Source organism: Algoriphagus sp. SE2, assembly GCF_039563885.1.
In the GTDB taxonomy this organism is placed as follows: domain Bacteria; phylum Bacteroidota; class Bacteroidia; order Cytophagales; family Cyclobacteriaceae; genus Algoriphagus.
This window is the reverse complement of record NZ_JBCLWJ010000006.1, coordinates 115,344-173,014: the sequence shown is the minus strand read 5'-3', so window position 1 is coordinate 173,014 and position 57,671 is coordinate 115,344. Positions and strand designations below refer to the sequence as shown.

The 57,671-nt window shown below is 37.1% G+C and carries 47 protein-coding genes and 1 tRNA gene (2 of these 48 cut by a window edge); 35 read left to right on the top strand and 13 right to left on the bottom strand.

Annotated elements, in window-relative coordinates; translation table 11 throughout:
• Window positions 1-2,342: the 3' portion of an ATP-dependent Clp protease ATP-binding subunit gene (locus tag AAGF08_RS09615; protein ID WP_343510941.1), read on the top strand. 190 nt of this gene lie to the left of the window's left edge; 2,342 of the gene's 2,532 nt are visible here — the last part of the coding sequence; the start codon falls outside the window, past its left edge; it ends in the stop codon at window positions 2,340-2,342.
• Window positions 2,343-2,420: 78 nt separating this feature from the next.
• On the opposite strand, the gene AAGF08_RS09610 is transcribed toward AAGF08_RS09615, so the two are convergent.
• Complete coding sequence (locus tag AAGF08_RS09610) at window positions 2,421-2,783, bottom strand: hypothetical protein (RefSeq protein WP_343510940.1); 363 nt, start codon at window positions 2,781-2,783, stop codon at window positions 2,421-2,423.
• On the bottom strand, window positions 2,780-4,495 hold the full coding sequence (locus tag AAGF08_RS09605) for a helix-hairpin-helix domain-containing protein (protein ID WP_343510939.1): 1,716 nt from the start codon (window positions 4,493-4,495) through the stop codon (window positions 2,780-2,782). Before AAGF08_RS09605 ends, AAGF08_RS09610 begins: the two co-directional genes overlap by 4 nt.
• A 103-nt stretch (window positions 4,496-4,598) precedes the next feature.
• Here AAGF08_RS09605 and AAGF08_RS09600 point away from each other — a divergent pair, with 103 nt between their 5' ends.
• The 4 genes from AAGF08_RS09600 to AAGF08_RS09585 are packed head-to-tail and all read left to right on the top strand — an operon-like array spanning window position 4,599 to window position 8,125.
• Entirely contained in the window at window positions 4,599-4,997 is a 399-nt protein-coding gene (locus AAGF08_RS09600; RefSeq protein WP_343510938.1) for an EVE domain-containing protein, read from the top strand.
• A complete protein-coding gene (locus AAGF08_RS09595; RefSeq protein ID WP_343510937.1) occupies window positions 4,994-6,616 on the top strand; it encodes a transcriptional regulator in 1,623 nt (540 codons plus the stop codon). The genes AAGF08_RS09600 and AAGF08_RS09595 overlap by 4 nt, the downstream gene beginning before the upstream one ends.
• A 34-nt stretch (window positions 6,617-6,650) precedes the next feature.
• Window positions 6,651-7,199 (top strand): bifunctional pyr operon transcriptional regulator/uracil phosphoribosyltransferase PyrR, encoded by a 549-nt coding sequence (gene pyrR / locus AAGF08_RS09590; RefSeq protein ID WP_343510936.1) that lies wholly within the window; start codon window positions 6,651-6,653, stop codon window positions 7,197-7,199.
• A 2-nt stretch (window positions 7,200-7,201) separates the two neighbouring features.
• The gene (locus AAGF08_RS09585; RefSeq protein ID WP_343510935.1) at window positions 7,202-8,125 is read left to right on the top strand and encodes an aspartate carbamoyltransferase catalytic subunit; all 924 of its coding nucleotides are present in this window, start codon (window positions 7,202-7,204) and stop codon (window positions 8,123-8,125) included.
• Between the two features lie 48 nt (window positions 8,126-8,173).
• Here AAGF08_RS09585 and AAGF08_RS09580 read toward each other — a convergent pair whose 3' ends face one another.
• Complete coding sequence (locus tag AAGF08_RS09580) at window positions 8,174-8,791, bottom strand: hypothetical protein (protein ID WP_343510934.1); 618 nt, start codon at window positions 8,789-8,791, stop codon at window positions 8,174-8,176.
• A 105-nt stretch (window positions 8,792-8,896) separates the two neighbouring features.
• Between AAGF08_RS09580 and AAGF08_RS09575 the strand changes: the two genes are divergently transcribed.
• The 4 genes from AAGF08_RS09575 to AAGF08_RS09560 all read left to right on the top strand — a co-directional run bounded on the left by AAGF08_RS09575 (window position 8,897) and on the right by AAGF08_RS09560 (window position 13,367).
• The gene (locus AAGF08_RS09575; protein WP_343510933.1) at window positions 8,897-9,613 is read left to right on the top strand and encodes an ABC transporter ATP-binding protein; all 717 of its coding nucleotides are present in this window, start codon (window positions 8,897-8,899) and stop codon (window positions 9,611-9,613) included.
• The gene (locus tag AAGF08_RS09570) at window positions 9,606-11,237 is read left to right on the top strand and encodes a putative ABC exporter domain-containing protein (RefSeq protein WP_343510932.1); all 1,632 of its coding nucleotides are present in this window, start codon (window positions 9,606-9,608) and stop codon (window positions 11,235-11,237) included. The genes AAGF08_RS09575 and AAGF08_RS09570 overlap by 8 nt, the downstream gene beginning before the upstream one ends.
• Before the next feature lie 93 nt (window positions 11,238-11,330).
• Window positions 11,331-12,698, top strand: coding sequence for a pyridoxal-phosphate dependent enzyme (locus AAGF08_RS09565; RefSeq protein WP_343510931.1), 1,368 nt, complete (start codon window positions 11,331-11,333; stop codon window positions 12,696-12,698).
• Between the two features lie 9 nt (window positions 12,699-12,707).
• Window positions 12,708-13,367, top strand: coding sequence for a hypothetical protein (locus tag AAGF08_RS09560; protein ID WP_343510930.1), 660 nt, complete (start codon window positions 12,708-12,710; stop codon window positions 13,365-13,367).
• Window positions 13,368-13,492: 125 nt separating this feature from the next.
• On the opposite strand, the gene AAGF08_RS09555 is transcribed toward AAGF08_RS09560, so the two are convergent.
• Complete coding sequence (locus AAGF08_RS09555; RefSeq protein ID WP_343510929.1) at window positions 13,493-14,215, bottom strand: lysophospholipid acyltransferase family protein; 723 nt, start codon at window positions 14,213-14,215, stop codon at window positions 13,493-13,495.
• A 304-nt stretch (window positions 14,216-14,519) separates the two neighbouring features.
• On the opposite strand from AAGF08_RS09555, the gene rpsA reads away from it, so the two are divergent.
• Complete coding sequence (rpsA, locus tag AAGF08_RS09550; RefSeq protein ID WP_343510928.1) at window positions 14,520-16,292, top strand: 30S ribosomal protein S1; 1,773 nt, start codon at window positions 14,520-14,522, stop codon at window positions 16,290-16,292.
• A 245-nt stretch (window positions 16,293-16,537) separates the two neighbouring features.
• On the opposite strand, the gene AAGF08_RS09545 is transcribed toward rpsA, so the two are convergent.
• Window positions 16,538-16,608, bottom strand: a tRNA-Cys gene (locus AAGF08_RS09545).
• A 365-nt stretch (window positions 16,609-16,973) separates the two neighbouring features.
• Between AAGF08_RS09545 and AAGF08_RS09540 the strand changes: the two genes are divergently transcribed.
• The 21 genes from AAGF08_RS09540 to AAGF08_RS09440 all read left to right on the top strand — a co-directional run bounded on the left by AAGF08_RS09540 (window position 16,974) and on the right by AAGF08_RS09440 (window position 43,774).
• Window positions 16,974-18,236, top strand: coding sequence for a c-type cytochrome (locus AAGF08_RS09540; RefSeq protein ID WP_343510927.1), 1,263 nt, complete (start codon window positions 16,974-16,976; stop codon window positions 18,234-18,236).
• A 39-nt stretch (window positions 18,237-18,275) separates the two neighbouring features.
• A complete protein-coding gene (locus tag AAGF08_RS09535; RefSeq protein ID WP_343510926.1) occupies window positions 18,276-21,362 on the top strand; it encodes a TAT-variant-translocated molybdopterin oxidoreductase in 3,087 nt (1,028 codons plus the stop codon).
• Between the two features lie 17 nt (window positions 21,363-21,379).
• Window positions 21,380-22,744 (top strand): NrfD/PsrC family molybdoenzyme membrane anchor subunit, encoded by a 1,365-nt coding sequence (gene nrfD, locus AAGF08_RS09530; RefSeq protein WP_343510925.1) that lies wholly within the window; start codon window positions 21,380-21,382, stop codon window positions 22,742-22,744.
• 2 nt (window positions 22,745-22,746) lie between these two features.
• On the top strand, window positions 22,747-23,277 hold the full coding sequence (locus AAGF08_RS09525; RefSeq protein ID WP_343510924.1) for a DUF3341 domain-containing protein: 531 nt from the start codon (window positions 22,747-22,749) through the stop codon (window positions 23,275-23,277).
• 13 nt (window positions 23,278-23,290) lie between these two features.
• The gene (locus AAGF08_RS09520) at window positions 23,291-23,986 is read left to right on the top strand and encodes a cytochrome c (protein WP_343510923.1); all 696 of its coding nucleotides are present in this window, start codon (window positions 23,291-23,293) and stop codon (window positions 23,984-23,986) included.
• A gap of 2 nt (window positions 23,987-23,988) precedes the next feature.
• On the top strand, window positions 23,989-25,281 hold the full coding sequence (locus AAGF08_RS09515; RefSeq protein WP_343510922.1) for a quinol:cytochrome C oxidoreductase: 1,293 nt from the start codon (window positions 23,989-23,991) through the stop codon (window positions 25,279-25,281).
• A gap of 23 nt (window positions 25,282-25,304) precedes the next feature.
• A complete protein-coding gene (locus tag AAGF08_RS09510; RefSeq protein ID WP_343510921.1) occupies window positions 25,305-26,321 on the top strand; it encodes a cytochrome c oxidase subunit II in 1,017 nt (338 codons plus the stop codon).
• A gap of 32 nt (window positions 26,322-26,353) precedes the next feature.
• Entirely contained in the window at window positions 26,354-28,240 is a 1,887-nt protein-coding gene (locus AAGF08_RS09505; protein WP_343510920.1) for a cbb3-type cytochrome c oxidase subunit I, read from the top strand.
• Entirely contained in the window at window positions 28,224-29,300 is a 1,077-nt protein-coding gene (locus tag AAGF08_RS09500; RefSeq protein WP_343510919.1) for a COX15/CtaA family protein, read from the top strand. The genes AAGF08_RS09505 and AAGF08_RS09500 overlap by 17 nt, the downstream gene beginning before the upstream one ends.
• Window positions 29,301-29,302: 2 nt before the next feature.
• The gene (cyoE, locus tag AAGF08_RS09495; RefSeq protein WP_343510918.1) at window positions 29,303-30,208 is read left to right on the top strand and encodes a heme o synthase; all 906 of its coding nucleotides are present in this window, start codon (window positions 29,303-29,305) and stop codon (window positions 30,206-30,208) included.
• Window position 30,209: 1 nt separating this feature from the next.
• On the top strand, window positions 30,210-30,791 hold the full coding sequence (locus AAGF08_RS09490) for a cytochrome c oxidase subunit 3 (RefSeq protein ID WP_343510917.1): 582 nt from the start codon (window positions 30,210-30,212) through the stop codon (window positions 30,789-30,791).
• A gap of 26 nt (window positions 30,792-30,817) precedes the next feature.
• The gene (locus AAGF08_RS09485) at window positions 30,818-31,594 is read left to right on the top strand and encodes a cytochrome c oxidase subunit 3 (protein ID WP_343510916.1); all 777 of its coding nucleotides are present in this window, start codon (window positions 30,818-30,820) and stop codon (window positions 31,592-31,594) included.
• Window positions 31,595-31,613: 19 nt separating this feature from the next.
• The gene (locus tag AAGF08_RS09480; protein ID WP_343510915.1) at window positions 31,614-31,943 is read left to right on the top strand and encodes a cytochrome C oxidase subunit IV family protein; all 330 of its coding nucleotides are present in this window, start codon (window positions 31,614-31,616) and stop codon (window positions 31,941-31,943) included.
• 68 nt (window positions 31,944-32,011) lie between these two features.
• Window positions 32,012-32,680, top strand: coding sequence for an SCO family protein (locus AAGF08_RS09475; protein WP_343510914.1), 669 nt, complete (start codon window positions 32,012-32,014; stop codon window positions 32,678-32,680).
• Window positions 32,667-33,221, top strand: coding sequence for a DUF420 domain-containing protein (locus AAGF08_RS09470; RefSeq protein ID WP_343510913.1), 555 nt, complete (start codon window positions 32,667-32,669; stop codon window positions 33,219-33,221). The genes AAGF08_RS09475 and AAGF08_RS09470 overlap by 14 nt, the downstream gene beginning before the upstream one ends.
• A gap of 31 nt (window positions 33,222-33,252) precedes the next feature.
• Window positions 33,253-33,504 carry a hypothetical protein gene (locus AAGF08_RS09465; RefSeq protein WP_343510912.1) on the top strand — a complete coding sequence of 84 codons (252 nt, stop codon included), beginning with the start codon at window positions 33,253-33,255 and terminating at the stop codon, window positions 33,502-33,504.
• 56 nt (window positions 33,505-33,560) lie between these two features.
• Window positions 33,561-37,265 carry an ATP-binding protein gene (locus AAGF08_RS09460; RefSeq protein ID WP_343510911.1) on the top strand — a complete coding sequence of 1,235 codons (3,705 nt, stop codon included), beginning with the start codon at window positions 33,561-33,563 and terminating at the stop codon, window positions 37,263-37,265.
• Window positions 37,266-37,312: 47 nt separating this feature from the next.
• Window positions 37,313-40,777, top strand: a complete 3,465-nt coding sequence (locus tag AAGF08_RS09455; protein WP_343510910.1) for a hypothetical protein — start codon at window positions 37,313-37,315, stop codon at window positions 40,775-40,777.
• A 63-nt stretch (window positions 40,778-40,840) separates the two neighbouring features.
• Window positions 40,841-41,545 carry an SDR family oxidoreductase gene (locus tag AAGF08_RS09450; RefSeq protein ID WP_343510909.1) on the top strand — a complete coding sequence of 235 codons (705 nt, stop codon included), beginning with the start codon at window positions 40,841-40,843 and terminating at the stop codon, window positions 41,543-41,545.
• A 3-nt stretch (window positions 41,546-41,548) separates the two neighbouring features.
• Window positions 41,549-43,531 (top strand): (E)-4-hydroxy-3-methylbut-2-enyl-diphosphate synthase, encoded by a 1,983-nt coding sequence (gene ispG, locus AAGF08_RS09445; RefSeq protein ID WP_343510908.1) that lies wholly within the window; start codon window positions 41,549-41,551, stop codon window positions 43,529-43,531.
• 48 nt (window positions 43,532-43,579) lie between these two features.
• Complete coding sequence (locus AAGF08_RS09440) at window positions 43,580-43,774, top strand: DUF6728 family protein (RefSeq protein ID WP_343510907.1); 195 nt, start codon at window positions 43,580-43,582, stop codon at window positions 43,772-43,774.
• A gap of 52 nt (window positions 43,775-43,826) precedes the next feature.
• On the opposite strand, the gene AAGF08_RS09435 is transcribed toward AAGF08_RS09440, so the two are convergent.
• Together AAGF08_RS09435 and AAGF08_RS09430 are read right to left on the bottom strand one after the other, a co-directional pair.
• Window positions 43,827-44,930, bottom strand: a complete 1,104-nt coding sequence (locus AAGF08_RS09435; RefSeq protein WP_343510906.1) for a DUF5009 domain-containing protein — start codon at window positions 44,928-44,930, stop codon at window positions 43,827-43,829.
• A gap of 276 nt (window positions 44,931-45,206) precedes the next feature.
• Entirely contained in the window at window positions 45,207-46,100 is an 894-nt protein-coding gene (locus tag AAGF08_RS09430) for a sterol desaturase family protein (RefSeq protein WP_343510905.1), read from the bottom strand.
• 167 nt (window positions 46,101-46,267) lie between these two features.
• On the opposite strand from AAGF08_RS09430, the gene AAGF08_RS09425 reads away from it, so the two are divergent.
• Window positions 46,268-46,618: an MmcQ/YjbR family DNA-binding protein gene (locus AAGF08_RS09425; protein WP_343510904.1), complete on the top strand. Its 351-nt coding sequence runs from the start codon at window positions 46,268-46,270 to the stop codon at window positions 46,616-46,618.
• Window positions 46,615-47,574, top strand: a complete 960-nt coding sequence (locus AAGF08_RS09420) for an ABC transporter ATP-binding protein (protein ID WP_343510903.1) — start codon at window positions 46,615-46,617, stop codon at window positions 47,572-47,574. The genes AAGF08_RS09425 and AAGF08_RS09420 overlap by 4 nt, the downstream gene beginning before the upstream one ends.
• Window positions 47,575-47,640: 66 nt before the next feature.
• Here AAGF08_RS09420 and AAGF08_RS09415 read toward each other — a convergent pair whose 3' ends face one another.
• The 4 genes from AAGF08_RS09415 to AAGF08_RS09400 all read right to left on the bottom strand — a co-directional run bounded on the left by AAGF08_RS09415 (window position 47,641) and on the right by AAGF08_RS09400 (window position 51,794).
• Complete coding sequence (locus tag AAGF08_RS09415) at window positions 47,641-48,060, bottom strand: c-type cytochrome (RefSeq protein WP_343510902.1); 420 nt, start codon at window positions 48,058-48,060, stop codon at window positions 47,641-47,643.
• An 88-nt stretch (window positions 48,061-48,148) separates the two neighbouring features.
• Complete coding sequence (locus AAGF08_RS09410; RefSeq protein WP_343510901.1) at window positions 48,149-48,673, bottom strand: peptidylprolyl isomerase; 525 nt, start codon at window positions 48,671-48,673, stop codon at window positions 48,149-48,151.
• Between the two features lie 6 nt (window positions 48,674-48,679).
• The gene (locus tag AAGF08_RS09405) at window positions 48,680-49,396 is read right to left on the bottom strand and encodes a class I SAM-dependent methyltransferase (protein ID WP_343510900.1); all 717 of its coding nucleotides are present in this window, start codon (window positions 49,394-49,396) and stop codon (window positions 48,680-48,682) included.
• Complete coding sequence (locus tag AAGF08_RS09400; protein WP_343510899.1) at window positions 49,383-51,794, bottom strand: YfhO family protein; 2,412 nt, start codon at window positions 51,792-51,794, stop codon at window positions 49,383-49,385. The genes AAGF08_RS09405 and AAGF08_RS09400 overlap by 14 nt, the downstream gene beginning before the upstream one ends.
• A 161-nt stretch (window positions 51,795-51,955) precedes the next feature.
• On the opposite strand from AAGF08_RS09400, the gene ffh reads away from it, so the two are divergent.
• Window positions 51,956-53,290 (top strand): signal recognition particle protein, encoded by a 1,335-nt coding sequence (gene ffh, locus AAGF08_RS09395; RefSeq protein WP_343511031.1) that lies wholly within the window; start codon window positions 51,956-51,958, stop codon window positions 53,288-53,290.
• 338 nt (window positions 53,291-53,628) lie between these two features.
• Here the strand turns inward: ffh and AAGF08_RS09390 are convergent, their stop codons facing one another.
• Window positions 53,629-54,378, bottom strand: a complete 750-nt coding sequence (locus AAGF08_RS09390) for a LytTR family DNA-binding domain-containing protein (RefSeq protein WP_343510898.1) — start codon at window positions 54,376-54,378, stop codon at window positions 53,629-53,631.
• The gene (locus tag AAGF08_RS09385) at window positions 54,375-55,457 is read right to left on the bottom strand and encodes a histidine kinase (protein WP_343510897.1); all 1,083 of its coding nucleotides are present in this window, start codon (window positions 55,455-55,457) and stop codon (window positions 54,375-54,377) included. The genes AAGF08_RS09390 and AAGF08_RS09385 overlap by 4 nt, the downstream gene beginning before the upstream one ends.
• A gap of 257 nt (window positions 55,458-55,714) precedes the next feature.
• Between AAGF08_RS09385 and AAGF08_RS09380 the strand changes: the two genes are divergently transcribed.
• Window positions 55,715-57,671, top strand: the 5' portion of a protein-coding gene (locus AAGF08_RS09380; protein WP_343510896.1) for an outer membrane beta-barrel family protein. It continues 569 nt past the right edge of the window; only the first 1,957 of its 2,526 coding nucleotides appear in the window; its start codon is at window positions 55,715-55,717; its stop codon lies off the right edge, out of view.

Here is a 57,671-nt window from a genome sequence, read left to right as displayed (position 1 = left end):
AAAGAGCCGTAAAAGGAACTGCCAATCATAACGTCAAAAATATGGCGAACATACCTCTAACTCGACAGTCAGAGAAGGTGTTGAAAATCACATATTTGGAAGCTAAAATATTTAAAAGTCAACTCATAGGGACTGAACACTTATTGCTTTCTATTTTGAGAGATGAGGATAATATAGCGACTCAAATTTTAAACAAGTTTGATGTCAATTATGACTCAGTAAAAGAAATGTTAGAAATGAACTCGGATGGTGGAGCTTCTCCTAAAGCACGTGCTGAAGCAGAAGACGGTGATGAGGACGGATCTAAACTCTTTGGTTCTCCAGGAAGCGGGTCAGGAAGTTCAAAAGGAGGGGTGGAAAAATCAAGAACTCCAGTTTTGGATAACTTCGGTCGTGACCTTACCAAAATGGCGGAAGACGATAAATTGGATCCGATTATTGGTAGAGAAAAAGAGATTGAAAGAGTGGCTCAGATTCTTTCTAGAAGAAAGAAAAACAATCCAATTCTAATTGGAGAACCTGGTGTAGGTAAAACTGCCATCGCTGAAGGATTGGCCTTAAGGATTGTTCAGAAAAAAGTTTCTCGAGTACTTTTCAATAAGCGTGTAGTTACACTTGACCTTGCTTCTTTAGTTGCTGGTACAAAATATCGTGGTCAGTTTGAGGAAAGGATGAAAGCTGTAATGAACGAGCTCGAAAAGTCACCCAATGTGATTTTATTTATTGATGAGTTACATACCATTGTTGGAGCTGGCGGGGCATCAGGATCTCTTGATGCTTCAAATATGTTCAAGCCTGCCTTGGCACGAGGGGAAATCCAATGTATTGGAGCCACTACACTTGATGAATACAGACAATATATTGAAAAGGATGGCGCTTTAGCCCGTCGTTTCCAAATGGTAATGGTAGATGCCACTTCGCCTGAGGAGACTATTCAGATTTTGAATAATATCAAAGATAAATATGAGGATCATCACAATGTGAATTATACTGACGCTGCTATTGAAGCTTGTGTGAAATTATCCGACAGATATATTTCGGATAGGTTCTTACCTGATAAGGCGATAGATATCCTTGATGAAGCTGGAGCAAGAGTGCATATTAATAATATCCATGTTCCTGAGGACATATTGAAGCTAGAAGCTGAAGTAGAGGATATTAAGACCGAGAAAAACCGTGTTGTAAAATCTCAGAAATACGAAGAGGCAGCTCAGTTACGGGATAAGGAAAAGAAATTACTGGAGCAATTAGAGATTGCAAAAGTAAAGTGGGAAGAAGAAAGTAAATCTAAGAGATATACTGTTGAGGAGGAAAATGTTGCCGAAGTGATTGCAATGATGACAGGAATTCCTGCGAAAAGAATTGCACAAAATGAAGGGGCAAAACTTCTCAATATGAATCAGGAGTTAGCAGGTAAAGTAATTGGGCAGGATGATGCAATAAAGAAACTTACCAAGGCAATTCAGAGAACCAGAGTAGGATTGAAGGATCCTAAAAAACCAATTGGATCATTTATTTTCTTGGGACCAACTGGTGTAGGTAAAACTGAGCTTGCAAAAATGCTGGCGTCCTATCTTTTCGATAAGGATGATTCTTTGATAAGAATTGACATGTCGGAATACATGGAGAAATTCTCCGTATCCAGATTGGTGGGAGCACCTCCGGGATATGTTGGATATGAAGAAGGTGGTCAGCTTACTGAAAAAGTCAGAAGAAAACCGTATTCGGTAGTTTTACTTGATGAGATCGAGAAAGCTCACCCAGACGTATTCAATATCCTTTTACAAGTATTGGATGATGGAATTCTAACAGATGGTCTTGGAAGAAGAGTTGATTTTAGAAATACAATCATCATTATGACCTCCAATATAGGAGTTCGCGATCTAAAGGATTTCGGCGCAGGAATTGGTTTTGCAAACAAAGCCAAAAGTGAAAACATGGATGATATCGTGAAATCTACCATTCAGTCTGCACTGAAGAAGGCTTTTAGTCCTGAATTCCTAAATAGATTAGATGATGTTGTTGTATTCAACTCTCTTAATAAGGAGCACTTATTCAAGATTATTGATATCAGTTTGAACAAGCTGTTTTCAAGAATTACCGATCTTGGATATCAGATAGAATTGACCGATAAAGCAAAAGAGTTCTTGGCTGATAAAGGATATGATCAACAATATGGCGCACGACCTTTGAACAGAGCTATTCAGAAATATTTGGAGGATGCAATTGCTGAAGAGATTCTGAAGGGGGATTTATCAGAAGGGGATGTGATTACTGCAGACTATCCTGGTGAGGGGTCAGAGTTGACCATCACGGTCAAAAAGAAAGAAAAAGCTGATTAAGCTGAAAAGTATAAACAATAAAAACCCCGAATCATCTTTGATTCGGGGTTTTTTATTTTGGGCTAGTACCAAGAAGTTCTATATCGAAAGAACAAAAAAGAGAAAAGCAGCAGCAAGCACCACAATCATCTTTTGAGCTTTTATTTTTAGATCCGGTTCCACTTTTCTTTTCCTTAAAACCAAAACAGCTAGACTTATTGCGACTAGCTGAAGACCTAAACTTACTCCGTTTAAAGGCCCCATCGGAGCTTCCACGAAATGAAATTTTGTATTAAAAATTGCAAGGGTTCCTAATACTATTCCTACAATACCAAAAAGAAAAGATCTTTCCAGTAACACACTATTTGGTTGGTTGGTCCACTTCATTCTATAAATTGAAAATAAGGCTCGAAGATAAGGCTCGAAGATAAGGAAAGTATGATAAGAAAGTATTCCTTTCATTTTGAAAGAGATTTGATGCTGGATTTTCGCTTATCAAAGTAATTGGAAATCTGATCTACTGAAAGCGTATTTAGAGTCATATCTTTTGTTAGTCCCCCTTTTCTACCAACAAGCACTCCATAATGCATATCTGCATATCCATCCATTTCGTGAGCATCAGGATTTATTGAAAGTTTTACTCCTTGATCCATCGCATACCGAACCCACCGCCAATCCAGATCCAATCTCCAGGGGTTTGCATTGATTTCAATTACTACATTATTTTTTGCACAGGCATCGATAATAATTTTATGATCAATGGGATAGCCAGACCTCCTTAAAAGGAGCCTCCCGGTAGGGTGACCCAAGATTGTAGTATAGGGGTTTTCAATTGCTATTAGTAATCTATGGGTTGCTTTTTTAATATCCATATTCAAAATCGAATGGATGGAGGAAACTATAAAATCAAAGCTACCTAAGACATCATCAGGATAATCCAAACTTCCATCAGGTAAAATATCACTTTCTATACCTTTGAAAATTTTGAAAGGAGCCATTGCCTTGTTTAGCTCGTCTATTTCTTGATGTTGTTTCACGATTCTTTCTACTTCCAATCCTCCTGCATAGAATGCGGTTCTACTGTGATCAGAAATCCCAAGGTATTCGTAGCCTAACTCTTTGCAGTATTCTGCCATCTGTTTTAAGCTGTGTTTTCCGTCACTATAGGTCGAGTGGTTATGAAGAATTCCTTTTAAATCAGAATCTGTGAGCAAGTTTCCTATTTTTTGTTCTTTTGCCAAAGCAACTTCCCCATATCCCTCCCTCATCTCAATCGGAATGAATTGAAGTTCATTTTTACTAAAAAATTCTTCCTCAGATTTGAAGTCTTTTTTATTGATAAGGTCTCCAATGCTGGTTTTGTGGTTGACTTGCTCAGAGAGAAATAAGGGAGACGCAGATAGAATCATTCTTTTCCAGATAAAATCTTTCTTTGTGCAAAAATGTACAGTGACCTGAAGATCTAAATCATTTACCTTGCCTCTCCATGCAAACGGGCCTGATGCGGCTATATCCCATGTAATAGTTTCCCATTTCTTCAATTTATCCTTTCCACCAAATAAGGATTCCATCCCGATAAGCCATTCAGCCTCTGCTATGATTTCTGTTTTTCTTGCGTAATCTCCAACTATAGAAACCTCTGAATCCTCATATAAGGTTTTCAATTCTTTTGAAAGGTTTTCAATTATCTCCTCGACATCTGCAAAAAGCCATTTTCCTTCGTTTGATGCTTTAAACTCAAGATTCGCAATGATGGTCTGCTGGGTCTTTTCACCAAAGCCTTTTATTTTGGCAACTTTTCCCGATTGACAAGCTTCCATAAGCTCATGCGTACTCGTGAGACCTAATTCCTGCCAGAGAATTTTGACTTTCTTTGGTCCTAGACCCTTTATTTGTAAAATCTCTAAAATTCCTGTGGGAGTTTTTTCTAAAAGTTCATCTAAAAGAGGAAATGATTCTTTCTCCCTAAGGGAAATAATTGCTTCTGAAATACTTTTACCCACACCGGGTATTTTTTGTATTTCATCTTCGCTTAAATCCATCAAATCCTGATCCCCTCTATCAAGTGAATTAATGGCACTTTGGTAACTTCTGATCTTAAAACTGTTTTCCTCATGTAATTCCATGAGCTGAATGCAAAGTTTTAGTTTCTTGAGAATGGTCTTGTGATCCAAAATCTTTTATTTATATGTTGGCAATTGAGACAAATGTCTCTAATTATTGTTTCAAATTAAAGGTTGAAATCTTAACTTAAAATTGAAATTTAATTCTGAAGAAATGAATTATTGGTTGGTTAAATCTGAGCCGGGCTCTTATTCCTGGGAGGATTTTCAAAAAATTGGAGAAGATGTTTGGGATGGTGTGAGAAATTATCAGGCCCGTAATTTCCTGAGAGATATGAAGCTAGGAGATTTGGTTTTGTTTTATCACAGCGGAAAAGAAAAGGCTATCGTTGGCATTGCCGAGGTGTCTGAAGAGAACTTTCCTGATCCTTTAAATAAAGATTGGCTTGCTGTCAAATTAAAAGTAAACAGAAGCCTGAAAAACCCCGTTTCTTTACAGGAGATCAAGTCAGAAGATGCTCTTTCAGGGATGCTTATGCTGCGTCAAAGCAGACTTTCGGTAATGCCTGTTGAAAAATCTGAATTCGATTTGATTCTAAAAATGGCTTCATGAAAATACTAATTAAAAGCTTACTGTTACTTTTCCTATCAAGCACTGCTTGGTCACAGATTAAATTCATTGAGAGGTTTGAAGTTGCATCAGAATTGTATGAGCCAAATTTTGAAATGGCTAGAGTTGATGATGGAATCGTCGCTTTTCGAACGGTGCCTGAGAAAGGATTGAACTTTAGAAGGAAGATTCAATATTTTAAAACAGATTTTAATTTATCTCCATCGAAAGTCATTGAATTCCCTGTTAAGGAAGGCTTTGATATAATTGGTTTTGATGTTGATGAAGGTTTTCTATTCCTTTTAATGCAAAAAGGATATGCTTCCAATTCTGACAAATACATTTTTAAAATAAACTTAGACTCCGACCAGGGGATAGAATTTGATGCCAATAATTTATTGGATATGGAATTGGTGGAGTTTCTGGTTTTGGATGAAAAAGCGCTTTTTATGGGAATAGCTGAAAGGAATCCTGTCCTTCAAATATTAGATTTAAATCAGAGTTCCGTGATTACAGTGCAAGGAATTTATAATCCGGATACTCAGGTATTACAACTGAGAAAAGTTCCTGAATTAAAGGAGATGGAACTGGTAATGAGTAGAGAGGTAAAAAACCGAAGTAAGGAAATTTTGGTAAATACCTATGACCTGAATGGGAATCTCATGAGAGAAGTCAGGGTTGATCGATTTGGAGACGCAGATCAGGAAATAATGGACGGGTTGCTTCTCCCAATGAGCAATTACCAGCAGGCCATGATTGGTTCTTTTGGCTATGAAAGAAGAAATACATATTTGGGAATGTATATCATGGACATTAACGAATTTGGAGAATATAGCTTTAAGATTTATACCCTTGAAGATTTCCCTAACTTTTATAATTATCTGGATGAAAAAGAAAAAATTAAAAAAGATGAAGCTGTTGTAAAAGATTTGGAAAAAGATAAAATCCCGACCTTAAGAAATGTTTATTCAATCAGGGATGTCTATACTACTGATGATTCATACGTGATTTATTTTGATCATTATAATATGACCAATTCTAGAGGTAATACCAGGCCTGGAACTTATTCACCCTCCAGTCATTATCGATATGACCGTTTAAACCGACTTGGTTATACTCCATACTTTTCAGATCCTTTTTACCAAAATGTTTTCCCAAATGGGAGCTCTTATCAGGTAAATACTGAATTTCATTACGTCTCTGCCCATTTTGCGAAAATTGGAAAGGAAGGAAATGTGATCTGGGATAATTCAAGTACATATGACGACTTCACTACAAGTTATACTGAGCCGTTTGGCGAAATGGCAGTAGTGGGCGAGGATGTTTATCATATGTATGTTGAAGATCTAAACATAGTTTTAAGTTTTTTTAGGAATGGAGAGAAAGTGTTTGATAATCAGTATTTTCAACTAGAGTTAGTGGAGGAAAATGAAAGAATAAAGGACACTGATCCAGAAAGTCTTAGGTTGGTTCATTGGTATGGCAGATATTTCTTATTAAGTGGAAATCAAAGAGTTAGATACCAAGATGAAAGCGGGAAGGAGCAAGTAAGAGAAGTTTTCTTTGTTACCAAAATTTTGGTCGATGGCGATTTGTACCAGCCTGAAGAGTCCCTAGACTAGAAATTCTTTCTATATTTACAATCAAATCTTACCCATGCAAAAAAGGCTAGTCTTAGATGAAGAACAGATTGCCATCATTTTGAGGAGATTCTGTCATCAACTCATCGAAAATCACGACGATTTCGAGAATACGGTACTTTTAGGATTACAACCAAGAGGCACCTTGTTGGTTGATAAAATTGTTTCTTTGCTACAGGAAATTTCCGGTGTAAAAGTTCCTTCCGGATATCTCGACGCTACTTTTCATAGAGACGATTTTAGAAGAAGAGATTTGCCTCTCAAAGCAAATGAAACTAAAATCAATTTCTTGGTGGAAGGAAAAAAAGTGATTTTGGTTGATGATGTGCTCTACAAAGGCAGATCAGTAAGGGCCGCAATGGATGCCATGATTGCATTTGGGAGACCTCAAAAAGTGGAATTGATGGTGCTAGTGGATCGAAAGCTTACGAGGGATTATCCCATTATGCCTGACTATTTTGGAGTTCGGATCAATACGTTAGAAAGCCAGTATGTAATCGTGGAGTGGAAAGAACAAGGGTATGAAAAAGATGCAATCTGGATCACAGAGAAAGATAAAAGTTAATCATGTCTCAACTAAGCACTAAACACCTTTTAGGAATCAAAAACATTACTGAGAATGATGTCCAATTGATTTTAGAAACTGCCGCTAATTTCAAAGAAGTTATCAATAGGCCGATCAAAAAAGTGCCTTCGCTCAGAGATATTACCATTGCTAATGTTTTCTTCGAAAATTCAACTAGAACCAGACTTTCCTTTGAACTAGCCGAAAAAAGGCTTTCGGCGGATGTGGTTAATTTTTCTTCCAGTAATTCATCGGTTAAAAAGGGAGAAACGCTGGTAGATACTGTTAATAATATACTATCCATGAAAGTGGATATGGTGGTCATGAGGCATTCTAGCCCTGGAGCACCACATTTTTTGAGTAGAAATGTAAAAGCCAATATAGTCAATGCAGGGGATGGAACTCACGAACATCCTACACAGGCTTTATTGGATTCTTTCTCAATCAAGGAGAAACTTGGAGATGTAGCAGGTAAAAAAGTCGCTATCATTGGTGATATACTCCACTCTAGAGTTGCTCTTTCAAATATATTTTGCCTTCAAAAACTAGGAGCGGAAGTAATGGTTAGCGGACCTATTACCTTATTGCCAAAGTATGTTGAAAGCTTGGGTGTAAAAGTTGAACTAGACGTTAGAAAGGCACTGCAATGGTGTGATGTAGCGAATGTTCTTAGGATTCAACTGGAAAGACAGCAGATTAAATATTTTCCAAGCCTGAGAGAATATTCGCTTTATTATGGTATCAATAGAAAAATGCTAGAGGAACTGGATAAAGAAATTGTGATCATGCATCCTGGTCCAATCAACAGAGGTGTTGAATTAAGTTCTGATGTTGCTGATTCCAACCAATCAATTATTTTGGAACAGGTTCAAAATGGAGTTGCTGTCCGAATGGCTGTGCTTTACCTTCTTGCAGGCGTCAAATAGTGATAAAAAATAAGGGGCATTTTTCATACCCCCACTTTTCCTTATTTTTTAGTTGGAATATCCTTTCCATCTGCCTCCCCCTACGTAGAATCCAAGAGTAAATCCGAAATATTGGTTGACTGCTTCTCCAATTACAGTTCCTGAAGCATTCTGGAGATTACTATTTGGGACAAAGTTATATTCAGCTCCCATTCTAAATTTACCCACCTCAACACCCGCTCTTACCATTGGTGCCCATTTAAAATCTGCTTCTAGGTTGGTGAAATTATCGGGATTGTCAAAATCACCATTTTTAATATCCAAGCTACTTAGAGCATAATATCCATAGCCGGCTCCAATATATGGTGCAACATTGGAACCTCCATTATTAAAGTAATAGTCAAAGGTTCCAGTTATAGAAATGTTACCAGAAATTTCTCCTTCATAATCTTGAGAAATATCATAGTAGGTGACATCTTTTGCCAATCCAGCTACTCCAAACCGGATTCCCACATTCATTTTGTTGTTAAGATTTACTTTCGGTTCTAAGTTGACAAGTGCTCCAATTCCACCACCTTTTGGAATAGCTGCTCCTAAATCCATACCCATCCTAAACCTTCCCGCTTGTTGTGCCATGGTCCATTGGCAAACGAAAAGCAAAAGTGTAATTCCTAGTAGTTTTTTCATCTTTTTAGATATTGTTGATAATAAAAAGAATTTGACTCGCAAAAAAGATTCCAAAATTTAGAAACCATCCTCCTTGGAAGTAGTTTTAGTGTCAAAATCACTTTTATGTTATTAGTCAAAAATTTGGTCAAAAAATACGGAAAGCAAAATGCCGTTGATGATATATCTTTTGAATTGAAGGGAGGGGAAGTTGTGGGGCTTCTTGGACCAAATGGGGCTGGAAAAAGCACTACCATGAAATGTATCGTGGGATTGCTGCGGAAAACCTCCGGAGAGATTACGATTGGTGGGTATGATCACCTTTCTGTTGAGGCAAAAAGATTATTCAGCTACATTCCAGAGACTCCTTATGTCTATGATTTACTAACGGTAAAAGAGCATTTTCAGTTTATTGGGCAAGCTTATGGAGTGACAGACTGGAAAGAAAAATCGGTTGAGCTGATGGAAACTTTTGAATTGACTGATAAGCAAGATAAGCTTGGCCGTGATCTATCCAAAGGCATGAGGCAGAAGGTGTCCATTTGCTGTGCCTTGATTCCAGACCCTCAGGTATTATTTTTTGATGAGCCGATGATTGGATTGGATCCTAAAGCAATTAAAAATACAAGGCAGATATTTAGAAGGCTGAAAGAAGCAGGAAAAACTATTTTGGTAAGTACCCATTTGATTGATAGTGTAGAATCAATTGCGGATCGTATAATGATTTTGAAGGAAGGTAGAATTCTAGGAAATGATACAATTGCAAATCTAAAGATGCAATTCGTTCAGGAAGAGGGTACTTCATTAGAAGATTTATTTTTAGAGCTTACAAAAGATGAATGAGATTACATTACTTTTTAAGAAGGATTTACTAATCCTAATCAATAACTTAAAGTTGATTCTCAAGAATCCAGTCCGCCTTTTACCTTATGTAGGTTTGCTGGGATACTTCTTTTTCATCTATTCTATGAGGATGAAAAGAAGAACTGATAGCAGCGAAATGGAAACTCCTTCAATCGATGGGATTCCTGAAGTGGATTTTGCATTTCAAAATATTGTCGGAGGAATCACCATTTTAGCGCTGGCTTTTTTCATCTTTCAGCTTTACCGGGCCACAAAGAAGAATGTTACTTTCTTTAAAATGGCAGATGTGAATCTTCTCTTTACAGCTCCGGTCAAACCGGAAAACCTTTTGATTTATTATATGGCAAGATCCATTTTACCAGCGCTTGGGGGATCGATCATATTTATAATGTACGGTGCTGGCCAGGTAGCAGACCAATTTGATATCACATTTGGGAATATCACCTTTTTGGCCCTTGGTTTTGCGCTTTTCTTTTTTATGATCTTTCCTTTAAGGTTTCTGATTTATACCCTTCATACCAAATATGGTGTAATGGAATATATCAAAACTGGAATTATAATTCTTGGAGTTGCTCTGGGTTTGATGATTTTAATTCCTGGTCTAATGGCTGATAAATTCTGGCAGGGAATGTTTTCATGGGTAAGCTCACCTTGGTTTAATTTCTTTCCGGTAGTAGGTTGGAGTAGGGGAATAATGAGTTATGTTTTGGATCAAAACATTCTTCTTACCCTTAGTTTTATCATCTTATATGGCTTGGCTTATTTTTCGGTTGTCAAGTTGGTGATCAGGTTTTCAGGGTATTATTATGAGGATGTTTTAGAAGCAACAAAATCCAATGAAGAGAAACTTGAAAAAGTAAGAGGTAAAAAGCAGGCTTCAGAAAGTAGCTTTAGTGTAAATACTAAAAAGCAACTGGCTTTACCTGATTTTGGAGCCGGGGCAAAAGCCTTTTATTGGAGGAATTATGTACATAGTTCCAGGCAGGATTTTCATCCGCTTTTTGGAATCTTTTCCTTGATTATGGCAGGCTTGGGTATCATCTTCGCCATACTTTCAAATTTCGAATGGTTTTCTCATAAGGTGTTTTACGGTTATCTGCTGATTCTTTTGGTGATTTATTTTATGGCTGGAATCGGTCGAGCGTCAGTTGGTGATCTGAAGAAACCCTTCTTTATTTTGATTCCAGCCTCCTGGAGTTCTAAATTCTGGAACATGATTAAGTTGGATGTATATCAGATTTTGCTTTTTTCTTCCTTTATGATTATCCCATCAGTATTTATTGCAAGTGTAAATTGGGCTTTAATCCCCTTGTTTTTGTTGGGGATGGTTGGATTCTATCTGACTGGGTTCTCTATCAATTTAATCCCTCAGATTGCTTTAGAGGAAAGCTGGGATCGAGTTTTTATTAAGCCTTTGATGATTGGCGGGATATTCCTCTTTGGGATTATTCCTTCCGGTATAGTGAGCATTTTGGTATTTGCACTTACCAAGCAATTTGTGTTTGGTTTACTTGCCTTAGTTCTTGGAATCGGATTCGTCACTGCTATTTTGCTTCATGTTACCCTGGACATCATCAAAAAGCTTGAATTTAAAGAGGTCTAATCGGGTTTTATCCTCCAATCTTTTCTTTTTAACTGGAGCAGTCGGGAGGTCAGGAAAAATTCCTCTATTTTTGAAAACCAAATATGACTCATTATGATTTACAATTCCATTATTGAAACCATTGGGAATACCCCAATGATCCGTTTGAATAAACTAGCAAAAGATATAAAAGGCGAAGTCCTAGTTAAGGTTGAATATTTTAATCCTGGAAACTCAATGAAAGACCGTATGGCCATAAAGATGGTTGAGGATGCGGAAAAGGCTGGGATATTAAAGCCGGGAGGCACTATCATAGAAGGTACAAGTGGAAATACCGGAATGGGTTTGGCTTTGGCAGCCATAGCAAAAGGATATAAGTGTATTTTCACCATGGCTGATAAACAGTCGAAAGAGAAAATTGATATTCTAAAAGCAGTTGGCGCAGAGGTAATCGTATGTCCCACTAATGTTTCGCCTGAGGATCCAAGGTCTTATTATTCCATTGCCAGAAAACTAAATAAGGATATTCCTAATTCATTTTATCCAAATCAATACGATAATCTTTCAAATACGGCAGCTCATTATGAGACTACAGGCCCTGAAATCTGGAGAGATACCGAAGGAAGAATTACGCATTATGCTGCAGGTGTTGGGACAGGTGGATCCATGTGCGGAACTGCCAATTATCTAAAAGAGCAGAATTCCAATGTCGTGACAGTAGGTATTGATACCTATGGTTCAGTTTTCAAAAAATATAAAGAAACTGGAATTTTTGACGAGAAGGAAGTTTATCCTTATTTGACTGAAGGAATCGGGGAAGATATTCTACCAAAGAATGTTGACTTTGATGTGATTGATCATTTCGTTAAAGTGACGGATAAGGATGCGGCGGTTATGACTCGTCGTTTGGCAAGGGAAGAGGGGCTATTTGTAGGTTGGTCTTGCGGGTCTGCTGTCCATGGTGCATTGGAGTGGGCAAAAGAGAACTTAAAAGAAGGAGATCAAATGGTGATCATTTTGCCAGATCACGGAACGCGCTATTTAGGAAAAGTTTATAATGATGAGTGGATGAGAAACCACGGTTTCTTGGAAGATAGAACCTATTCCACAGCAAGAGATATTATTTCTCAAAGGCAAGGAAATTATCAGCTCGTGTCATCTCTTAAGACAGATTCAGTCCGGGATGCTATAAGTTTAATGAATAAAACAGGAGTTTCTCAAATTCCTGTAATGGAAAATGAGGAAGTTGTTGGTTGTTTAACCGACAACAAGCTTTTGGCAAAAATCATTGAAACTCCAGAGTTGAAGGATGCTAAAGTTTCAGATGTGATGGAGGAATCCATGCATTTTGTTGCTTTAGATAGTACATTGGATGTGCTTTCCTCGATGGTAGAAAAAGAAAAAGCAGTTTTGGTTAGAGATGGAAACAATCAAATCCATATCATTACCAAGCATGATATTTTAGAAGCTTTTACGAATTAATTTCAAAGAATGGATCAAATTAAACTTCAACGAATTATTGATTCGGGAGTAGATTTTAATATTTCAAAGATTATTGACAAAGCCTGGGCAATGTTTAAAGCCCGGGCAATGTTTCATATTGGTTTTGCCTTCCTCATATTAAATATTCAGTTTGTTTTTACTTTCTATTTGGAAGATTTTGTGTTTATTTATTCTATTTTTTTGGCACCACCTCTAGTCGCAGGGTTTTATTTGGTTGCCAATAGAATGAGTCAAGGAGAGTATGTAGATTTTCAGAATTATTTTGATGGATTCAAATATATCCTACCCCTAATCATTGTAAACCTTCTCACGGGGATCTTCATTTTGTGTGGGATTATTCTTTTGATTCTTCCAGGGATTTACCTGGGGGTAGCCTATTTATTCAGTCTTCTATTTGTTCTTTTTGGAGGTTTTGATTTTTGGCCGGCAATGGAATATAGCCGTAAATTAGTTAATACCAATTGGTGGAAGTTCTTTGGGTTTGTATTGGTTTTACTTCTCATCAACATTGGTGGCTTTCTTTGTTTGATTGTAGGTTTGTTGGTGACAATACCTTTGACTTATTTATCAGTGTATGTACTTTTTGAGGAGTTGACGATTGATGCAGCGGAAGATTTGGAGGTAATTTCTAAACCTGAGTTTGATTAATAATCTTAAGAAATAATTGTATTTAAAATTGTATCGAATAAACAATTGACTGACAAAATATTTTACTGATTTAAGGCGTTGAAAATCATTTATTTAGATATATGTTTAATCATGAATCTAAATTTTTATTTCAAATTATTACTCAACATAATCTCCAGCCTATTTCTGCATTTCTCAGCTAAATCATCTATCGAATGGTGATCATCTGGGTGAATTGGCTTAGAGAAATAGATTTTCACTTTTCCTGGACTTAGGAATAAAGAACCTCTTTTATGAATTGTGTCTGCACCAATGATCGCAAATGGCATAATAGGTATTTCGGTTTCCATAGAAAGCCGAAATGCACCTTTTCGAAAAGGTAATAATAGACCTTCAGTATCATTCCTCGTTCCCTCTGGAGCTACTACAATAGATATCCCTTTATTGAGTATTTCAATGAGTTTAGGGATACTTTCTTTTCTGGATTCTGGGTTATCCCGATCTACCCAGATGGCTAATTTCCCGACTACCCAACCAAAAAACGGAATTTTAGATAGCTCTTTCTTTCCAAGGGCTCTTACTTGTTGAGGAATTGCTATTGGAATTATTGGAGCATCAAAAAATGAACGATGATTGAAAATGTAGATGTATGGTTGTTTTACGTCGATATGGTCACGCCCATGAATTTCAAATCTAAAACCTGACAAGAGAGACCATGTTCTGGCCCAAAGTCGGATAAAGAAAAATGAGATTTTCCCGGCCTGATCACTGAATAATAGGGGTACGACTATAAAGATCCCTAATAGCAAGAGCAATGCAGTGAAAATCAAAAGCGAATAGATCGTAAATAGAGCTTGAAAGATTTTCATTCTTAACAGATAATGGTAATTTCGGGTATTAATTTAATCTCAACTCTTTGCTTGCTTAAGCCCCGGAGCGTTCTGGGGCTTTTTATTTAAATCAATTTAGCAGGGATAATCTCATTTTTCTAATCATAATCAAATAATAAATATTCCATTTTTTTATAAGAATTCTTGAAATAAAAGAAAATCCTTACCTTTGCAGTCCGTTCGAGTGAACGGGGTGTTTTAAGAATTATTGAAACATTTATCAAAAACTAAAAAACCTCAGCCCGATGACTCTAAGGCTGTTGATATTCAGAGTTTTGTAATTATGTCTACAAAAGAAGAATTTAACTGGGATAACTTCGAAACCAAAGGGTTTGGTGAGGGCTATTCTAAAGAACAGCGCGAGCAGATGGCTGCAATGTACGAAGGTACATTAGGCGAGATCACTGAAAAAGAAGTTATCAAAGGCACCGTTGTTGGTGTGAATGATAAGGACGTAATCATTAACATCGGTTTTAAATCTGATGGGTTAGTTCCACTTTCTGAATTCAGAGATCTTGAATCTATCAAGCCAGGTGATACAGTTGAGGTGTTTATCGAAGAGCAAGAAAATGCGCTTGGTCAACTTATCCTTTCTCGTAAGAAAGCTAAGATTGTACGTGCATGGCAGGACATCGAAGATGCTCTTGAGCATGACAACGTGATCGAAGGTTTGGTAAAAAGAAGAACAAAGGGTGGTTTGATCGTAGATATCTACGGTGTAGAAGCATTCTTGCCAGGTTCTCAGATCGACGTGAAACCTATCAGAGATTTTGATATCTATGTAGGTAAGAAAATGGAAGTGAAAGTGGTGAAAATCAACCACGCTAATGATAACGTAGTAGTATCTCACAAAGTGTTGATCGAGAAAGATCTTGAGAAGCAGAAAGCAGAGATCCTAAACAACCTAGAAAAAGGTCAAGTATTGGAAGGTGTGATCAAGAACATGACCAACTTCGGTGTATTCATCGATTTGGGTGGTGTAGATGGTCTGCTTCACATTACAGATATTTCTTGGGGACGTATCAATCATCCAGAAGAAGTATTGCAACTTGATCAGAAAGTTCAGATTGTGGTTCTTGACTTTGATGATGATAAGAAGAGAATTTCTTTGGGTATGAAGCAGTTGACTGCTCATCCATGGGATTCTTTGGCATCTAACCTTGAAGTTGGATCTAAAGTAAGAGGTAAGATTGTAAACGTGGCTGACTACGGTGCGTTCCTTGAGCTTGCTCCAGGTGTTGAAGGTTTGATCCACGTTTCTGAGATGAGCTGGTCTCAGCATTTGAGAAACCCTGCTGACTTTGTGAAAGTTGGTGACGAAATCGATGCTGTTGTATTGACTTTGGATAAAGAAGATAGAAAGATGTCATTGGGCATCAAGCAATTGACTGAAGATCCTTGGACTAAGAATGATATGAGTACTAAGTATGCTGTGGGTACGAAGCACACAGGTATAGTTAGAAACTTGACAAACTTTGGTCTTTTCCTAGAAATGGAAGAGGGAATCGATGGTTTGGTTCACGTATCTGATCTTTCATGGACTAAGAAAATCAAGCATCCATCTGAGTTTGTTAAGGTAGGGGATGAGCTAGAAGTAGCTGTTCTTGAACTTGACGTTGACAACAGAAGATTGGCACTTGGTCACAAGCAATTGGAAGAGAACCCATGGGATACTTTCGAAAATGTATTCCCAGTAGGATCTGTTCATAAGTGTACTGTAGTTTCTAAAAATGACAAAGGAGCAGTTCTAGAGCTTCCTTATGGTTTGGAAGGTTTCGCAACCATCAAAAACCTAGAGAAAGCAGATGGTTCTCAAGTAGAAGCAGGTGACTCTGAGGACTTCAAGGTTACTGAATTCTCTAAAGACGATAAGAGAATTGTCCTTTCTCATACAGCTACGTTCAAAGAAGAGGCTAAGCCAGCTAAGAAAGAAGCGAAGAAGAAGTCTGAATCTTCTACTTCATCTTCATCTTCAGCTCCAGCAGAAAAGTCAACACTAGGAGACTTGGATGCATTGACTCAATTAAAAGAGCAAATGGAAGGCGGAAAGAAATAATTCATAAAAGCTTTCAAAATATAAAGGTGTTCAACATTTGTTGAACACCTTTTTTTTATTCACTTATCACTGAATTTACTCAGGGATAAATAGTTAATAAGTGGTATTTAATTTTTTCTCAAAGAGGCCTTCGCGTCTTGGTAAATTAGTCTTCATAATCAAACCAGCTTTAATCCTTCATAAAATTGGGATAATCCTAAGGGGGAAAACAAAAAAAGCACCCCGGTAAAAGGGTGCTTTGAGGGAGGTCGAGAGCGGATTCGAACCGCTGTACAAGGTTTTGCAGACCTCTGCCTAGCCACTCGGCCACTCGACCATTTCTGAAATGGAATGCAAATCTAGAGAATATCTCTTTTGAAGCAAAACTAGCTTCATTTATTTTATATGTTTTTATCGATAGGAGATACAAAGTCTTGATTTACAAATTAAAAAATATTCAAATCCATTGATATTTTCCGGTAGTTCGAAATTGAAACAAAAACTATTTTATTTATAATGATTCTAAATAAAATAAGTTTCTAAAAAATCAGTTTAAAATATTGAAAATCAGATAAATAAACTGGGATTTAGACGGTAGTTACCCCGGGAATATGAAATGAATTCTTGTTTGAAAAATTGAGCCCGGGTAGTACCTTTGCAAGGGTTAATGAAAACCGCATAAACTATTTAATTAGCTATAATATGTTATCAAAACGCTCGTTAGTAGGAGTTCGATTGAATTTCCACACGCTGGCAGTGCTGTTTTTCATGCTGATTGGATTCCAGGCATTTGCCGCAGATCCAGCAGTTGATAGTAGCGAAGAAGCAGTAGCAGCAGGTAAGGCTGTATACAATGCAAATTGTAAAACATGCCACAAACTGGATCAAAAACTAATAGGTCCAGCCTTGAGAGGAGCCACAGACAGACAACCTGTTGAGCTTGTAAAAAGCTTTATCAAGAACTCTCAAGCGGTTATTGCATCAGGTAATGAATATTACTCTGATCTTTATGCAGAGTATAACAATACGGTTATGATCTCCCATGAGTTTTTGACTGATGAGGAGTTGAATAACTTACTTTCTTATATAGAATATGGAGATACTGCGGATCCGGCTGCTGTTGAGGCTTCTGCTGGTGGTGAAGGAGGAGCGGTAGCAGCAGGAGGAGGTATTCCAAATGAATATCTTACAGTTATCCTTGCGGTTCTGGTTGTGGTGCTTTTATTGATCCTTGTTGTCTTGGGATTGATTATTTCTGTGTTGACGAAGTACCTTAACAAGCAAGAACTTGATGAAGACGACAAAGAATTCATCACACAAAAATTCAATCTGGGTAAAGTTTTAAAGAGCGACGGGTTCATTATTATTGTGACTGCTTTAGTAGTAGCCTTAGTTGCTAAGACTGCTATTGATGGACTTTATACTGTCGGTGTTCAGCAGGGTTATGCACCAACTCAACCTATTGCTTATTCTCACAAATTGCATGCTGGTACATTAGAGATCGAATGTCAGTATTGTCATACTGGTGTTGAGATCGGAAAGTCCGCAAATATCCCTTCTCCTAATATTTGTATGAATTGTCATACACACGTACAGAATGTACAGGGTAAAGAGGGGGTCTCTCCAGAAATTCAGAAAATTTATGACGCCGTGGATAACGATACTCCTATTGAGTGGGTACGTGTTCACAATCTACCTGACCTAGCTTACTTCAACCACTCACAACACGTGAAAGTTGGTGGTATTGAATGTCAAACTTGTCATGGTCCTATTCAGGAAATGGAAGTGGTAGGTCAACATAGCGCTTTGACTATGGGGTGGTGTATCGATTGTCATAGACAAACCGAAATTACTACTGAAGGCAATGCCTATTATGATAAATTGGTACAGATTCATGTAGATTCAAAAGATGCCCTAAAGGTGAAAGACATCGGCGGGCTTGAATGTGCTAAGTGCCATTATTAATTCATTATCCTTTTTGCAAATTCATTCCTAGATCATAAAATGAAGGAAAATAAAAAAACATACTGGAAAGGGCTAGAGCAACTTAGCAACGATCCGGAGTTTGTAAAGCATGCTGATAAGGAGTTCGTTGAACTTCCTACTTCACTAAGTGAAGATGGCAGTGCCTCCAGAAGAGATTTTCTCAAGTTGATGGGATTTAGCTTAGCGGCAGCTTCTTTAGCTGCTTGTGAAGCTCCAGTAAGAAAGGCTATCCCCTATGTGAATAAGCCTATCGACATCAACCCCTCTATTCCTAATTATTATGCATCAACCTTCTCTTCAGGAGGTGACTATGCATCAATCGTTGTAAAAACCAGAGAAGGTCGTCCTATTAAAATTGATGGAAACGAACTTTCTCCTATTAATAAAGGAAAGGTAAATGCAATCGTAGAAGGATCAGTTCTTTCTTTATACGATAAACAAAGATTAGCCGGACCACATATTGGTGGAGAACAAACAGATTGGGCAACAATCGATGCTCAAGTAAAGTCAAAACTTGCTTCTGCAGGTTCTGTGAAAATTGTTTCAAATACCATTCTTTCTCCAACTACCTTAAAAGCCATAGAGCAATTTTCCGAAGTCTTTGGTGGTGCGGAATTGATCCAATATGATCCAATTTCAAATTATGGTATTTCAAAAGCTGCGGAGACCTATTACGGTTCGGCGGTAATTCCTTCTTATTCGTTTGATAAGGCGAAGACCATCGTGTCTTTTGGTGCTGACTTCCTAGGTACTTGGATATCTCCAATTGAATTTGCTGGACAATATGCCAAGACCAGAAAAATAAGCAAGGAGAAGCCTGAAATGTCAAGACATTATCAGTTTGAATCCAATCTTTCTTTGACAGGTGCTAATGCTGATTATAGAACACCAATCAAAGCTTCTCAAAGCGGATTGGCAGTTTTGGTACTTTATAATGCAATTGCTAAAAAAGCAGGTGCTGCCACAGTTTCTGCTCCTGCTGTTGAAATTGCTCATTTGGATAAAGCTGCGAATGACCTTTGGGCTGCAAAGTCTGCTGGTTTGGTAGTATCCGGGTCTAATGACCCAAATGTTCAAGTGGTTGTAAATGCAATCAATGAACTTTTAGGAGCGAATGGAACTACAGTTGATTTTACTAATCCAGTTCATTTCCGTAAAGGAGATGATTCCCGCATGAACCAATTCGTCAATGAATTAAAAGGTGGACAAGTTGGAGCAGTGATTTTCTATAACTGTAATCCAGTTTATGATTTTGCGAGAGGTGCTGAGGTTGCTGAAGGAATCGCAAAAGCTAAAGTGAGCATCGCTACCAATGGTACAATGGATGAAACTTCCTCATTGGTACAGATGGTTGCTCCAGATCATCACTTCTTGGAGTCTTGGAATGACTTTGAACCTAAGAAAGGACATTTTTCTTTGGCTCAGCCTACTATTTCTCCTCTTTTTGATACAAGACAGGCACAAGATTCATTCTTGACTTGGTCAGGTTCAACTTCTAATTATTATGATTTTCTACAATTAAATTGGGAATCTGAGATATTCACTTTAGTTGAAACAGGTGGTAGTTTCCAGCAATTTTGGGATACTACACTGTATAATGGAGTTTTTGCTATAAATGAAGGAGAAACTACAGTTGTCGCTCCGGTAGGTGACATAAGCGAGTCAGCTTCAAATGTTGCTAAAACTTACAAAGCTGATAATGCTGGTGCAGAGTTGGTTCTATATACTAAAGTAGGTATTGGTAACGGTACGTTTGCTAACATACCATGGCTTCAGGAAATGTCTGATCCGATTACTAAAGCTACTTGGGATAATTACCTAACCGTTTCTCAAAAGTGGGCTTCTGAAAATGGAGTGAGTATGTTTGAGGAGCAGACTTCAAAAGCTTCAATTACTGTTAATGGGAAATCTTTGGTAGTTCCAATTTTGGTTCAACCAGGACAAGCAGAAGGTACTTTTGGACTTGCAATCGGTTACGGTAGAACAAAAGCCGGTCGTGTTGCAAATGGTGTTGGTGTAAATGCCTATGAATTAGCTGACGCATCAAAAGGCTTTATAAACTTTGATATTATTTCAGGAGTAGAAGTTGCTGCTACTGGAGAACCATATAAGATTGCTAGAACTCAAACTCACCAGACCTTTATGGGACGTGAGAATGTGATTCAAGAAGCAACGCTTGCGGAATATAAGAATGATGCAGGTGCTGGAAGATACCATCCAGAGATCTACAAAGACGGAGAATTTGTGAAACCTAGCAAAATCTCTCTTTGGTCAGGTCATCAATATTCTCAACATCACTGGGGGCTTGCTATTGATATGAACTCCTGTATTGGATGTTCTGCTTGTTCCGTTGCCTGTCAAGTTGAAAATAACGTGGCTGTTGTAGGTAAGCAAGAAGTATTGAACAGAAGAGAAATGGCCTGGATCAGAATTGATCGTTATTATTCTTCTGATGCTCCTGCTGAGGATTTGAATGGAATGGAAGTGGCTTCAGCTAATCCGGAAGTTACTTTCCAACCAATGATGTGTCAGCAATGTAATAACGCTCCTTGTGAGACAGTTTGTCCAGTTGCTGCAACTACCCACTCATCAGAGGGTCTAAACCAAATGACATACAACAGATGTATTGGTACAAGATATTGTGCAAACAACTGTCCTTATAAAGTACGTAGGTTCAATTGGTTCAAGTATCATGATAACAAAGACTTCGCAGGCGTGAATGTGGCGCAAAACGATGACATGGGTAAAATGGTATTGAATCCAGATGTTACGGTACGTGCAAGAGGAGTAATGGAAAAATGCTCTATGTGTGTTCAACGAATTCAGGCTGGTAAATTAGCAGCGAAACGTGAAAAGCGTAAAGTTCAGGATGGAGAAATCAATGTAGCCTGTGCTGTTGCTTGTCCTACTGATGCCCTAGTGTTTGGAGATATGAATGATTCAAACTCTAAGGTTTCTCAACTTCTTAAAATCAAAGAGAACACTACTTCTGCTTTGAAGGAAGTGAATGAGGAAAGAGCTTACCATGTATTGGAAGAGATCAACGTAAGTCCAAACGTTTGGTACTTTACCAAAATCAGAAATAAAGATATTAACGAAGCGTAATCATAATTTTATAAACTATGCAGGTTACTTCATCCGTACGTGAGCCGTTAGTTACCGGAGGTAAAACCTACCATGATGTCACACATGATGTGTCTCGTCAGGTAGAAGGTAAACCAACTTTACTTTGGTTCCTTGCCTTTTTAACAGCTGCAGGTACTTTGGCAATAGGATTAATTGCCGTAACAGCCACCGTTTGGGAAGGCATTGGAATGTGGGGATTGAACAAGACCGTAGGTTGGGCTTGGGATATCACCAACTTCGTTTGGTGGGTTGGTATTGGTCACGCTGGTACATTGATTTCAGCTGTTTTGTTGCTCTTCAGACAGAAATGGAGAACTTCAATTAACAGAGCAGCAGAGGCGATGACAATTTTTGCGGTTATTTGTGCTGCGATGTTCCCGGTTCTACACATGGGAAGACCATGGTTAGGAGCTTATTGGGCTCTTCCGCTTCCAAACACATTTGGTTCGCTTTGGGTCAATTTTAACTCTCCTCTTCTTTGGGACGTATTTGCGATCTCAACTTATTTCTCAGTTTCTTTAGTTTTCTGGTATATAGGTTTGATTCCTGATTTTGCTACCATCAGAGATAGGGCTACTGGCTTGAGAAAAATTATTTATGGAGGTCTTTCCTTTGGATGGGACGGAGCTGCTAAGACATGGATGAGATATGAATCAGTTTCTTTAATTCTTGCCGGTTTAGCTACTCCCTTGGTATTATCAGTGCATACTATTGTATCCTTTGACTTTGCTACCTCCGTAATTCCTGGATGGCATACAACGATTTTCCCTCCATACTTTGTGGCAGGAGCGATCTTCTCTGGATTTGCCATGGTATTAACCTTGATGATTATAACCAGAAAAGTATTTAAACTGGAAGATTACATCACCATCACCCACATTGAATTGATGAATATTGTAATCATCATTACAGGTTCAATTGTTGGTATTGCTTATATCACAGAATTCTTTATTGCTTGGTACTCTGGTGTAGAGGCAGAGCAGTATGCATTTATAAACAGAGCGACTGGACCTTATTGGTGGGCTTACTGGTCAATGATGACATGTAATGTGATTTCGCCTCAACTGTTCTGGATTAAGAAAATCAGAACATCTATTGTCGCTACCTTTGCCTTGTCAATTGTCGTGAACATTGGTATGTGGTTCGAACGGTTTGTAATTATCGTTACATCTCTTCATAGAGATTACTTGCCATCTTCTTGGGCAATGTTCTATCCAACCATTACAGATGTTGGAGTTTATCTATTCACATTTGGATTGTTTTTTTCTTTATTCTTCTTGTTTGCCAAATTCTTCCCGGTAATCAACATGGCTGAAGTGAAGTCAGTATTGAAGTCGACATCTGAAAAAGTTCGTAAATAATCATGGAAAGAGATAAGAATTTTATTGTAGGAGTTTACGACGATGAAGACGTATTACTCCATGCTGTTTCTGAAGTAAGAACCAGCGGAGTCAAAATTCATGAAGTATACACCCCTTATCCTGTTCATGGATTAGAGGAAGTGTTGGGATATAAAAGAAGTCGTTTACCTATTGCAGCATTCCTATTCGGTTTGTTAGGTACTACTTTGGCCTTGACCATGCAATTGTATATGATGCGCTATGATTGGCCAATGATCATAGGTGGAAAAGATAATGCTGCCATCCCAGATTTTATTCCCGTTACATTTGAATTAACTGTATTACTTGCAGCATTTGGAATGGTAGGGGTTTTTATGATCAGCTCTAACTTAAAGCCTTGGGCTCAGCCTCGAATATTTGATTTGAGAAGTACAGATGATAAGCACATTATGGCAATAGATATTGCAAATAATACGAGTATGGAAGTAGCAAAAATTCAGGAGATCCTAAAATCTTCCGGGGCTACAGAGGTGAATAATAAAAGTTTTGAATAGTAATTCTGGAAAAATGAAGATTGCTAAAGCACTTAGTTTATTGGGGTTTGCTGTCGCTGGGATTTCACTGGTAGGTTGTAAAGCTGATGGTGATAACCAGGGATTGGAATATGCCCCTCAGATGTATCATTCTGTTGCATATGAGCCATTAACTCAAATTAAAGATGAGACTAGTGGTGAGTGGTTATCAAATAGAGAAGATGAAAAGGGCGAGTTTTTCAACAGTAATATTCATAATCCTCACGGAATGAATATGAGAGAACCTGTGGCGGGAACAGTCCCTAGAGAGAAAAATGGATATCTACCATATAGGTATAAAGCATTTGAGATAGAAGAAGCGGCAGCCAATGTTAAAAACCCTGTAAAATTGGATGATGCTGTTTTGAAAGAGGGTGAGAGATTGTTTCAGTTATATTGTACACCATGTCACGGAAAAGGTGGTCAAGGTGATGGTACAGTAGGTATGATCATAGGTGGTGTTGCAAATTTGACGGGAGGAGCTTATTTAGGCTTATCAGAAGGTCATATTTATCATGTGATTACGAAAGGAAAAGGAAGGATGGGAGCTCACGGTTCACAAATCACTCCTGAAAATAGATGGAAGATTGTTCACTATGTGAAACAAGAACTCCAGGGAGGCCAAAATGCTGATAATGCAGTAGCTGAGGCAGAGGCCCAAGAAACACAAGTAGAAACTCCAGCAAATTAATTATGGCTCACGACGTACAGCATTATAATTTGGATCAAAAGTTTGACTTTACGCCAAAGACCAAGAAGTCGATCTTTACAGTATTGACTATTGGTGCAGCATTGTTGATCATCGGTATCCTGATGGCAATTTTCGGAGGACACCACGAAGAAGCTGCAGAAGCAGGTGGTCACGCATTTCACTGGTATGAGCGTTTATATGCTAACCTTTGGATAAACAATGTTTATTTTACAGGAATCGCGATTATTGGAGTATTCTTTTTTGCTGTTCAATATGCCGCTCAGGCAGGTTGGTCCGCTCCAATTTCAAGAGTCATGTTATCATTTGGTCATTGGCTTCCGTATGCAGGAATCTTGATGATTGTAACATTCTTTGTTGCGAATCATGATTTATTCCACTGGACTCATGCTTATTTATTTGATACAAATTCTCCGGAATATGATAAAATCATAGATGGAAAGGGAGCATTTTTCTATTGGCCTATGGCCAAAGGAACTTTTCCTGTTTTCTATATTCTTAGAATGGTTTTATTCTTTGGATTCTGGGTTTTCTTCTTCAATAAATTCAAAAGTATATCAGCGCAGGAGGATCAATTAGGCGGTACTTCGCATTGGTTTAAAATGAGAAGTTGGTCTGCATATTTCATTATTTTCTTCGCAGTTTCTTCTTCCATAAGTGCTTGGGATTGGGTGATGTCAATTGATACTCACTGGTTCTCAACTTTATTTGGTTGGTATGTCTTTTCTTCCTGGTTTGTATCTGGACTTTCAGCAATTACTTTACTGGTAATTTTCTTGAAAGGCAGAGGTTACCTAGAGATGATAAATGAGAATCATGTTCATGATATGGGTAAGTTTGTCTTCGGATTTACCATTTTTTGGACATATTTATGGTTTTCTCAATTTCTTTTGATCTATTACGCAAACATTCCTGAAGAATCCGTGTATTTCATAGAGAGACTATCAAGTGATATCTATGGACCTTACATCTTTGTAAACCTTGCAATGAATTTCGTTTTGCCATTCTTAATCTTAATGACGAGAGATTCAAAAAGACACGGAGTGTTTTTGAAGTTGGTTTGTACTATGATCATCGCTGGACATTGGGTAGATTTCTTCTTGATGGTTCAGCCTGGAACATTAGGCCACAATGGTGGGATTGGATTTATGGAAATTGGAATGTTCCTAGTTTATGGTTCGGCGGTAACGCTTGTAGTTTTAGGTGGTTTATCTAAGGCAAATTTAATTCCTAAGAACCACCCAATGCTTGAAGAAAGCTATCATCATCACATTTAACAATTAGCAGAAAAAATTAAGCTATGTACGGATTTCTGATCGGAGTTGGAGTTCTTTTATTACTATCCATTATTTGGATGGTTTACAGAATTCAAACCTTAGTCTCTGTGGTAAAAGGATCTGACAAAAAGATCGCTACAGGAAGTAATAAGGTTAATGCTATTTTATTTGTTGTATTCTTATTGGGAACTGGATTCTTAATGTTCTGGTACTCGATAAAAGAATTCGATAATTATGAATTACCAATAGCATCACAGCATGGAGTAGTTACAGATCAATTATTCTGGATTACAATGGCTGTGACTGGTGTTGTTTTCTTAATCACTCATGTATTGTTATTTATTTTTCCTTATAAATATCAATACAAAGCAGATCGGAAAGCAACTTTCTACCCTGACAACAATAAATTAGAAGTCATTTGGACGGTTGTTCCAGGTGTAGTCTTAGCAGGTCTTGTGATTTCAGGATGGATGGCTTGGTCGGATATTACTGCCCCAGCCCCAGAAAATGCACATGTTGTTGAAATCATGGGGTATCAATTTGCTTGGGAGGTTAGATATCCAGGAAAAGATAATGTCTTGGGAGAATATGATTACAGATTAATCACTGCAACAAATTCCCATGGAGTTGACTTTACTGATAAGAACGCTATGGATGACTTCCCATCTCCAAGAGTTGTAATACCAAAAGGAGAGCCCGTTCTTTTCAAAATTAGAGCTAGAGATGTTTTACATTCTGTTTTTGCACCTCATATGAGATTGAAAATGGATGCAGTACCTGGAATGCCAACCCGATTCTGGTTTGTACCTACCAAGACTACTGCAGAGATGCGTGAGGAGACTGGAAACCCAGACTTTGAATATGAAATTGCTTGTACTGAAATTTGTGGCCGTGGTCACTTTTCAATGAGGAAAGTAATTGAAGTGGTTGAGCCAGAGGAATACCAAAAATGGTATGCAGAGCAAAGGTCTTTTATCCAGATGAACCCTGCCTTGGCAGAAGGAATTCCGGCTGAAGCGAAAGAGCTTGCTAATAATTAATTAAGCGAAGGTAATTAACAAAATTATAGATTATGTCAACAGCATCTGTCGCAAATCATGAAACCGCTCACGATGATCATCATGATCATGAGCATCATGATAATTTTGTAACAAAATATATATTCACTACTGATCATAAAATGATCGGTAAGCAATTCTTGGTAACAGGTATTTTCTGGGCTTTGATCGGAGGTTTCCTTTCTATTCTGTTCAGATTGCAACTTGGCTTCCCGGATATGAGTTTAGAGTTTCTTCGTCCCCTCTTAGGAGGCTGGATTGACGAGACTGGTAAACTAGATCCTACGTTTTATCTAGCTTTGGTGACAATGCATGGAACCATTATGGTGTTCTTTGTGCTAACGGCAGGATTGAGTGGGACTTTCTCGAATTTCTTGATACCATTACAGATTGGTGCCCGAGATATGGCATCTGGGTTTATGAATATGCTTTCTTACTGGTTCTTCTTTGCATCAGGGGTGATAATGTTTATTTCTCTATTCATTCCAACTGGACCAGCTGGTGGGGGATGGGTTGTTTACCCCCCATTATCAGCTTTGGAACAAGCGATTCCTGGATCTGGTCTAGGAATGACGCTATGGTTGGTTGCAATGACCTTGTTTATTGCCTCTTCTTTATTGGGCGGTATTAACTATATCACTACAGTCATTAACCTAAGAACTAAAGGAATGTCGTTTTCAAGACTTCCATTAACTATTTGGGCATTCTTCCTAACTGCTGTTATTGGACTTCTTTCATTCCCGGTTTTAGTAGCAGCTGCGTTGTTATTGATTTTTGATAGAAGCTTTGGTACTTCATTCTACCTTTCTGATATCTATATCGGAGGAGAAGCACTTCCAAACACCGGAGGTAGCCCCGTGCTATATCAGCATTTATTCTGGTTCTTAGGTCACCCAGAAGTATACATTGTACTTCTTCCAGCCTTAGGTATTACGTCTGAGGTAATAGCGACAAATGCTAGAAAACCAATCTTTGGTTATAAAGCGATGATTATTTCTATGTTGGGAATTACCATTCTGTCGTTCATTGTATGGGCTCACCATATGTTCGTTTCAGGAATGAATCCATTCTTGGGGTCCATCTTTATGTTCTTGACTTTGATCATTGCTGTGCCTTCAGCAGTAAAGGTTTTCAACTACCTTACTACATTATGGAGAGGTAATCTGATCTTCACTCCAGCAATGTTGTTCTCAATTGGTCTGGTGTCTTTCTTTATATCTGGTGGATTAACAGGAATTTTCCTAGGAAATTCAGCAATTGATATTCAGTTACACGATACTTATTTCGTGGTTGCACACTTCCACCTTGTAATGGGATCAGCTTCTTTCTTTGGATTGGTAGCAGGTGTTTATCATTGGTTCCCTAAGATGTTTGGAAGAATGATGGATGAGAAATTAGGATATATTCACTTCTGGTTGACGTTTGTGGGTGTATACATGGTATTCTTCCCAATGCATTACATAGGTATCGCAGGTTTCCCAAGAAGATATTATTCTTGGACCAATTTTGATTTTGCCAATATGTATACTGATCTGAACATGTTTGTTTCTGCTGCTGCCATTATCACTTTCGCAGCTCAGTTTATATTCTTGTTCAATTTCTTCTACAGTATGTATAGAGGTAGAAAAGCTACCTTGAATCCATGGAGATCAAATACATTAGAGTGGACTACACCATTACATCCTGGTCACGGAAACTGGCCTGGAGAAATACCTACGGTGTATAGATGGCCATATGATTATTCAAAGCCTGGTGCGGAAGAAGATTTCATTCCTCAAACTGTGCCGCTTTCTGCGACTCCAGAATCTAACTTGCCACATGAGCAAGAACAGGTAAAACTGGAAATGGAGATCATGAAGGAAGAGGAAGAGGTTTTGGTGGCAAATGAGTCCAAACACTAACAAAGAAGTAAACAGCTTTCGCAAGGTTAGTTTCTTAACTGTGATAGCTGTTTATTTTCTAATCCTTGTTGGAGGTATCGTAAGAACTACTGGCTCAGGAATGGGTTGTCCTGATTGGCCTAAATGCTTTGGGAGTATTGTACCCCCAACAAAAGCTGAACAGTTACCTCCGGATTATCAAGAAATATACCTTCAAAAGAGAATTGCCAAAAACGAAAGGTTTGTGGCTACCCTTGAAAAACTGGGATTTACAGAAACTGCAAAAGAAATTGCGAACGATAAATCAATTTTGATTGAGCAGGAATTCAATCCGGTTAAAACGTGGATTGAATATATCAATCGGTTGATAGGTGTTCTTATTGGTTTCTTTATTCTTCTAACAGTTTGGAAATCATTTCGAATCTGGAAGTTTGATAAGATGATTCCAATTTTATCAGTTGCATCATTAATTTTGGTTTTATTTCAAGGTTGGATTGGTTCTTTGGTCGTTTCAACGAACCTGCTTCATTGGATGATTACCTTTCACATGATGCTAGCAATTCTGCTTGTTTGTGTCTTAATCTATTTGTATCACCGATCCGGCAAAATCAAAGAAGGAAATGGTGTTTCAATGGATGTGCCTGTCAAGGTTGAATGGATTTTGATTTTAGCATTGGTTTTAATGCTGATTCAAGTGGTGTTGGGAACTCAGGTGAGAGAACAAATTGATCAGATTTCTTTTGCGTTGGGAAATATGTTGAGAGGAACTTGGATTGAAAATTTGGGTTTGCCATTTTATATTCATAGATCATTCTCACTCATCATTTTGGGTATTCATTTACTGTATTTCTTTTGGGCATTTAAATATGTTCTTAGGAAATCAAGAATAAGTTTATGGACTCAGTTATTGATGATTTTAGTGGTTATTGAAATCGCTACGGGAATCGGAATGGCATATTTTGCTATTCCTGCGTTTCTTCAACCCATTCATTTATTGATTGGGACATTAATAGTAGGGATACAATTTCTATTGATCCTACAGTTGCGTGAGCAAAAACAATTTCGATTAAAAGAAAATTGAGAATGAGGACAGTTGGATTTACTGACCAGAGTATCTATAACTTGGTTATTATACGAGCTAAAGCGTATTATGAATTATTGAAATTCAGACTATCTGCTTTAGTTACATTTTCTGCTGTATTTGGTTTCGTCCTTGGTGATTCAGGAGTGTCGTTTGGATGGTCCAGCTTCATAGGATTAGCTCTTGGTGGATTCTTAATAAGTGGTGCATCTGGTGCAGCAAATGAAATCATGGAGCGCGATTTGGATAAGCTGATGAAGCGAACCGAGAAGCGTCCCCTTCCATTGCAGATTATCTCATTAACAGAAGCTTATTGGTTTACATTCCTAATTGCATTCACAGGAATAGGATTGCTATGGGTTTTTACCAATCCTCTTACGACTTGGTTAGGTGTTTTGAGCATGGTTTTATACGTGTTCGTTTATACTCCACTTAAGAGAGTTGGCCCAATTGCAGTATTTGTCGGAGCAATTCCTGGAGCAATGCCGCCATTATTGGGTTGGACTGCGGCAACAGGAGGAATTTCTTATGAAGCCTTAATCATATTTGGAATTCAATTTATCTGGCAATTCCCCCATTTCTGGGCTATTGCCTGGGTAAGTGATGAAGATTATAAAAAAGCCGGTTTTAAATTATTACCAAGTGGTGGTGGACAGGATTTGAATACAGCTATTCAAATTATGATTTATACCCTGTTTTTATTGCCCTTAGGTCTCCTTCCAAGCTATTTTGGTTTAACTGGATTAAATTCTGGTATAGTAGCAACTGTTTGCGGTGTATTATTCCTTGCTCAAACTTTCTCACTCATGAGAGATTGTTCAAGAAAATCTGCATTGAAAATTATGTTTGGATCATTTCTGTATTTACCGATTGTCCAAATAGCTTATTTACTAGATAAATTGCCATAAAATGGAACAAGAACTCAAGTATGTAGATTTAGTCGAACAGCCTATATCTATGCATCCGAAGAAGTTTGCATTATGGCTTTTTATGGTTACAGTTGTGATGATATTTGCTGCAATGACTTCAGCCTATATTGTAAGACAGTCAGAAGGGAACTGGTTGGAATATGATTTACCCCAAATATTTTGGTTTACTTCCGGTATTGTAATTTTGAGTAGTGTCTTTCTTCAGTATGGATATATATCTGCCAAAAAGGATAATATGACCGGATTAAAAATTGGCTTATCAGGAGCAGTTATTCTTGGAATCGCATTCTTGATAGGGCAATGGTATTCTTGGGTAGCTCTTGTGGATGAAGAAGTGTTCTTCGTTGGTAATCCTTCCGGATCATTTCTTTATGTTTTTACTGGGTTACACGCTATACACCTAATCAGTGGTGTGATATTTCTGATAATTGTATTAATTTCGAGTTTCAGTTTTCAGATTCATTCTAAGTCTATGGTTAGAATGGAAATGGCAACTACTTACTGGCATTTTCTAGGTGGGCTTTGGCTTTACCTGTTTATGTTTTTGCTTTTGAATCATTAAATAACAATAGTACAAACCAATAATTTATGTCTGCGCATTCTACTGCTATTGGAGTAAGCTCAAAAAGAGGCATTTGGGGAGGTGGTAACGAACCTCTTAAAGCCAGCTATGGAAAACTTATGATGTGGTTTTTCCTGCTCTCCGACATTTTCACTTTTGCTGCTTTTCTGATCACTTATCTTTCCATTAGAGTAAGTTATCCAGCATATGCCGGTCCCGCCGGAGACTTTGTTGGGTCAAATGAATATTGGCCAGTCCCTGAATTAGTCTTTGATGCTATTCCATTTGTGCATGGGGTTCATGCTCCTTTGGTTTTCGTAGGTATCATGACATTTATTTTAATTTCATCTTCTGTGACTATGGTATTGGCTGTTGAAGCTGGACATAGAAATGATAGAAATGACGTCGTTAAATGGTTACTATGGACAATCCTAGGTGGCGCTACTTTCTTAGGCTGTCAGGCATGGGAATGGAATCACTTTATCCATGGAACCGACTCTGGTAGTGCTTTGACATATATTAATTCTTTGAATAACTTGGTTTCAGAAGTTGTCCACGGAGCCAATCTCAACGTTAATGAATATGGGCCTGCATCATTTGCACAGTTATTCTTCTTTATAACAGGGTTTCATGGTTTTCACGTAACAATCGGTGTTTTCCTTTTATTCCTTTGCTTCTATCAAGCTGCTGTTGGAATTTATGACGGAAGAGGTCACTATGAAATGGTTGAGAAAATTGGTCTTTACTGGCACTTTGTAGACCTTGTATGGGTATTTGTATTTACCTTATTCTATTTGATCTAAAGCTTTAAATTTTCGAATTATGGAAATTCAACAAAATAAATCTACGCTGGAAGTTCATCCACGTAATGAAGAAAAAATAAAAAAGATCTGGAAAACGGCTGCAATTCTTTTAGCTATCACAGTAGCAGAATTTATAATGGCCTTTACAATGGATAGAGGATTGTTTTTGTATTTCCTTTTTATCGCTTTGACAATTTGGAAAGCAAGATATATTATGCTTGAATTCATGCACTTAGGTGATGAAGTGAAACCTTTGTTTTATGCGATTATTGTTCCACTCATATTTCTGATTTGGTTACTCATTGCTCTAGCAAAAGAAGGCTCAGATATTTTTCTAATGAGGTGGTAATCAAAAAAAGCTAAAAAAAATTAGGTTGAAGAGAGACACTTCAACCTTTTTTTTGTTAAGAAGTAATTATGAGAGGAATTAGGATTTTGCAAGGAATGGTATTGGTCTGTATTTTACTGATACCAGTTTTAATATTCATGTTTCTAAGAGGTTTTGGGACAAATACTTATGATATCCCTATTTATTATCAGAATGGAACAGACAACCCCTTTAAAGAATGTCCTGTAACTGATACGACCCAACATTACATTCCTGATTTTACTTTTGTGAATCAAGAAGGTAATCCTGTAGGTAAATCTCAGATGGAAGGAAAAATAACAATAGTTGATTTTTTCTTTACTTCATGTCCTAGCATTTGCCCTGTAATGTCTCAGGAAATGGAGCGAGTGAATGATATGTTTCGAGATGAACCTCGCGTACAGATACTTTCAATAAGCATAGACCCTGAGTTTGATACACCAGAAATTCTCAAGGAGTATGCAGAGCAACATCATGCTCAGGCTGGTAAATGGGATTTTCTTTCTGGTGGAAAATTGGAAACATATCAATTAGCTAAATGTGGTTTTATTTTGCCTACGCTAGATGGAAACGGAATCCCTGATGATTTTGCCCATAGTGATAAATTCACCCTAGTTGATGAACAAGGGAGAATAAGAGGATATTATAGTGGCACAAATAGGGAGGATGTTGATTTGTTAATGCTTGAAGCAAAAATATTGTTATATGGAAACAAGTAAGTCAACGCTGTTGCAAAATGAGAATAAAGTAAAAAATTGGATAGTTGCGATTTCTGTGATTATTCCAGTAGCCGTAGCTGTTTTACTTTTTATGCCTGCCAAGGTGGATGTTGGTAGTGATTGGGTTTATTTTCTTCCTCACTTGAATGCAGTTATAAATTCTGCAGCAACAATAGCTTTAATTTTAGGCTTGGTTTTTATAAAAAACAAGAATATTGCTTTTCACAAGGCCTCAATGAGTGTAGCATTTGGATTGGGAGCTATATTTCTTGTTTCTTACGTAGTCTACCATGGCACAGCCGAAAGCACTAGCTTTGGAGGAGAGGGTTTTGTTAGGATAGTTTATTATGTGCTTTTGATAACTCATATCATTTTTGCAGCAATTGCCTTATTCCCGATCTTATTTGCCTATTATTATGGCTATACGGACCAAAGGGAAAAACATAAAAAACTAGTTAAATTTGCATATCCAATTTGGCTGTATGTCACAATAACTGGTGTGATTGTGTATTTAATGATTAGTCCTTATTATTTACATTGAACTCAATAGGTTTAAAATCGTAAATTGAAATATGAACCGGATCTATAAAATATTCTTAGTATTTGCAATATTTGTTTTTACCCAAATCAATACTTACGCGCAATGTGCTATGTGCCGGGCATCTGTTGAGAATAATGTAGCAAATGGAGATACAAGTATTGGTGCTGGCCTAAATGCAGGTATTCTTTACTTATTTGTCATGCCTTATTTAATGGCTATGGTTATCGGTTTTTTTTGGTATAGGGCTTCAAAAAAAAGAAAAGAAAAATTATCATTTCGTTGATGCGTACTGAATGGCAAAGTTTGATACAGGCTTTGCTTTTTTTATTTTTAGCCTAAATGAGCTATGAATCTAGGAGGTTGATCATTTTGGTCAGCGTTTTCTCTTTACTTACTGTTTTGATCCTAAATTTCTTTTTTTTCCAAAAAAGTGATGAAGAAAGATATTTAGAAACTTTACAGGAAAGAATCCAAAAAGTTGATAGAGAATTCGATGAAGATTTTATTCAAATCCTCATGAATGTTAGTTCTACCGATTCCATTTTATTTAAGAATATGGAGTTATCGGAACACACTCATCCTTATTTTTTACTGAATTCAGAAAGGGAGCTGGTTTATTGGTCTGACTTTACCTTTTCTTTCGATTTTGATCAAATAGATCAAGAAAAAGAATATCAGCTTATCGAAGACCCTTATGGTTCAATTTTAATCAAAACCAGGCAATTAAGTAAAAGTGGAACTCCACTTTTGATGGTTCAGGCACTACGGTTGATATATCCAGGAAACATCGAAAATGATTATTTGATTACAGGGCCAAACCCCCAAATATTTGGGAATAATCGCTTCCGGCTTTATTCAAACTCTGAAGAAGGCACTTTCCAAATTAAAAATCCTGCGGGAATTCCTCTCTTTGGGATTGACTTTCTTTTTGGATATCAGCCAGCAAATCGGCTGGTGAACCCAGCTATATTGATTTTTTTTACTTCCGTCTTTCTGCTTTATTTCTTATTGAGTTCTGATTTTGTCCTAAATAAATGGAGGAGAAAACGCAGGTGGCAGGCGATTGGGTATGCAACTATTGTTTTGGTGGCTTTTCGGGTATTTATGCTACTCTTAGATTTTCCAAGAGCTTATTTGAACTTATCACTTTTTGATCCGGGGAATTATGCTTCCTCCTGGCTAAATCCAAGTCTGGGAGATTTGCTGCTCAATACAATTTGTGCTTTCATCATTTTCGGAATGATCATATTCCATCTTGCTTCAAAGGAGATGCGATTTAAAATCCACACTTTACAAGAACCTGTTGAGATTAGAGTATTTGGATTCATTTCTTTATGTATCAGTTCAATGGGTCTGGCAATGGTTTGGTTTCTCCCCAGAGACATTATTACCAACTCTCAATGGGCTTTAGATATTACATCTATCCCAAGTTTTGATTGGTTTAAAGGACTTAGTTTTTTGATTCTATTTATGTGGGGGGCAATTTATGTTTTAGTCTCTTTGACCTTGATCAGTTTAATTCTTGAGATTGCCAAAAGGAAAAAGGAGTTATACAAAGGTCTACTTCTAATAGGGATACCCATAGCAGGATTAATTTTCCCTTTTAGTATTTGGGGTGGGGTTGTTTGGGTTATTCATCTTGGTCTTATTTACTTGGTTGTTCGATTTGAGCTGTTCAGAAATGTTTTCAAACTTGGATTGGACACATTCCTTACTTTCTTTTTTGCTTGTTTGATGACTGCAGGAATCTGTGGGATCAGTACGTTTCAAACAGAAAAAAATCAGTTGATTCAATCTAAGATTCGCTTTGCAAATCAAAATCTGATAGAAAATGATGTGATGACAGAATTCTTTCTGAGCGAAATTTTTTCAAGAATAAAGTCAGACCTTTTTATCCAAAATAGGATGGGGGATCCTTTACTTTCCAAGGATCCGATCGAAACGAAGATTAGAAAAATCTACTTGGATAACTATTTCGATCAATTTGAAGTGAAGGTTGGGGTTTTCTCCGCTTCAGGACAGCTGATGCAAGGACCATTAGATTTAGGTAGTCTAAATGACTTGCGATTGAAATATATAAATAGTGATTATGCGACAAGCGTGAAAGATCTTTATTTCGTTCGCGGCAGTGAGGGAGATTTGGGGAATCAGTTTATCGCTTTTATCCCATTGACAAAGGATGATTCACCTCAGGGTACCATATTTTTGGAATTAAATCAATTAAGAGTACAGCCAACAAGTGTTTATCCAAAACTTTTGCTGGACAAAAAATATTCGGAAAGATTAGACCCTATTCGGTTTGATTATGCAGTATTTAGAGAAGACGAATTGCTCAGAAATACAGGAAGCTTTAATTATCAGTCAGAGGAGTTAATCGCTAGGCTTGGTGAAAGTAAATTATTCAAAGAAGGAATTCATGTCGGAGATTTCCAACATTTTGGGATCATGAGTGGAGAGGATAAAATTATTATTTCTTCTCCAAATATGACCCTGTCTCATTTTTTCGGAAACATTTCCTTGTATTTCGTGGCATTTGTATTTCTTACTTTTTTGGCAATTCTGATCAATACGTTTTTAAGAGGGTATAAAACTTTTGAATTTAACTACTCTACTAAACTTCAACTTTACCTGAATTTTGCATTTTTCTTTCCTATAATCATTATCAGTATAATTACTATTGGCTTATTGGCGAATAGCTATAGAGATGACTTAGATCGTCAATATATTCAGAAGGCAAATTTAATTCGAGGAAACCTGAGCAGTTTCTTAAATAACCAAAAAATCGGTGATGTTGATCGAGATATTATCAACGAGGAAGTTAATAATCTTGCCAATACGATTGCCAGTGATTTACACCTATATACTGACTCAGGGCGACTGGAAGCTTCAAATAGACCGAACATCTTTGAAAAGAAAATCCTTTCAAACTGGATTAATCCTGCTGCTATCTCAGAGATTGAGGAAATGAATCAAAACCGATTTTTGGCAGATGAAAAGATTGGTAGGTTGGTTTACAAATCGGTTTACTTGGCAATCCCCTCTTCAAATAGCCAAAGAAATTTAGGGATTTTAGCTGTGCCTTTTTTTGAATCTGAGGCAGAATTGAATTCGCTCATTTCAGATGTGTTGAGTAATATTTTCAATGCCTTTGTTGTCATCTTTATTCTTTTCTTAATCGTCTCTTATTTTGTTTCAAAAAACCTCACATTTCCTTTCAAGCTTTTGACTCAAAAGCTGAAAACGACGAATCTCGAGAATAATGAACCCATGTATTGGGATTCTAAAGATGAGATAGGTTTGCTTGTCAATGAGTATAATAATATGCTTTTCAAGCTTGAATCAAGTAAGAAAGTCTTAGCTTCAACAGAGAAGGAATCTGCTTGGAGGGAAATGGCCAAGCAAGTAGCTCATGAGATAAAAAACCCATTAACTCCAATGAAGCTCACACTTCAACACTTATTAAGATTGCAAAGTGCAGGTCAATTGGATGATAACGAAAGGCTGAAGAAATCCTTAGAGACCCTAATCCATCAGGTAGATGCTCTAAGTGGAATTGCTTCTTCATTTTCCACTTTTGCCAAAATGCCTCTCCCAAAGAATGATTTGATGAACTTCAAAGACGTTCTAAATCAGGTGTTAGAGCTTTTTAAAAATGATGAGCGTTTAGACTTGTATTTTAAGGATGACTCTTACACGGATAATATCCCTATACTTGGCGATGATAAACTCTTTGGAAGAGTTATTTCTAACTTGATAATAAATGGAGTACAAGCGGTAGAAAGTGGCGTTAAACCAGAAATCCGAGTCTGGCTTTGGATGAGTGATGAAGCAGTTTTTCTTGAAATTTCAGACAATGGAAATGGTATTCTTCCAGAACTTAGAGATAAGATTTTTATCCCTAATTTCAGTACCAAGAGTCAGGGTTCAGGACTTGGTTTAGCTATAGCCAAAAGTGGAGTGGAGACGGCAGGAGGTAAAATATGGTTTGAAACTAAAATGAATGTAGGAACAACATTTTACCTTACTTTCCCTTTACTCAAATAATTTCCCCTTTTTATTACCTTGGAGGGAAAAGTGCTTTCAATTTGAAGATGCGAACCTGGGTCATTTCTTGGATTATTGTGATTGGCTTTTTTGCAAACGCAAGAGCTCAGGAAAAATGTAGGTGGGTGAAGCCTTTGGATTTTTCAGTTCCAGCTCTTGTTGATTCACTTTCTGTTTTAGAGGAAAGTATCCGGATTCTAGATAAAGATGGAAATTCATATGCGTTTAAATATGACTTAAGCAGCAATCAATTGCAGCTCCTTTTTGACGCAGAAAGCCCCCCTGATTCTGTCAATCTATGTTATCAAACATTTTCTATTCGATTAGACCAGCCAAAATCTAAGAGAACCTTATTGTTGGATTATGATTCAATGGCTCAATTTAGAGATACCAGGGTTCTAGAATCTCCTACTTTTGATTTTAGAGAAGAGCTTTTTCCAAGTACAGATCTTTATAAATCAGGAAGTTTAACACGAGGGGTTTCTTTCGGGAATACCCAAAATGTCTTTGTGAATTCAGCTCTAAATTTACAACTCGAAGGCGATATTTCTGAAAACCTGAAGATTCGAGCGAGCATTACTGATCAAAATATTCCTTTTCAACCGGAAGGAAATACCCAACAAATCCAAGACTTTGATAATGTATTAATTGAACTTTACAATGACGACTTTAGTCTGGCTGCGGGTGATGTAGTCCTTAAACAAAGGGAGTCAGAGTTTTTAAGGTACTATAAAAATGTCCAAGGCTTACAGTTTACTTCCAATTATAAATTGAAAGGTAATTGGACTGCAAGCTCACGGGGCTTTGCTTCCATTGCGAAAGGAAAGTTTGCCTCTATTCAACTCCCAATTCTGGAGGGAGTCCTTGGTCCTTATAGAATTCAAGGTCCACAGAACGAAAGATTTGTGATAATTATGGCTAACTCTGAGCGCGTGTTTTTGGATGGAAAACAATTACAAAGAGGTTTTAATGCTGATTACGTGATCGATTATAATCAAGCTGAAATAACCTTTACACCAAAAGTTCTGATAACTCAATATTCAAGGGTAAGAGTGGATTTTGAATATGCAGAGAGAAATTACAGCCGGTCGATCTTAGGTGCAAATCATACCCAGAGTAATGGGACTGTCGATGTATATTTGAATTATTATCAAGAGAAGGACAATCGAAATAGACCTCTTTTTACTGACTTTACCCAAGATGAACTTAGACTTTTAGCCTCAGTGGGAGATGAGGTTGAAAATGCTTTAATCCCCAGAATCGATAGTGTCGCATTTGATCAGAATCGGATTTTATATCAAAAAATAGAAGAATTCGATTCAGTGGGTGATACCCTCAAATATTATAAATATTCTACAGATCCTGAATTAGCACATTTTGCCCTTTCTTTTTCCCAAGTAGGGCAGGGTAACGGAGATTATAAGCGCCAAAGTCAATTGGTAAATGGGACTGTGTTTGAATACGTTCCCAGAGTAAATGGTCAATCTCAGGGAGATTATTCTATACTAACCCAATTACCAGCCCCGGATAGTAAAAGAATGGCAACGGCTGGAACTAGGGTTAAACTGGGACAACACGAAAAAGTATATACCGAATTGGCTTTATCCTCTTTAGATAAAAATCTGTTTTCAGATCTTGGTGATGAAAATAATCAGGGATTTGGGTGGAAAGTTGGATTGAAGTCTGAAAACAGGGAGTTGGGATTCCTTAAAGGTTATAAGTTCACAGGACAAACGGAAATAGAATACAATTCAACAAATTTTAATTTTATCGATAGATTCAGATATATAGAATTTGATCGGGACTGGGGTTTGACCCAGGAAGATTTAAAGGCGTCCGCTCAAGAGCAATTTTTCTGGACCCAAATCTCATTGGACAAGGATCAGAATAATCGTTTTGATTACAGGATTTATCTCAGAAATAGACAGAACGTCCTTAATGGCAGTCAGCATTCAGCTAATTGGAATTTGAAGTTGGGGAAAAGGATGAAATTAAGGCAAGAATTTTTTCTATTAAACAGTCAAAAGGACAGTTTAAAAACTGATTGGTCCAGATATCTGGGAGATGTTTCTTTTAATAGTAAATGGTTTGTGCCTGGGTATCAATTCTCATTAGACCGAAATACTCTTTTAGATACAAAGAAAGATTCTGTTGTTAGTTCAGTGATGAATTTTCATCAACATTTGATCTACCTAAAAAGTAATGACAGTCTTTCTACTTCATTTTTTCTAGATGCCGCTTGGAGGCAAGACAGAGCTCCATATTTGGGAAAACTTGAAGACGATACAAAAGCCTTTACATCTAATTTCACTTTTCGGAAGCAATGGACTAAGCATAGCTTGACTAGTACTTTTACTTACAGGGAACTGGAATATTTACAAAGAGAATTGCCTTCAGAGTTGAATGTGATGGGTAAACTTGATTATCAGGGGAGCTTAGGGAAAAACCTAATTCGAAATGAATTAAGTTATGCTATTGGAAATGGTCGGGAACTTCAAAGAGAGTTTGTCTTTTTGCCGGCTCCAAACGGAGATGGCACACATACCTGGCGAGATGATAATGGGGATGGAATTCAACAATTAAACGAGTTTTATCTTGCGATCAATCCTGAGGAAAAGCAATACATTAAAGTCTTTGTGCCAACGGATACGTATGTACAAGCTTATACAAGTATTTTGAATTACAGGATTCAGGCTAGATTTCCAGATACCTGGAAAGAGGAGGGAGGACTTAGGTCTTTTTTACAAAAGTTTTCTAATACAACGAGTCTGAGCATTGAAAAGAAGGTTATGACTGACGATTTTGGAGACAGAGTTAATCCTTTTATTGGAAACCTAAACCGTGAAGATATACTTTCGCTGAGACAGGTCATTCGAACTTCATTTTTCTTTAACAGAGCATCTTCCAATTATGGTTTTGATCTATCCCGTTTCGATTCACAATTCAAGCAATTACTATCTGGCGGTTTTGAAGACTTGATTCAAAAAGACTGGAAACTTAATACGAGGTATAATTTTTCGCCTAAGACTTCTCTGAGGGTTCTTGCTGGCACGGGTAAAAGACTTTCAGGCTCTGATTTTTTAGAAAATAGAAATTATACCATAGAGCAAACTTCATTGGGGCCTGAGTTTGCCTGGCAACCAACGCCATTTTTTAGAACGACGGCCTCATATTCATATACAGGCAAACAGAATACTGAAAATATAGAAATAGAAGAGAAAGCAATGCTTCATCAAGTCGGGTTGGATTTACGATATGCTAAAGCTATTAAAACTACATTAACGGGTAATTTCAAACTCATTCAGATAGATTATAATGGTGTTTCTAATTCTCCTGTAGGCTATGAAATGCTTCAAGCCTTAACTCCAGGCACCAATGTCACATGGACTTTTAATTGGCTTCAAAAAATTGGAGAAGGCTTACAATTGAACTTAGTCTATGAAGGAAGGAATTCTCAGGGTCTGGATCGAATTGTCCATATAGGAAGAATGCAGGTTTCGGCACTGTTTTGATAAAAAAATGTAACTTTGTTTTCTGTAGATAGTTGTCATACTAACTATTAAAACAACAAATAAATGAGTAAAACTATTCTCGTCACAGGAGGTACTAAAGGCATTGGGAGAGCAATTATTGAGCGCTTTGCAAACGAGGGTTTTGATATAATAACCTGTTCAAGAAATGAAAAGGATTTAGAGAGCTTAAAATTGTCTTTGGAAGAAAATCATGCGCTGATTCATGTTTTAGCAGTGAAAGCCGATTTATCCAAGAAAGAAGAAGTATTAGAATTTGCGGAGAAAGTAAAGGCTTTCGGAACTCCTGATGTGCTCGTGAATAATACCGGAATCTTTTTGCCTGGTGCGATATTAGACGAGCCAGATGGTAATCTAGAAGTGATGATGAATACAAATTTGTATTCTGCATACTACCTCACTCGAGCTTTGATCGGAGATATGAAAGCTAAAAAAAGGGGGCATATTTTTAGTATGGGCTCTATCGCTGGGTTAACAGCTTATGCAAATGGTGGGAGTTATGCCATTTCAAAATGGGCAATGTTAGGAATGACAAAATGTATACGGGAGGAGTTAAAGGATTACCAAATCAAAGTAACCTCTGTTTTGCCTGGAGCTACCTACACTTCCAGCTGGGAAGGTGTGGACTTACCGGAGGATCGTTTCATAAAATCTGTTGACGTAGCTGAGTCCGTATGGTCAGCTTATAACCTTTCGCCACAAACTGTTGTTGAAGAAATAGTCATAAGACCTCAATTAGGAGATATTTAAAGCATGGAACCAATAATTAAATCTCTGGATCAATTGTATTGTAATAGCCTTACGAGCTATTCCCGAAGAAAAACAATTCCTGTTAATGTAGGAGGGGTTTTAATTGGAGGAGAAAATCCTATCGTAGTCCAATCTATGACGACTGTGGATACTATGGATACCATTGGTTCCGTGGAGCAATGCATCAGAATGATAGAATCAGGATGTGAATTGATTCGTATTACTGCACCAAGCATTAAAGAGGCAGAAAACCTTAAAAATATTAAAAGTGAGCTTCGAAGAAGAGGATATCAAACACCATTGGTAGCAGATATTCATTTCACTCCAAATGCTGCAGAAATTGCCGCAAAAATTGTAGAGAAAGTAAGAATCAATCCTGGAAACTATGCCGACAAGAAAAAGTTTGAGGTGATAGATTATACTGACGCTTCCTATCAGGAAGAATTAGATCGGATAAGAAAAAGATTCTTGCCTTTAGTGAAAATCTGTAAAGAGCATGGTACAGCCATGAGAATAGGTACTAATCATGGTTCTCTTTCAGACCGGATTATGAGCCGCTATGGTGATACTCCTTTAGGAATGGTAGAATCTGCCTTGGAGTTTTTGAGGATATGTGAAGATGAAAGTTACTTCGATATCGTTATTTCTATGAAATCTTCCAATACCCAAGTGATGGTTCAGGCTTATAGGCTTTTGGTTCAAAAATTAAATGAAGGAGGGTTTAAACCATATCCTTTGCATTTAGGAGTGACAGAAGCGGGTGAAGCAGAGGATGGAAGAATAAAGTCGGCAGTTGGAATTGGAACCTTATTGGAAGATGGTTTGGGAGATACCGTAAGAGTTTCTTTGACCGAAGATCCAGAGTTTGAAGCACCAGTTGCCAAGGCTTTGATTGATCGGTATGCTCACCGTTTACCCCATACTGCTATTCCAGAAATCAATCAGTATCCAATTCATCCTTTTGACCATGAGAAAAGACATTCGGATGAAGTTTTTAATTTTGGTGGGCATAATGTACCGAGGGTAATTACTGATATTTCCAAGATAGAAAAGATCACAGAAAAGGAAATTAAGCAAACTGGGCATTTTTATCTTCCTGAATTGGATAAATGGAAAATGAATGATCAGGGCTGTGATTTCGTTTATTCTGGTTCCAATCCAATTCCATTTATGTTGCCTAATGGAATGAAAGAAATCCAAGATGCATCAGTTTGGAAAAGCCAGGAGGATCAGGTTAATAAATTCCCTTTATTCAATTTGGAAGAATTTTCGAATTCATCAACTTTTCATTCTAAATTAAACTTTTTAGAGATTTCAGATACAGAGATCGAACAGGTTATTCCTTTGATTTCAGGAAGAAAAGATACTGTCCTCATTTTGAAAACAGGTAATAAGCATGCAATGCCTGCCATGAGACGCGCTTTCGTGAATCTTATGGATACAAAAAATCAAATCCCCGTTGTTGTCAAAATAGCCTATCCCGACCAAAACCAGGATTTGACTATGCTTTACGCAGCAACTGATGTCGGAGGTCTATTGATTGACGGTTTGGGAGATGGTATTTTCATTTCTTTAGAAAAAGAACATCAAACAGATCGTCAAGAGATCTTGGATCAGATAAAATTGCATAATTCTGTAGGTTTTGGGGTGCTTCAGGCTGCAAGGACCCGAATGTCAAAAACAGAATATATTTCCTGTCCTTCCTGCGGTAGAACTCTATTTGATCTACAGGAAACTACGGCAATGATCAGAAAAAGAACAGATCATTTAAAAGGCGTAAAAATCGGAATTATGGGATGTATCGTCAATGGTCCCGGTGAGATGGCTGATGCAGATTATGGGTATGTTGGATCCGGAAAAGGAAAAATCACCTTATATAAAGGAAAAGAAGTGATGAAGCGATCTGTTCCATCAGAAAGAGCCGTGGATGAATTGATTGAAATCATCAGAGAAGACGGAATGTGGAATGAACCGGATTCCATATAATTAAACTTTTCTAGGGAGTTTCCTGTTTAAAATTCAAATTGCGAGATAATGTCAGAAAATAATAAAGTAAAAGAATTCTTTAAGTTAGGGGAAGTGGGAAACTACTTTATCAGGGTATTTCAAAAACCAGACCCTAACCAAAAATCAAATCTCAACCTTAGAATGATGCATGGCATCAACAAGATTTCAATTATTGTATTTCTTCTCGCAATAATTGTCTGGACAGTTAAGAGATTTATTTAAATTTTAGATAATATAATTAAGGTCATTCGTTAAAGCGGATGACCTTTTTTTGTTAAATCTTGAAGAAAATCTTTTTCTTAAACAGAAAATAACAAAGTCCCCACATTGCAGCTAAAGTGCAAAATGCTGTAATGATTCCCAGTAAATGTTCACTAAATCCTAAAGGCTCAAGAAACCCATTAGTGAAAATACCTAAGGTTCTATTGAGCCAACGATGGCCTAAGATTTCAGCAAATAGATAAATGAAGATAGAGTTCATTCCTACGATGATGAAAGGGAATGCCTTGGATTGATATTTTTTGACGTCGATAAGCCAGAAAGAAAATGCCAATGCCAATAAAGCCCAACCACCGGAGGCTAATGCAAATGAGCTCGTACTAATTCTTTTTATAATAGGCGTTATTCCCATTAAATCCAGACCATAACCTAGAATCAGACCTGTTATTCCTGCTAAGACAAAGATTTTTATTTTTTCCGAGTCCGTTTTTTTAGAAAGAAGAATGTTCCCACAAATTGCTCCCCAGATCGTGTGAGCTGCCGTTGGGATGCAATTAATCGCTACCCAACCACCGTTATTAATTTTTCCCATAAGGATCATATCAATGTAATTCCCGAAGTTGGTTCCGTGTTCATATGGAACTGCCGGATTATATATTCTATAAAGGAATTCTGTAAGAAGTAAAAGCGCTAAGGAAACACCAAGTTGAATTTTCCAGGATTTACTGATTAGGAAGTAGGTTACTAAAATTGTGAATGAAAGCTGGGTCAAAACATTCCATAGCTCAAAAACCAACTTCCCACTATAAATACAATGAAGACCTGTACCAAAAAGAAAGAGTAGTAAACATCTCTTTATAATGTGTTTGGTGACTTGTGATTTGTCAGCATGATTAGCCAATCGCTTGTTTAATGAGAAAGGCATGGCAACCCCAACAATAAACATGAAAAATGGTTGGATCAGATCCCAAAACCTGAGCCCATTCCAGGGGTGGTGGGTAAATTGCGTGAAAAAGGAATTGAAAAAACCTGGATCAGGAAAAGCTTCTAAAAGAGAGTCGTAAACTAAAGCTGCTTCTGCAATCAGCAAAAACATAGTTATCCCCCGAAAGGTGTCCAGAGATACCAATCGTTTTGAAGGAGAAGAAAGATTGTCCATTTGTTGGTGGTTTTTTGGGTTGCAACTAAACTAATAAATAGCAATTAGTAGGCATAAAAAAAGGTGCAGAATTTCTGCACCTTGATGTATTTAAGTTTAATCCCGTCTCTTACTTTCTTTTTTTGCGGCTTTCGCAGCTCTTTTTTCTTTCAGTGTTTTGGTAGGGGCCGATTTATCATTTTTCGGTTTCCCTTCAGGTTGTTTAGCCATCGTTTGGAAGTGGTTTTAGTAGATACCACAGGATCTTAAACGAGGTAAATGTAAAATTGACTGATCTTATCCAGATTTATTTTTGTTAAAAATCTTTTTAAAAGGGGCTAGATTCTGTCCAATAAAATCTTCCGGCATTTTTTCATCATTTGGTAGACCAACAGGCAGATTTTCATCATCTGATGGCCAATAATAAGTTTTAAATAGAAAGTCCCAAAGGCTTAAGGAAATCCCATAATTGAAACCGTTTGGGTGAGATTCAGGTAAATTTTTAGCATGATGCCAAAGATGCATTTGAGGTCCATTTATAATATACCTCATAGGACCTAATGGAATATACAAATTGGCATGACCTAATTGCCCTATTATCAAAGTGAAAATATGAACAATAAAAAAATCAGTAATACCAAATCCGATCATCGCTAAGGGGATATACTCCAGTGTTCTATAAAGTATATTCTCCATCCAGTGGTACCTCAAGAGAGCAGAAAAGCTCATTTCTCTGGTACTATGATGTACTTTGTGAAATTCCCACATCCAGCCTACATGATGATACATCATGTGAATGGCCCATTGCATAAAATCCCTGATAATGAATATCAGAAATAGCTGAACCCACTTGGGAAGCTGATCTACTTTAATAGCAACAATATTTGTAATCCCAAAGAGACCAAGAAAATCATTGAATGCCTCTACGGCCACCATAGAAAGTGCATTATAGGCAATCAGTGCAAACAAGAAGTAGTTCCAAAAAATATAGAATATGTCAAGCCAAAAATGTTCTCTGATAATTGGTTGATTTTTTCTCCAGGGGAAAGCAATTTCTAAAAGCCAGATTACCAAAGAGGCACCTATAAGCCAATAGAAGTAATTATGCCAAGATGGGTGGAGTATTTCATTTACCAAGTAATTCCAATAGCCGTAGTAACCGTCTGAAATTGCTTTGATGTATTTTTCCATGAAACAAAGATTGCTTATTTAACTTTTCTCTTAGGTGATATTACTCACAGAAATTAAAACCTTTTAATCATAAAAAGGTTCTTCCTCCCTTGTAAAATTCAAAGTTATCACTGCAATTTGAAGTCAATTGACTATTTTTCAAAGACGTATGGAAGAAAAGTAAATTTATGAATTTAGCATACTTTCGAGAATATTGTTTAGCAAAACCAGGAGTTACAGAAGATACTCCATTTGATGAGGATACCTTGTGTTTTAGGGTTGGGGGAAAAATCTTCTCCATTACTTCTATTAATTTGTTTGAATATATTAATCTTAAATGTGATCCTGAACGAGCGATTTTATTGAGAGAACAATATGAGGGGATCACTCCGGGGTATCACATGAATAAAAAGCAATGGAACTCAGTTAGCACGACTGGAAATGTTCCAGATACCTTAATTTTAGAATTGGCAGATCACTCATACGAACTTATATTTGAGCGCCTACCAAAAAAAATCCAGGCAGAAATACGTCTATGAGTTATTTTTCTTTGCACCAAGTTTCAAAATCATATGGGCAAGTTTCTGCTCTATCAAAATTTTCGTTGAAACTTGAAAAAGGAGATTTCCTTTCGATAGTAGGAGCAAGTGGTTCTGGTAAAAGTACGTTGCTTAAAATCATGGCTGGACTTTTGGTTCAGGACGAAGGAGAAGTGCATTTGGATGGAGAGTTGATTTTAAACCCCAAGCATAAACTAGTTTCTGGATATGATGAAATAAAGCTTATTCATCAAGACTATCATTTATTTCCAAACTCTACTGTTGAGGAAAATATTGCGAGGCCACTTCTACATTTTGAAAAAGAATATGGAAAAGCAAGGGTTGAAACCCTATTGAATCTCCTTGGCTTAAGAGATTTCAGACATCGTTATCCGAGACAGTTGTCAGGAGGCCAGCAACAGAAAGTGGCTATTGCAAAAGCCTTGAGTGTGGAACCGGAACTCTTGCTTTTGGATGAACCTTTCAGTTCCTTGGATACTATTCAGACACACCAACTAATTTCAGAACTTAAAGATCTTTTTTTAGAGTTAGGAACCACCGTCATTTTTGTAACCCATGATTTAGATGATGCTCTGAGGTTAACCGATAATTTACTGATTTTGCAAAATGGCAAAACTATTCAAGCAGGGACCTCTCAAGAGCTTTGCGAAAACCCAAAGTCTAAATATGTTGCCCAGCTATTTAGCCCGATTAATTTGATTCCAGATAGGTTTAACTCTTATATCAGACCTTCAAATGTAAAATTGAGGACCAAAGGTCCACTTCTTGGGCATGTGGTTGATTCGAGGTTTTTGGTTCATTTTAATAGCCTGCAGGTCAAATTAAAAAATGGTGAAGATTTATGGGAAGTAGATGACCCACTTCGCAAATTTAAAATTGGAGATAGAGTTTATCTTCAATTTGATGAGGATAAAGTCATGCTCTTAAAAAAATAAAGGGCTAAACCAGAGATTTCAAATAAACAGCATCTATTTGATCAAAAGATGATTTAGTGAATCCATTTAATCTTCTTGATTTTCTAGAGATAATATATAAGCTGCCATAGCCTTTGAATCCTCCATAAGTACTTTGGGGTGAGCAGACATAACTGGATTACCCCAGGATCCATTTCCTCCTGTTATTATTTTTTGAGATAATAAATCTATATACACCTGTTGATAGGGGTATCTTTTTGCAATATCCAAAAATGCTGGGCCCTTGGCCCGATTTTCAACTTTATGACAGTCTAAACAATCGGAATAAGCAATTAAGACTTCCCCTCTATTAATAAGACTTTGATCAAATTCTTCGTCATCACCTTCTATAACTCGAAAGTAATCATCTGTTTTTGTGCTATTCAATTCACTTTCAATTGTTCCTTTCTTTTCTGAAGAGGTACAAGCAATAAAAATCAAAAAAAGAGGGAATAGTACTTTAGTCATTCACCTAAGATGTTTTTAAAAAAATAAAAAAGAAAGGATATGAATTAAACTTCATATCCCCTCGCTTATTTCTTAAATCATTTTAATTCTAGTGTTGAGTCCCATGCTCACCATGAATATGACCATGCTCAATCTCTTCTTTAGTTGCTTCACGAACTTCTATAATATTTCCATCAAAATGAAGATCAAAACCCACTAAAGGATGGTTGAAATCAAGCAATAATTCATCACCAACTACTTTAAGGATCTTTGCTTGCATAGGATATCCGTTTTCATCCATCAATGGAAGGAAATTTCCTTCTTCCAACATTTCTTTTTTGAAACCTTGTTCCCCAGAAAATTGAGATTTTGGCAAATTAATAATTAGCTCTTCATCTGGCTGCCCATAAGCTTCTGCTACAGTTAGCGTGAAAGAAAAAGGCTCACCTTCACCTTGACCTCCTAATAATTCTTCAAACTTTTCAGGCAATCCACTTTGACCAAATAGAAAGTAAAAGGGGTCGTCCTCATCTCTTACTTCTACGCTAAATGGGGAAGACTCAATTTCGTCTTCCAGTTTACTAACTTTCAACTCATAGGTGAGACCTACTACTGTATTTTTCTGAATTTTCATTTCGCTTTATTTAATTCCGTATCTAAGCCGGATACTTAGTCTTTCTTTAAGGATTTGCCACTTATTTCTTGGAGTGGATTTATCCAAAGGTTTTTGTGATCGGAAAACAAAATATTGATAGTCTTTCTCTTCAAAGAAGACGGGATAGGTTTCCATTTTTTCCAGATAAAACCTACTTGAGGTAATACTTTTTATCAAATCTCCCGAATCAAGGGGCTGATCAATCACCTGAAGTTTTTCGGGTTCGTTTTCAATCATCCACTGTAAATATCTTGGTGCAGGAATATGAATGAATATGACAGAGTCTTGATGAGAGTGCTCTTGAATATTTTGAAATAACCTTTGATGCTGATCCACCGGGATATGTTCCAGCACATCCGGAAAAATAAAAAAATCAAATGTTTGATTTTCTTTATGGAAATCAGACATATCCGAAACTTCAAATTTTAAGTTAGAATATGATTTCCAAATCAGTTTGGCTTTTTCAATACTTTCAGGACTGATATCGACAGCCAAAACTTCTCCATTTTTCACTTGTCCAGCCAATAAACTACTCACTGTACCAATTCCACAGCCTACTTCCAATACTCGATGGTTGGGTTTTAGTCCTGCAGCCATCACCTTATCCAAGATGCTAAGGTGCCTTGAGTTTATCCCGGTTTTTTCCTGCTTTTCAGCAAATTGATCGTAATAGCTTACAATTTTATCTTTAGGCTCTTGCATTACTTTCTTTTACTGTAAAATATACCCCTCCAATTAATCCAAGAATTATTAAATACTGGAAGATGATCATTGGGGTTTTTGTTTTAGTATAACTCGATGGAGCAAAATGAAATTCAATTTCATGTTGACCTGAAGGAAGGTTTAAACCTCTCAAAAGATAATCTACTCTCAAAATTTCTGTTTCCTGACCATCGATTGTTGCAGTCCAACCCTCAGGATAGTAAATCTCAGAAAATACAGCTAATCCTGCCTGGTCCATACTTGCTGAATACTTCAAATGATTTGGAGCATAGGAATTAAGCATTATAGTTCCTGCTCCTGTGGATACCTGACCAAATTCATCCGTGTTCACAGTAGCATCCGATTTTGTATTTATTTCCCCCAAAAGATCAATTTCCTGCTGATTTGAACTTACGCCTCGAATATTTGAAGGAATCCATGCCGCTCCATTTGCTTCCGGATTTTCAAAAACTGCATTTGCAGCATTTCCGGCAATAATATATTTGGTATTCAGCATATTGAAAGATTGTATTCCTTCAAAATCAAAATCGCCTTCCTGAGCTTTTGAAACAAAGTCATTCAGTTCTCTTGATAGCCTAAAATCAATTAAATCATCAAACCTTCGAAGTTTTGCCCCATGGTAACCACCAATGGCATGAAATCTATAACTGGCTTTTCCAGCCGCTTTTAATCCTTCAGTTAAGTCTAAAACTCTATAATAGGATTCATCTTTTAAAATTTCTGATTCTGCAGGAGATTCCGCAAAATAGGTTTTTGAGGGACTGACATCAAAAGAATCTGTATTCAAATAAGGTCTATTGATTGTCCATAGATCAAATAAGACTAATAAAAACAGGCCTGCTCCTAAAACCAGATCAGAGATTTTTCCTTTTAGGGTAAAATATATGAGTGCAAAAGCCGCAGCTAGGAACCCAAGACTTTTAAAAGCACTTGATTGCAACATTGCTTTTCTATCCTCTCTAAGTGCGCCAACCAACCATTCTGGGAGGCCTTGATCTGCAGCTCCTTCAAAACGAAAGATTCCGGCCCCTAATGCAAATAATAAAATGATTCCGCCGGTAATTGCCCCGGACATCAAAAGTGGTTTTAATTTATTTTCCTTAACCAGTTTTTCTAAAGAAATCATCCCTAAGACTGGTATTGCAAAGAGCGTAACTCCCAATGACATGGAAACAGCACGGAATTTATTATATCCGGGTAACACATCAAATAATAAGTAATTAAACCAAGAGAGATTTTTGCCCCAAGAAAGCATTAATGAAAAAACTATAATCACACCAAATGTGATAAGTGATTGTTTTGGTGCTGCCCAAATTCCCAGTATGGCCAAAAATGCTAATATCACTCCTCCATAAATAGGCCCACCGGTAAATGGTTGGTCCCCCCAATAGGTAGGAGCCCCTTGGACAAATCCATTAATTTGAGCAGGATCCAATCCTTGTTGGCGAAGGGCTTTTTCAGATGCAGAGTTTTTTGGAAGAGGTGTGTTAGAGCCACCTCCATAGAAATCAGGTATTAATAAAGTAAAGGTCTCCATGACCCCATTCGACCATCCAAAAGCGTAATCTTTATCAAGACCGGCAGATTTGGATTCGATAGTTACCTCACCTCTCGTTGAATATGTTGAGTACTCTAATGCTGTTGCGAGTCTTCCTATATTTCCTCCAAAAGCCAGCATCGCACCGATAAAAAGGAAACCTATTGTTTTGCCAATATTGGCAATACCTTCTTTTTTCCATTCAAAAATCACTCGAACCAATACATAAATTCCAGCTATAAGAATTGTATAGTAAGTGATTTGAACATGATTGAATTTAAATTGAAGCAATAAACCCAAAGCCAGAATCGCCGCACCAAGTATCCGTTTCTTTTCAAAAGCCAGATGGATTCCGAGGAAAATCACAGGTATAAGGCACTCAGCCCAAATTTTGGCATTATGTCCCGCAGCGAGGCTAAGTAAATTATAAGTGTTGAAAGCAAAAGCAATACTCCCTAAAATTGCAAATACAGGCCTGACTCTAAAACTGAGCAATAGAACATACATTGCCACCATTCCAAAAAATAGGCTATTGATCGGGTGAGGAAGACCCAGTGTTAATACCGAAACAATTGCATTGGTAATGTCACCAGGGAAATCCATGCTAATGAAATAAGCCGGCATACCTCCAAACATGCTATTGGTCCAAAGTGCCTCCTCTCCAGTAGCCTCTCTGAAGTCCATTACCTCTTTCGCAGAGCCCTCCCATTTCAGAATATCACCCTGAAAAATCACTTTATTTTCAAATACGAGTGGGGAGAAGTAAAATGCTACAATCGCATAAAATATGGCGATACCCACTACGTGAGGGAGTAAATCTTTTTTGAAATCGATCGTCATGAAAAAGGAATTTCTAAGATATTTTAATTGCTGCCGCAAATTAGGAATTTAAACCCAAACAGACCTAATCGCAGAATGAACCCTTGAATTAGAATAGATGAAATGATACTTTCTATCCCTAATGAAAATGATTACTTTTGCTGCAAATAGCCGCAAAAGGAATGTTTGATAATTTAAGTTTAAAATTAGACCGGGCTTTCAAAACATTGAAAGGAACCGGGACCATCACGGAAATAAACGTAGCAACAACTGTCAAGGAGATTCGAAGAGCCTTGATTGATGCTGATGTTAACTATAAAGTAGCCAAAGAAGTAACTGATAAAATCAAGCAAGAGGCTTTGGGTAGAGATGTATTAATCTCAGTATCCCCAGGTCAATTGTTGGTTAAAATTACCCAAGAAGAGCTGACCAAATTAATGGGAGGTTCCAAAGTAGAAATCAATTTAACTGGAGATCCTTCTGTCGTGTTGATTTCTGGTTTGCAAGGTTCTGGTAAAACGACTTTTTCGGGAAAACTAGCAAGTCTGTTGAAAAAACAAGGTCGTCAGGTGCTTTTGGTAGCCTGTGATATTTATAGACCTGCAGCGATTGACCAATTGAAAGTACTTGGAGAGCAAGTAGGAGTGGAGGTTTATGCAGAGCCAGAAAATAAAAATGCGCTTGAAATAGCAAACAATGCCATTGCTTATGCAAAGAAAACAGGAAAGAAAACTGTAATCGTCGATACGGCAGGTCGTTTGGCAGTTGATGAGCAAATGATGAAGGAGATTGAAGATTTGAAAAAAGCTTTGAATCCTTCTGAGACATTGTTTGTGGTTGATTCCATGACTGGTCAAGATGCTGTGAACACTGCCAAGACCTTCGATGAGCGATTGGATTTTAATGGAGTTGTTCTGACTAAATTAGATGGTGACACCCGAGGTGGTGCCGCTATTTCTATTCGTCACGTTGTAAATAAGCCGATCAAATTCATCTCCACTGGGGAGAAAATGGAAAACATCGATGTATTCCATCCGGATCGTATGGCCCAGAGAATCTTGGGTATGGGTGATGTTATCTCATTAGTTGAGCGTGCCCAGCAATCTTTTGACGAGGATGAAGCAAAAAGAATTAACTCCAAGATCAGAACAAACAGTTTCAATTTCGATGATTTCCTTTCTCAACTGGAGCAGGTTAAGAAAATGGGTAATATCAAAGATTTGATGGGGATGATCCCTGGTATGGGTAAAGCGATGAAAGGCTTGGATATTGATGATGATTCCTTCAAGCCTATAGAGGCGATTATCAAAAGTATGACCCCTCAAGAACGTCAACAGCCTGATTTGATTGACGGTAGCCGAAGAAAAAGAATTGCAAATGGCTCGGGAAGAACAATCACAGAAGTAAACAATCTGATGAAGCAATTCAGTGATATGCGAAAGATGATGAAGCAGATGAATAAAATGGGAGGAGCCAAAGCGGCCATGAGCCGATTGATGCCTGGAGGAAAGAGATAAAGAAATATAAGATTTGAGATTTCTGATATAAGGTGTAAAAAGGCAGATAGTTAAAGTCAAAAATCTGAAAAAGCTGAGTTAACAAATCATTTGGTTCAAGTCTTCGGGCTTGGACCTTTTTTTTAAAAGTATATCTCTAAAAAAAGAATACTCAAAAACGAAATCATAAAACAAGAGATTATAGTTCAATTGGGGTTTTTGTTTTCGATTTTCTTTTTTTTAACTAAATTTTTCACATAACTCAAAGTGCTAGAATTAAGAAAGTAAAGCTATTCTTATTAATCGCTTTGGATTGTATTGTTTTCAGCTTTCAAACCTTAGATTTAAGATTTCTCAGGTCAATTCATCCACTTGCTTAAAAACTCCAAAAAGGCCTCTTTGTAATTATCACCAACGGTAATATGTTGTTTTCCTATCTGAATTACATTTTTTGAAACAGAGTCAATATGTTCAAGAGATACGATATAAGACCGGTGAACTCTCATGAAGCTTTTCGAAGGGAGGAGTTCTTCCATACTTTTTAAACTGGTAAGAGAGAGTAAAGGGTTTGGTTTAGAGATCAGATGAACTTTAACGTAATCTTTATATGCTTCTACATAGGCAATATCCTTCAACATTACCTTTATCAATTGATATTCTACTTTGAGGAAAATATATTCTGGGGTATTTGACTCCTGATCTTGATTACTTGAATTCTCAGATTGCGAATTAAGCCTCTCAAAATAAGTATAGGCTTTTGTGGAGGCATTTAAGAATTCCTCATAGCTATAGGGTTTTAGTAAATAATCCAATGCTTCCACTTTGTAACCTTCAATAGCAAATTGATGATACGCAGTTGCAAAAATAATTCTGGTTTTATCAGAATTCTTCTTTCCATCCAGAACTCTTGCTAGCTCCATTCCCGAAAGATCCGGCATTTGGATATCCATAAAAATCAACTGAACCTCGTTCTGATTAATGAAACCTAATGCTTCAACACCATTTGAAAATTTACCAATTAGATTTAAAAATGAAGTTTGCTTGATAAACTTACAAATCAAGTCTAAAGCTAATGGTTCATCATCTATGGCTACACAATTGAGTTTCATGCAAGGTTAATGGTAAGATTTACCCAATACTCATTATTGGCTTCGTTTTTACCAAATTTTAATCTATGTTTTTCTGGATAGAGTAGAGAAAGTCTTCGCTGGGTGTTCACCAGTCCAATTCCATTTTCTTTTGCCTCAGGGCTATCAGCATGTACTGGGAAAATTTGGTTTTTTGTCTCGAAAAATAATGTTTCGCCCATTACTTCCAACCTAATAGTAATTTCACATTCTTTTTGACTGCTGATTCCATGCTTAAAGGAATTTTCCAAAAACGGCAATAAAAGCATAGGAGCAATAATGTGGTCCTCCTTGGGCTCTTCAATTTTAAGATTGAGTTTGACATTGCTCGACAACCTCATCTTCATCAGCTCGATGTAATCCTGTATAAAACTTACCTCTTTCTTTAAAAGAGTTTGGTCTTTTTGATTTTCATAAAGCACATATCGCATCATTCTAGAAAGTTTTAAGAGTGCTTCCTGGGCCTTCTTTATATCTAGATTAGTCAAAGAATATATATTATTGAGCGTATTAAAGAAAAAATGAGGGTTGATCTGTGCTTTGAGGTAAGAAAGCTCCGTATTAATTCTTTGCTTCTCCAAATCCTGCCTGTTGACTTCATCTCTTTGCCATTTCTGAACCAATGCCAAAGAAGTGCTTAATCCGATCGAAACCACATAAAGCATAATCTGAATGACATCCCCGGGCAGCCATCTTCTATTTGGAACAAAAGGCCTATTTGGATTGAAAAACTCATGCATCTTTTCTGGATACTTGATGAATTGTTCAAAATAAATTATTGAGAAGTAGAATAGAATAGCTCCGCCTATTACTAAAAGCAAGTATTGATAGTTTTTCCCTTTTAGTAATACTCTTGGTATAAAAACAGAAACATTAGAATAAAAGACAGCTATAAGAAATAGTATTAAAAAGACCTGTTTGTACCAAAAAGCGTCTGGCAGATCATTTTCTCCCATTCTCCAGGAAAGCGGTGATAGAAGTATAAGAACTATACACAGCATTACCCATCCCAAGAGATGTACAATAAATGAAAGATTCTTTTTTGAGCTAAATGGGGGCATTTCTTCGTATTTCAGATTTAAACTAAAGAAAAGAAGCTCAATTGATCAAATTTAATCTACCAACTCATGGATTATACCTTTAGAGAATGATATAGAATCGATAAACCCATTTATCGAGTGGATTAATGGTTTTGTCTAGGCAATCGGCTGTTTTGTCGACAAAACTAGGGTCATGGTCTATTAACCCACTATAGTCTTAAACAAACACTGTTGTTTTGTGGTAATAAGTGATGTAAAGCAACTCAGCAATAACTACCATGAAAAAATTATTCTACTTAATTCTGTTTTTTAGCCTGACGGGTGCAAGCAGTGTTTTGGCCCAAACTAATGAAACTAACAAGAAAACTCCAGCAAGAATTATCGGCGTAGCAAAGGATCAGAATACGGGAGAACCCGTTCCCTATGCCACAGCAGCTCTTTATGTTGCAGGTACTGAAGAAAACATCGCCGGTGGTGTCGCGGACGATGAAGGTAAATTTTTTATTACTGGTATGGAGCCAGGAGAATATACACTTAAAATCAGTTTTTTAGGTTTTGAAACTAAGTCTGTCCAGAATATAAAAGTTACCTCACCAAATGGTGATGTAGTTTTGGGAGATATTCTAATGACGGATGAAGGTCTTGCTCTTGAAGAAGTTACAGTTCAAGGACAACGCGAACTAATCGAAGAGCGTGTTGATCGGACTATTTATAAAGCAGAAAATGATAAGACTACCGCTGGAGGTGATGGAACTGATGTGTTAAGAAGAGTTCCGATGCTTTCTGTAGATTTAGATGGAAATGTATCAATGAGAGGAAGCAGTAATATTACAGTCCTAATTGATAACAGGCCTTCGGCTATAGCTGCAAGTAGTATTTCAGATGCTTTAAGACAAATACCTGCTGAAGAAATAAAAGCTGTAGAAGTAATTACATCTCCTTCTGCCAGATTTGACGCGGAAGGTACTAGTGGTGTTATTAATATTGTCACTAAGAAAAACAACCTTCAAGGAGTAAGTTTAAATGTGAGAAGTGGTGTTGGTTTGAGAGGGTCCAATTTAAGTTTAAATGGTGCCGCTAGAAAAGGAAAATTTGGATTTTCGCTTGGAGGATTTGGTAGATCAGGATATAATATCAAAGGTAGATTCGAAAATGAACAATTGATCACAAACCCAAATAGTTCTATTGCTAGAGTAATTCAATCTGCTGATACCCGACAGAATAATATCTTTGGCCGATATAATTTCGGAGTAGATTATGAGATTGATAAATATAATTTCCTTACAGGTGCCGTAAACTTTGGAATAAGAAACTCTAATAATTATCAAAATAATTTCTTCACTGAGAATTATTTGGAAGATCAATTAATATCAAAAGCATTAAGAGAAACAGATGTTATTAATGAATCTAATTCTGTTGACATCAGTGTGAACTACACCAAGACTTTTGAGAAAAAGGGAAAAGAATTTAGCATTCTTACGCTATACAGTCGTGACAATCGAGAAAATTCTTTTGTAAACAGTCTTTTTGATGATGATCTTGAAACTGTTAATTCAAGATTGAGAAATGACAACCCAAGTAAAAATGAAGAATTTACAATTCAGCTTGATTTCGTCAACCCTCTAGGAAAAGACGGTCAGCAGATTTTAGAGTACGGTGCAAAAAATATCTTGAGAAAAGCGGTTTCCGATTTCGCTTATTTCCAAGCTGATGGTGCCGATGGAGACTTCATTGAAAGTGAAAATCCTTCATTAACTAACGCATTTAATTACGATCAAAATGTAACAGCGGCCTATACCTCTTATACTTTTAATTTCTTGAAGAATTACACTTTAAAAACCGGTTTGAGGTATGAGTATACTATGATAACTGCAGATTTTAAAACGGAAACAACTGCTGAGATCCCCTCTTACGGTACCCTTGTACCAAGCGTAAATGCAAGTAGGAAATTAAAAAATGGGAATTTGATAAAGGCGGCATATAATAGAAGAATAAGTAGACCTTCGCTAAGATTTCTTAATCCTAATATCAACGCTTCTAATCCACTTCAAATATCTCAAGGAAATCCGGTATTGGATCCTGAATTGACTGATAATTATGAAATGGGCTACAGCACCTTCTTTAAAGGTACAGTAATTAATTTCTCAGGTTTTTATAGAAATACTACTGGATCAATTCAGGCTGTGAGAACGATCCAAGACAATGGTATAATATTTACAACCTATGAAAATATCG

Bases quoted from the DNA above. Each gene is read 5' to 3' on its own strand.
- AAGF08_RS09450 (WP_343510909.1), top strand. From the start codon at position 40,841: ATGAGTAAAACTATTCTCGTCACAGGAGGTACTAAAGGCATTGGGAGA.
- ffh (WP_343511031.1), top strand. From the start codon at position 51,956: ATGTTTGATAATTTAAGTTTAAAATTAGACCGGGCTTTCAAAACATTG.
- AAGF08_RS09490 (WP_343510917.1), top strand. From the start codon at position 30,210: ATGGAACAAGAACTCAAGTATGTAGATTTAGTCGAACAGCCTATATCT.
- AAGF08_RS09595 (WP_343510937.1), top strand. From the start codon at position 4,994: ATGAAAATACTAATTAAAAGCTTACTGTTACTTTTCCTATCAAGCACT.
- AAGF08_RS09555 (WP_343510929.1), bottom strand. From the start codon at position 14,215: ATGAAAATCTTTCAAGCTCTATTTACGATCTATTCGCTTTTGATTTTC.
- AAGF08_RS09575 (WP_343510933.1), top strand. From the start codon at position 8,897: ATGTTATTAGTCAAAAATTTGGTCAAAAAATACGGAAAGCAAAATGCC.
- AAGF08_RS09610 (WP_343510940.1), bottom strand. From the start codon at position 2,783: ATGAAAGGAATACTTTCTTATCATACTTTCCTTATCTTCGAGCCTTAT.
- AAGF08_RS09510 (WP_343510921.1), top strand. From the start codon at position 25,305: ATGTACGGATTTCTGATCGGAGTTGGAGTTCTTTTATTACTATCCATT.
- AAGF08_RS09500 (WP_343510919.1), top strand. From the start codon at position 28,224: ATGAGTCCAAACACTAACAAAGAAGTAAACAGCTTTCGCAAGGTTAGT.
- AAGF08_RS09410 (WP_343510901.1), bottom strand. From the start codon at position 48,673: ATGAAAATTCAGAAAAATACAGTAGTAGGTCTCACCTATGAGTTGAAA.
- AAGF08_RS09560 (WP_343510930.1), top strand. From the start codon at position 12,708: ATGGATCAAATTAAACTTCAACGAATTATTGATTCGGGAGTAGATTTT.
- AAGF08_RS09435 (WP_343510906.1), bottom strand. From the start codon at position 44,930: ATGGACAATCTTTCTTCTCCTTCAAAACGATTGGTATCTCTGGACACC.
- AAGF08_RS09430 (WP_343510905.1), bottom strand. From the start codon at position 46,100: ATGGAAAAATACATCAAAGCAATTTCAGACGGTTACTACGGCTATTGG.
- ispG (WP_343510908.1), top strand. From the start codon at position 41,549: ATGGAACCAATAATTAAATCTCTGGATCAATTGTATTGTAATAGCCTT.
- AAGF08_RS09460 (WP_343510911.1), top strand. From the start codon at position 33,561: ATGAGCTATGAATCTAGGAGGTTGATCATTTTGGTCAGCGTTTTCTCT.
- AAGF08_RS09535 (WP_343510926.1), top strand. From the start codon at position 18,276: ATGAAGGAAAATAAAAAAACATACTGGAAAGGGCTAGAGCAACTTAGC.
- AAGF08_RS09505 (WP_343510920.1), top strand. From the start codon at position 26,354: ATGTCAACAGCATCTGTCGCAAATCATGAAACCGCTCACGATGATCAT.
- AAGF08_RS09415 (WP_343510902.1), bottom strand. From the start codon at position 48,060: ATGACTAAAGTACTATTCCCTCTTTTTTTGATTTTTATTGCTTGTACC.
- AAGF08_RS09385 (WP_343510897.1), bottom strand. From the start codon at position 55,457: ATGCCCCCATTTAGCTCAAAAAAGAATCTTTCATTTATTGTACATCTC.
- pyrR (WP_343510936.1), top strand. From the start codon at position 6,651: ATGCAAAAAAGGCTAGTCTTAGATGAAGAACAGATTGCCATCATTTTG.
- nrfD (WP_343510925.1), top strand. From the start codon at position 21,380: ATGCAGGTTACTTCATCCGTACGTGAGCCGTTAGTTACCGGAGGTAAA.
- AAGF08_RS09485 (WP_343510916.1), top strand. From the start codon at position 30,818: ATGTCTGCGCATTCTACTGCTATTGGAGTAAGCTCAAAAAGAGGCATT.
- AAGF08_RS09540 (WP_343510927.1), top strand. From the start codon at position 16,974: ATGTTATCAAAACGCTCGTTAGTAGGAGTTCGATTGAATTTCCACACG.
- AAGF08_RS09475 (WP_343510914.1), top strand. From the start codon at position 32,012: ATGAGAGGAATTAGGATTTTGCAAGGAATGGTATTGGTCTGTATTTTA.
- AAGF08_RS09480 (WP_343510915.1), top strand. From the start codon at position 31,614: ATGGAAATTCAACAAAATAAATCTACGCTGGAAGTTCATCCACGTAAT.
- AAGF08_RS09465 (WP_343510912.1), top strand. From the start codon at position 33,253: ATGAACCGGATCTATAAAATATTCTTAGTATTTGCAATATTTGTTTTT.
- AAGF08_RS09565 (WP_343510931.1), top strand. From the start codon at position 11,331: ATGATTTACAATTCCATTATTGAAACCATTGGGAATACCCCAATGATC.
- AAGF08_RS09520 (WP_343510923.1), top strand. From the start codon at position 23,291: ATGAAGATTGCTAAAGCACTTAGTTTATTGGGGTTTGCTGTCGCTGGG.
- rpsA (WP_343510928.1), top strand. From the start codon at position 14,520: ATGTCTACAAAAGAAGAATTTAACTGGGATAACTTCGAAACCAAAGGG.
- AAGF08_RS09470 (WP_343510913.1), top strand. From the start codon at position 32,667: ATGGAAACAAGTAAGTCAACGCTGTTGCAAAATGAGAATAAAGTAAAA.
- AAGF08_RS09580 (WP_343510934.1), bottom strand. From the start codon at position 8,791: ATGAAAAAACTACTAGGAATTACACTTTTGCTTTTCGTTTGCCAATGG.
- AAGF08_RS09600 (WP_343510938.1), top strand. From the start codon at position 4,599: ATGAATTATTGGTTGGTTAAATCTGAGCCGGGCTCTTATTCCTGGGAG.
- AAGF08_RS09425 (WP_343510904.1), top strand. From the start codon at position 46,268: ATGAATTTAGCATACTTTCGAGAATATTGTTTAGCAAAACCAGGAGTT.
- AAGF08_RS09525 (WP_343510924.1), top strand. From the start codon at position 22,747: ATGGAAAGAGATAAGAATTTTATTGTAGGAGTTTACGACGATGAAGAC.
- AAGF08_RS09570 (WP_343510932.1), top strand. From the start codon at position 9,606: ATGAATGAGATTACATTACTTTTTAAGAAGGATTTACTAATCCTAATC.
- AAGF08_RS09440 (WP_343510907.1), top strand. From the start codon at position 43,580: ATGTCAGAAAATAATAAAGTAAAAGAATTCTTTAAGTTAGGGGAAGTG.
- AAGF08_RS09515 (WP_343510922.1), top strand. From the start codon at position 23,989: ATGGCTCACGACGTACAGCATTATAATTTGGATCAAAAGTTTGACTTT.
- AAGF08_RS09390 (WP_343510898.1), bottom strand. From the start codon at position 54,378: ATGAAACTCAATTGTGTAGCCATAGATGATGAACCATTAGCTTTAGAC.
- AAGF08_RS09400 (WP_343510899.1), bottom strand. From the start codon at position 51,794: ATGACGATCGATTTCAAAAAAGATTTACTCCCTCACGTAGTGGGTATC.
- AAGF08_RS09420 (WP_343510903.1), top strand. From the start codon at position 46,615: ATGAGTTATTTTTCTTTGCACCAAGTTTCAAAATCATATGGGCAAGTT.
- cyoE (WP_343510918.1), top strand. From the start codon at position 29,303: ATGAGGACAGTTGGATTTACTGACCAGAGTATCTATAACTTGGTTATT.
- AAGF08_RS09585 (WP_343510935.1), top strand. From the start codon at position 7,202: ATGTCTCAACTAAGCACTAAACACCTTTTAGGAATCAAAAACATTACT.
- AAGF08_RS09455 (WP_343510910.1), top strand. From the start codon at position 37,313: ATGCGAACCTGGGTCATTTCTTGGATTATTGTGATTGGCTTTTTTGCA.
- AAGF08_RS09405 (WP_343510900.1), bottom strand. From the start codon at position 49,396: ATGCAAGAGCCTAAAGATAAAATTGTAAGCTATTACGATCAATTTGCT.